Consider the following 48,296-nt stretch of genomic DNA (forward strand, 5'->3'; position numbering starts at 1 on the left):
ACCCACCGCCATCGGGGGCAAGCCCCCTCCCACAGTTTTGAGCGCGTTCAGGCAGTGGGTTTTGTACAGGTCAGGCATTCGATGGAGCCTGGTCCTGGCAACTGCCAGCCAGTGCCACCAATCCCAATGTTGAAATGCAGACCAATGTGGGAGGGGGATTGCCCCCGATAGCGGAGTGTCAGTCACTGTAGATGTTGACTGACCCACCACCATCGGGAGCAAGCCCCCTCCCACAGTTTTGAGCGCGTTCAGGCAGTGGCTTTTGTACAGGTCAGGCATTCGATGGAGCCCGGTCTTGGCAACTGCCAGCCAGTGCCAACAATCCCAATGTTGAAATGCAGACCAATGTGGGAGGGGGCTTGCCCCCGATAGCGGAGTGTCAGTTGATCAATCTGTGACTGACCCACCGCCATCGGGAGCAAGCCCCCTCCCACAGTTTTGAGCGCGTTCAGGCAGTGGGTTTTGTGCAGGTCAGGCATTCGATGGAGCGGTCGACCGTGGTCTTGGCAATTTCTAGCAGGTGCCATACCGCCAGTATCTTCGCCCGCTCGGGGCTTTGCAGAAGTTCGCCGCAGTCCAGGGCGGTGGCGGAGGCGCTGTCGAGCAAGCTGGCGGTGTAGAGCAGGGCGTCTTCGAAGCTCAGGTCTTCGTTGACCGAGTGAAAGCCTTGGGTGGGCAGGTAGTGGTCGATGGCGCGGTTGAAGGCGGCGCGGTCTTTTGCGGGATCGAGGGGTGGGTCGGGTAGGGCTTTGTTCATGGTGCAACTCCTTGTGTGGTCAGGTACCGACCCCCGTCGCGACTAAACGATGGGTGGCGGCTGTACGCAGGTTAGTCGACCGGCCACAAGGAAAATCCGGCGCACCCGAAGGTGCCCTGCGCACAGCCACCATAAAACTTGATGGACCATGCTCCTTGTGACATTCCGGGCGACTAAACCCGATCACTGAATTGGCAGTGACGGAGCGCAGACTAGCCAGCGATTCCAGCAGGCACAAGGCGGCAGGGATTGTCTAGGAAACGTCCTGCAATTTAAAGGGACACGCCTTGCTGGCCCTTTAAAAACCATGACTAAATGCCACCAACCCAATGTTGAAATGCAATCAACTGTGGGAGGGGGCTTGCCCCCGATTGCAGAGTGTCAGCCACTGTATGGGTGGCTGATACACCGCTATCGGGGGCAAGCCCCCTCCCACATTTTTGACCGCGTTCAGGCAGTGGGTTTTTGTACAGGTCAGGCACTCGATGGAGCGTGGTCCTGGCAACTTCCGGCAATGCCACCAATCCCACTGTTGGAATGCAGACCAATGTGGGAGGGGGCTTGCCCCCGATAGCGGTGGGTCAGATAAATGAATGTTGACTGACCCACTGCCATCGGGAGCAAGCCCCCTCCCACAGGGTATGCGGTGTTGGCATGAAGGGGGGTCAGCGCCGGCCCGCTCGCGTACTCACATCCACCCACACCGCCAGCACCAAAATGCTGCCCTTGACGATCATCTGCCAGTAGCTGTCCACGTCGAGCATCGACATGCCGTTATCCAGGCTGGTAATCACCAGCGCCCCGAGCAACGCGCCATACACTGTGCCCGAGCCGCCGCGCATTGAGGTGCCGCCGATAAAGCACGCGGCAATCGCGTCCAGTTCGCCCATGTTCCCCGCTGACGGTGAGCCGGCGGCCAGGCGCGCGGTGTTGACCAGGCCGGCCAGCGCGCACATCACGCCCATGATGCCGAAGATCCACAGTTTCACCGCCTGCACGTTGATACCCGACAGCCGCGTCGCCTCCATATTGCTGCCCACCGCGTACACGCGACGGCCGAACACGGTCTGGCTGGTGACGTAGCTGAATACGCCGAGCAGCACCAGCAGCAGCAACACCGGCACCGGGATGCCGTCGTAGCTGTTGAGGGTGGTGACGAACCCGGCCAGCACTGCACCGATCAGCACCACGCGCAGTATGTCGCGCATCAGGGCATGCGCGGCCAAACCATGCAGTGCGCGGTTGCGCCGCTGCCTCCAGGTGAGGAACAGGGTCAATGCAAACAGCAAAACACCCAGGCCAATGCCCACCGAATGCGGCAAGTACCCCTGGCCCACGTACACCAGCGACGGCGACACCGGCGCGATGGTGGTGCCGCCGGTGATCCCCAGCAGGATCCCGCGAAACGCCAGCATCCCGCCCAGGCCGACAATGAACGACGGGATGCGCAGGTAGGCCGTCATATAGCCGTTGGCCAGGCCGATCATCAAGCCGCACAGCGCGACCAGGCTCAGGTTGGCCAGCAGCGGGATGTGATAAACCACGTCCAGGATCGCCGCGAGCCCGCCCAGCAAGCCCAGCAATGAACCCACCGACAAGTCGATTTCGCCGCTGATGATCACCAGCACCATGCCGCACGCCAGTATCCCGGTGATGGACATCTGCCGCAGCAGGTTGGACAGGTTGCGCGGCGTGAGGAAGCCGCCGTCGGTCTGCCAGCTGAAAAACAGCCAGATGAACGCGACGGCGATCACCAGAGCGAGCATTTTGTAGCGGGTGAAAAGGTGTTTGACCTGATTCATCTACGCGGTCTTCCGATCATTATTGTTTTGGCTGAGCGCAGCGGCGAGTACCTGTTCCTGGGTGAGCCCCTGATTGATGAAGTCGCCACGCAACTGGCCGTCGCCGATCACCAGCACGCGGTTGGACACGCCGAGCACTTCGGCGAGTTCCGACGACACCATGATGATCGCCACACCTTCGGCCGCCAGCGCGCCCATCAGTTTGTAGATCTCGTACTTGGCGCCCACATCCACCCCGCGTGTGGGCTCATCCAGGATCAGCACCTTGGGCTTGGCCATGAGCATTTTTGCCAGCACGGCCTTTTGCTGGTTGCCGCCGGACAGGCTGGTAATCGGCAGGAACGGGCTGGCGGTTTTCAGGTGCATGCGCGCGATCTGCTGGTCGATGCTGCCCAGTTCGGCCTCGGCGTCGATGCGGGTCAGGTGGGCATAAGTGTCGAGCACCGCCAGGGTGATGTTCTGGCCCACGCCCAGGTCGGGGATGATGCCCTGGCGCTTGCGGTCCTCGGGCACCATGCACAGCCCGGCGCGGATCGATTTGAGCGGCGTGCGCGTGTCGATCACCTGGCCTTCCAGCCACACCTCGCAGCTGTAGCGCCCGGGGTAGGCGCCGAACAGCGCCGACACCAGCTCCGTGCGCCCGGCGCCCACCAGCCCGGCAATGCCGAGGATTTCGCCACGCCTGAGCACGAAGGAAACATCGTCGACGCGTTTGCGCCTGGGGTTGTCGACGTCGTAGCAGGTAACGTTGCGCGCCTCGAACATCACCTCACCCACCTCATGGGGTTCGGTGGGGTAGAGGTTGCTCATCTCGCGGCCGACCATTTGCGTGATGATCTGCGCGATGTCCATGTCGGCCATGGCGGTGGTTGCGATGTGCTTGCCGTCACGAATCACGGCGATGGTGTCGCACACGGCGGCCACCTCATCGAGCTTGTGCGAAATGTACACGCAGGCCACGCCCTTGGCCTTGAGGTCACGGATGATGTCCAGCAGCACGTCGATTTCCGAGCGGGTCAGGGCCGAAGAGGGCTCGTCGAGAATCAGCAGGCGCGCCTGTTTGTTCAGAGCCTTGGCGATCTCCACCAGTTGCTGGTAGCCGCCGCCGTACTGCGACACCGGCAGCGCCACATTCATGTCCGGCACCTTGAGTTCACGCATCAACGCTTCGGCGCGGTGCAGCATCGCCGGGTAATTCATGCGCCCGCCGGGCAGGGTCAGTTCGTGGCCCATAAAGATGTTCTCGGCCACCGACAGGTCGGGCACCAGGGTCAGTTCCTGATGGATGATGACGATGCCGGCGGCTTCGGTTTCACTGATGGACTGGGCTTTGAGCGGCTGCCCGTCCCAGAGGATTTCTCCTTCCCAGGTGCCGTACGGATAGACCGCCGACAGCACCTTCATCAAGGTGGATTTGCCGGCGCCGTTTTCGCCGCACAACCCGACGCATTCGCCGGGCCGCACCTTGATGTCGATGCCGTTGAGGGCGTTGACACCACCGAAGCTTTTGACGATGCCGTTCATTTGCAGCAGGTAGTCGGACATGGGAAAGGCTCACACAAATAGGCTGGCCCCCACCCCCGTAGGAGCGAGCTTGCTCGCGAAAAACCCGAGAGCGCCGCGTTTATCCAGGAAGCGCGCATTATCGTTGACGTTTTTCGCGAGCAAGCTCGCTCCTACAGGGGGCGAGGTTTTATCGAGGCAGTCATCATTGCCCGGCGATCTGTTCTTTGGTGTAGAACCCGTCCTTCTCCAGCACGTCGATATTGGCCTTGGTCAGCGGCGTCGGGGTGAGCAGGATGGTGTCGACCTGCTTGCTGCCATTGTCGTATTGCGAGCTGTAGGTGGGTTTTTCATTGCGCGCCAACTGCACCGACAGTTTGGCCGCCTCGGTGGCGATCAACTTGAGCGGTTTGTAGACGGTCATGGTCTGGGTGCCGTCGATCACGCGCTTGATCGCCGCGAGGTCCGCGTCCTGGCCGGAAATCGGCACCTTGCCCGCCAGCTTCTGCGCGGCCAGGGCCTGGATCGCACCGCCGGCGGTGGCGTCGTTGGAGGCGACGATGGCGTCGATTTTGTTGTTGTTACGGGTCAGGGCGTTCTCGACGATGCTCAGGGCTTCGGTGGGATTCCACTCTTTCACCCATTGCTGGCCGACAATCTTGATATCGCCCTTGTCGATGGCCGGTTGCAGCACCTTCATCTGGCCTTCGCGCAGCACCTTGGCGTTGTTGTCGGTCGGCGCGCCGCCGAGCAGGAAGTAATTACCCTTGGGCGCCGCTTGCAGCACGCCGCTGGCCTGCATTTCGCCGACTTTTTCGTTATCGAAGGAGATGTAGGCATCGATGTCCGCATTGAGGATCAGACGGTCGTAGGACACCACCTTGATCCCGGCCTTCTTGGCTTCGGCCACCGCGTTGGTGAGCACCGTGGCATTGAACGGCACGATCACGATCACATCGACGCCACGGGAGATGAGGTTTTCGATCTGCGAGATTTGCTTCTGCTCGTTGGCATCGGCGGACTGCACGAACACCTTGGCATCGAGTTTTTCCGCCGCTGCGACGAAGTAGTCACGGTCTCGGGACCAGCGCTCAAGGCGCAGGTCGTCGATGGAAAAACCGATTTTCGGGTGAGCCGAATCGGCCATCACCGGCAGGGCGAGCAGGGCCAGGGCAGTGGCGAGCAGCGTACGTTTGAATGACTTCATGGTGGTGCGTCCTTTTATTGTTGTTGGAAAAGACACAGCGTGGTGCGCCTGAAACTGTAGAGCGTCCTGGGGCGCTCTGTGCATAGATTTGTCGCGCAAATGTCACAGCTCTTGTAGGAGCGAGCTTGCTCGCGAAAAACCCGAGAGCGCCGCGTTTATCCAAGAAACGCGCATTATCGTTGACGTTCTTCGCGAGCAAGCTCGCTCCTGCAGAGGGGTGTCAGGTGTAGATGAACCGGTTCACGATTCCTTCCAGCATCTCCTGCCGACCACTCACGGCCTGCGGGTCCAGTTCGTTGGCGAACGCATGTTCGGCCAGGGATTGCAGGCTGAACTCGCCCGCCAGTACGGCTTTGCCCAGCGGCTGCTGCCAGCCGGCATAGCGCTGGTCCTTGAACTGTTGCAGGCGGTCGTTCTGCACCATGGCGGCCGCGCGCTCCAGGGCCAGGGCCAACACATCCATCGCCGCTACGTGGCCGTGGAACAGGTCCACCTCGTCCAGGCTCTGGCGGCGCACCTTGGAATCGAAATTGTAGCCGCCATTCCTGAACCCGCCGGCCTTGAGGATTTCATAGGTGGCCAGGGTCATTTCCTCGACGCTGTTGGGAAACTGGTCGGTATCCCAGCCGTTCTGCGGGTCGCCACGGTTGGCGTCGATGCTGCCGAAAATTCCCAGGGACACGGCGGTGGCAATCTCATGATGAAAGCTGTGCCCGGCCAACGTCGCATGGTTGGCCTCGATATTGACCTTGATCTCGTGCTCCAGGCCGTACTCATGCAGGAAGCCGAACACCGTGGCGCTGTCGTAATCGTACTGATGCTTGGTTGGTTCCTGGGGCTTGGGCTCGATCAGCAGGTCGCCGGTAAAGCCGATCTTGTGCTTGTGCTCCACCACCATGCGCATGAACCGGCCAAGCTGCTCGCGCTCGCGCTTGAGGTCGGTGTTGAGCAGGGTTTCATAGCCTTCACGGCCGCCCCACAGCACGTAGTTGGAACCCTTGAGGCGCAGCGTGGCGTTCATCGCGCTGAACACCTGGGCGGCGGCGTAGGCGAACACCTCCGGGTCGGGATTGCTCGCGGCGCCGGCGGCAAAGCGCGGGTTGCTGAAGCAATTGGCGGTGCCCCACAGCAACTTGATGCCGGTCTGTTCCTGATGACGCTCCAGGTGATCGACCATCTGCGCAAAGTGGTTGCGGTACTCCTTGAGCGAACTGCCTTCGGGCGCCACGTCGGTGTCGTGGAAACTGTAGTAGTCGATGCCCAGCTTGGAGAAAAACTCAAAGGCCGCCTCCGCCTTGCCAATGGCCAGCTCCATCGGGTCACCGCTGCGCTGCCACGGTCGCTTGAAGGTGCCCACCCCAAACATATCCGCCCCCGGCCACACAAAGGTGTGCCAGTAACAGGCGGCCATGCGCAGGTGCTCGCGCATGGGCTTGCCGAGGATCAGCTTGTTGGCGTCGTAGTGACGAAAGGCGAGGGGAGAGTCGCTGGCAGGGCCTTCGAAGCGAACCTGCTCGACACCGGGGAAGTACGGCATGGGGTTTTCCTTATTGTTCTTGGCGGTGTCTGGATACTAGCAACGGCACTGGGGCTGCTGATTATGAAAATCACCAAGGGGTGGTGCGATTTTGTGCAGTCAGGTCTAGTCTGTCTCCACCGGCCCGAGGACAAAAACAATGAAAACCCTACCGCCCGTGCACCGCATTGCCTTGCTCTTCAACGGCAGCAAAATCTACGACCGTGGCATCATCGCCGGTATCGGCAATTACCTGAGCAGCACCCGTGCGTCCTGGGATTTGTTCCTGGAGGAGGATTTCCTCTGTCGTCTGCGCGGCATCGAGCGTTGGCAGGGCGATGGGATCATTGCCGATTTCGATGACCCGCTGATTGGTGAGGCGTTGGCCGGGAGTCGGATACCGGTGGTGGCGGTGGGCGGCTCGTATGAGGACGTCAGCCTGTACCCCAAGGGGATTCCCTATGTGGCGACCGATAACCATGCCCTCATGAAGTTGGCCTACGAGCATCTGATCGAGGCCGGGCTGACGCGGTTTGCCTGTTTCAGCCTGCCCGAAGCCCAGGCCAATCGCTGGGCCCAGGAGCGTGAGAAGGCTTTTCGCGGCTTGATGCAGCGCGATGGTTTGCAGGTGGAGATCTATCGCGGCCTGGGGACCAGCGCGCCGTTGTGGGACAGCGCGGTGGAGCAGCAGATTGCCTGGCTGCACAGCCTGCCCAAGCCCATCGGCATCATTGCGGTGACCGACGCCCGTGCCCGGCAACTGCTGCAGGCCTGCCTGACCGCAGGCATTGCGGTGCCGGAGGAAGTGGCGCTGATCGGTATCGACAACGACCCGCTGACCCGCACGCTGACGCGGGTGCCGCTCAGTTCGGTGATCCAGGGCACCGAAACCATGGGCCGCACCGCCGCCGCGCTGCTGCATCAGATGCTGCATGGCAAACCCTGTGCGGGTACGCAGGTGCTGGTGCCGCCGGACGCGATCAACGTGCAGGCCTCCAGCCTGCATCAACCTTTGGGCAATCCCTATGTGATGCAGGCCCTGCTGTTCATTCGTCAATACGCCTGCCAGGGCATCAAGACCGCGCAGGTGGCGGCGTATGTCGGGGTGTCGCGTTCATCGTTGGAGTCGCACTTTCGCAAGGTGCGGGGGTGCAGCGTGCACGACGAGATCCTGCGCTTCAAACTTGCCGCCGCCGCCAGGGGCCTGGAAAACCAGGCGCTGGCGATTGCCGATATTGCGCAGACCTGCGGGTTCACCTCGGCGCAATACCTGCACACGGTGTTTCGCCGCGAGTACGGGTGTACGCCGCGGCAGTACCAGCAGGGCGCGGCTTAGAACACCGCCTTGACCTGCATACCCAGGATCAGCGCATTGTCGATACGCTTCCCGGAAAATGCCCCCGGTTCGATGATGTATTGCACATCCGGACGCAAGGTCAGCCACGGCGTGGCCTGATAGCCATAACTGAGTTCGATCAACTGCTCGGCGCTGTCCAGGGCAGGGTAGGGGTTGCCTGCATTGAAGGCCGCCAGTTCCTGTACATCGCGACTGCGCGGGTTCGGCACGGCGCGGCCATAGCCCAGGGAGACGGTGTCGCGCGGGCGGCCTTCGAACGGTTTGTACAACACCACGCCCGCGCCATACCACTTGCTGAACGGCGACGCGGCTTCGCTGGCAGCGGAGTACTGACCGAAGGCATGCAGGCTGCGGCCCTGGGATGATTGCGAGGCCCACACGGCCTGGTCGATCAACAGGTAGTGGCCGCCACGCCCGCTGACCTCTTTGTCGCTGCCGATGCGTTTTACATCGGAGCTGTCGTAGTAATAACCGAGCTTGTATTCACCCGGCAGGCTGCCGGTGTGTTTGTAAATCAGCTCGATGGGCACCACCGTGCCGGTGGTGTGTTTGGGCCCCAGGTGCCAGGCGCGGCTGGAATTGCCGTTGCTGGACGGGTCGACATTGAACGCGGCCACGCGCAGTTGCCAGTTGGGCGAGAAGTCGTATTTCACCCGCGCGCCCAGGTGCGCATTCGGGTAGTTGGCCCAGCCGCTGCCGCCCGACATGTTCAGCGGGTGCCCGCAGAACCCGGCGTTCATGAAGTTGCACAGGATGCCGCTGTCCAGGCCGCCGAGGTCATTGCCCATGGCCATGTAGCCGAACTTGAGGTTAAGTGCCGGTGTAAACAGCGTGCGTTCGTAGCTCAACTCGGTGAGGCGGGTGTAGAGGCCACCGTAGTTCTCCTGGATCGGCAGTCGGTTGCCCACCAGGTCTTCGGAGGCGCTGTTGCCGCGGCGGTCGTTGATGGTCAGCTGGATGCGGTCGCCGTTGTTGAGACCGTAGAGTTTGCCGAGGTCGAACTGCACACCGAGCTTGAGATTCTGTGAATAGCGCGCCGAGCGATGCCGGCCGCCGTGGGCGTTGTAGGCGGTCTCGCCGCTGTAGTCGCCGCTGAAGCGTACGCCCTGTTCGTCGAGTTCACGGCGCAGGCCGCCCCAGTCGCCGGTCAGGGTGGTGTCGTCGGCTTGGACGGGCAGGGCGGCGGCAAAGGCCAGGCCCAGCGCCAAGCGCCCAAGGGACGTATGATAAGTAGGGTTCATGGGGGATTTTCCAGGCACAAAAGCGCGGTGCGGGCGCACCGCGCTAACAAGGGGTTGTTACGGCAAGGCGTAGGCGATCACGTAGTCGCCACGGTCGGTGGACTGGCGTGCACCGCCGGCGGTGACGACGATGTACTGCTTGCCGGTTTTCGGCGACACGTAAGTCATCGGGCCGCCCTGGCTGCCCACCGGCAGGCGGGCTTTCCAGATTTCATCACCGTTGCCGCTGTTGAAGGCGCGCAGGTAGAAGTCCTGGGTGCCGGCGATAAAGATCAGGCCACCCTGGGTCGACAGCGTACCGCCGAGGGTCGGCAGGCCAACCTTGATCGGCAGGTGCATGCGGATGCCCAGGGGACCGGTGTCTTCAACGGTGCCCACCGGTACTTGCCAGGCGATTTTCTGCGTCTTCATGTCGATCGCGGTCAAGGTGCCGAACGGCGGCGCCTGGCACGGGATGCCGGCCACCGACAGGAAGCGGTTCTTGTTCACCGCGTACGGCGTGCCCTTGAGCGGCACGGCGCCCATGCCGGTGTTCAGCGCTTCGCCACCGGAGGCCGCCAGGGCCTTGTTCTGCGACGGCACCATCTGGATCCACAGGCCCAGGCGCATGTCGTTGACGAAGATAAAGCCGTGCACCGGGTCGGTGGAAATGCTGCCCCAGTTCATGCCGCCCAGGGAACCCGGGAAGCTCAGGGATTTATCGGTGCCCGGCGCGGTGTACAGGCCGTCGTAGCGCATGCCCTTGAAGTCGATGCGGCACAGCAACTGGTCATACGGCGTGGCGCCCCACATGTCCGATTCGGTCAGGGTTTGCGCGCCGATCTGCGGCATGCCCAGGGACTTGGGCTGGGTGGGGGAGTACGGCTCGTTGGGGATGTTCGCGGCTTTGACCGGCACTTCCTGCACGTCGGTCAACGGCTTGCCGGTGGCGCGGTCGAGTACATAGATCTGCCCGGCCTTGGTGCCGATCACCACGGCGGGCACTGCCTTGTCGCTGCCCGGCGGGGTGAAATCGATCAGGCTGGGTTGCATCGGCAGGTCGAAGTCCCACAGGTCATTGTGGACCGTCTGGTACACCCATTTCTCGGCGCCGGTGGAGGCGTCCAGCGCGAGCACCGAAGCACCGTATTTATGATTGAGCTGGGTGCGTTCCACGCCGTAGATGTCGGTGGACGAGCTGCCCATCGGCAGGAAGACCGTGTTCATCAGCGGGTCGTAGGACATCGGCGCCCAGCTGTTCGGGGTGCTGCGCACGTAGGTGCTGCCAGCGGCCGGCGCGTGTTTGTCTTCAGGGTTGCCGGGGTCGAACGCCCAGCGCATCTGCCCGCTGATCACATCGAAACCACGGATCACGCCGCCCGGCATATCGGTTTGTACGTTATCCGCGACGCGACCACCCACCACCACCGTGGTGCCGGCAATCAGCGGCGCCGAGGACAGCTGGTAGTAGCTGTCCGGGACATTACCCAGGCCGGCCTTCAAATCCACCTGGCCGTGGGTGCCGAAGTCTTCGCAGAATTTGCCGGTGTCGGCGTCCACGGCGATCAGGCGTGCATCGATGGTGTTGGTCAGCAGACGACGCTGGCATTGCGCACCGGCGGCCACGCTGGCGGCAATGACCGGCGAGCTGCCTTGTTGGGTCGGCTGGGCAATCGGCGCAGTGGCGTCGAAGTAGGCCACGCCACGGCATCGCTGCCAGACCGCCGATTGGGCATTGATCTCGTTCTTCCACAGCTCCTTGCCGGTGTCGGCGTCGAGCGCGATGAGGTTGTTGTGCGGGGTGCAGATAAACACTTTGTTGCCGATCTGCAGGGGCGTCAGTTGGTCCTCGGCACCGTTGCCGTCGCTGATCGCCACGTCACCGGTGTGGTAGGTCCAGGCGACTTTGAGCTTGTCGATGTTGTCGCGATTGATCTGGTCCAGCGCGGCGAAGCGACTGCCGCCTTCGGTGTTGCCGTAGTGGGCCCAGTCTTTCTGGGCATCGGCCGCAGCCACCGGGGTGATGCCTGGGCCTGCGCCGGTTGGCGCTACGCTTGGGTGAGCGACGAACATATTGCCCGCGGCCACTGCCACGCCGAGCGTCAGCACGGCAGCGACGCCGTACGCGCCACGCGCCGGTTTGCCGACCAGCAACGGATACACCAGCGCGACCACGATACCGATCACGGCGAACATGAACAGGCGCGAGAACAGCGGCCAGTACACCAGGCCCACATCCGCGACGGCCCAGACGGCCGTGCCGACCAGGAACGCGGCGAACAGCCAGGCACCCGCCGGGTTGCGCCGGGCAATCAGCAGCCCGGCAATGGCCATGGCCACGCCACCGACCAGGAAGTACCAGGAACCTCCCAGGCTGATCAATTTGGCACCGCCGACGGCGAGCGCAAGGCCGAGCAGGGCGATGATCACGCCCAGGCCAAGGAGTAGGAATCTAGAGACGCCAGCGGCGCGCGATGCTCGTTTCATGTCGAAAGGACTCGAGTGAGAGAGGGCAAGGGCGCGATTTTAGCAAGATAAGTAACTGGTTAGTACATTATGCTCGTGCAATAGACTGTTACAGATGCTGCGATGATGGGCCGAGGGCAAGGAAAGTAGGAGGGCAAGCGCTAATGCCCGTCACCGCCCTTTGTAGGAGCGAGCTTGCTCGCGAAAAACTCACCGACACCGCGTTGATTCAGGAAGCACGCGTTATCGTTGACGTTTTTCGCGAGCAAGCTCGCTCCTACAGAGGGCGCCGGCACTCGGTCAGCGAAACGCCGGCATCACCTGCTCGATAAACAGTGCCAGGGACTTCTTTTTCTCGGCATGGGGCAGGCTGTTGTCGCACCAGAAGCTGAACTCATCCACGCCCAGTTCCTGGTAGTACCGAATGCGCGGGATGATCTCTTCTGCGGTGCCGATCATCGCGGTTTTGTGCAGGCTCTCCAGCTCGAACTCTGGCCGTGCGGCAAACTTCTCTTCCGGGCTTGGCTCGAGAAAACCGTTGACCGGCACGCTCTTGTTGCCGAACCAGGCATCGAAGGTGCGATAGAACTTCGAGATCGCCTTGGCCCCGACTTTCCAGCCCTGGGGATCATCAGCGGCGTGCACGTGGGTGTGGCGCAGCACCATCAATTGCGGGCGGGGCACGCCAGGGTTGTTGTCCAGGGCGGCCTGGAATTTGTTTTTCAGGTCCAGGACTTCTTCGTCGCCTTTCATCAGCGGCGTGACCATTACGTTGCAGCCGTTGGCCACTGCAAAATTGTGGGAGTCGGGGTCGCGGGCGGCGATCCACATCGGTGGGGTGGGCTGCTGGATCGGCTTGGGCACGCTGGTGGAAGTGGGGAATTTCCAGATGTCGCCGTCATGGGCGTAGTCGCCTTGCCACAGGGCGCGCACCACCGGCACCATTTCGCGCAGGGCCTGGCCGCCGCTCGAGGCGGGCATGCCGCCGGCCATGCGGTCGAATTCAACCTGGTAAGCGCCCCGGGCGAGGCCCACTTCCATGCGTCCGTTGCTGATCACGTCGAGCAACGCGCATTCCCCCGCCACCCGCAGCGGGTGCCAGAACGGCGCGATGATGGTGCCGGCGCCCAGGCGAATCGTGGTGGTCCTGGCCGCAAGGTAAGCCAGCAACGGCATCGGGCTTGGCGATATGGTGTATTCCATCGCGTGGTGTTCGCCAATCCACACGGTGCTGAAGCCACCGGCTTCGGCCATCAGGGTCAGTTCGGTCAAGTCTTCGAACAACTGACGGTGGCTGACGCTTTCATCCCAGCGTTCCATGTGTACGAACAGCGAAAATTTCATGACGCGTACCTCGGATCTATTGTTATTTTTCCGCAAAAAACGGGTTGAGCGGGGTGTCAGGCAGGCACCGGCAGGGTACCCATCTTGCCGTGGCAATACACCAGGGGGTTGTTCGGCTGCACCGGCACGATCAGGTTCTCGACGGCGCCCACCATGATTGCGTGGTCGCCGCCTTCGTATTCGCGCCACAGTTGGCATTCAATGACCGCCGTGGCGTTGGCCAGGATCGGATTGCCCAGTGCACTCAGGGTCCACTCGATGCCCTGGGCCTTGTCCTTGCCTTTGCGCGCAAAGGCATAGGCTTCGCTTTGCTGCCCGCCGGACAGCACATGGATGGCGAAGCGTTTGTTCCTGATCAGTACGGGGTAGGAGTCGGAGCTGTAGTTGGGGCAGAAGAGCACCAGGGCCGGGTCCATGGACAGCGAGCTGAATGCGCTGGCGGTGAGGCCGACGATTTGCCCGTCGTCGTCCAGCGTAGTAATCACGGTGACCCCGGACGGAAACGAACCCATCACTTGTTTGTAGATGGCGGCATCGATCATGGGATGGTCCTCTGCTATGAAGCGGTTTTTAAATTTATAGGTCTGATGGTATACCGTAATACAGGAGTTGCAAGGGCTTTTTTGGACCGGCGATAAACGTGTCCAGGACCCGCCAAAGGCCTTTATTACGGGGATTTATCCCGTGATGGCGGTTGTTCTCGGGGCGCGATTGCCGGATCAGAGGCAGGCTAAAACAGCGGATCAGCCTTGTTAAAATGTTGGAATACCATAATATGGTGTTCGTCTGAGAGGCGGCCATCGAGCTTCCTCTGGATGGCGTCAAACAACTATAAGATCAGACAAACGCGAGTTATTCCTATGCCTCAGATGTCCCGGCAAGACCCCCTGATCGAGCATCACACGGTCGATTACGTCCCCCTCGCAGAGCGCCACGGGAAGGCCCGCGACCTGTTCACGTTATGGTTCAGTACCAATATCGCGCCGCTGCCCATCGTCACCGGCGCGATGGTGGCCCAGGTGTTCCATCTCAACCTGCTGTGGGGGCTGCTGGCGATTGTCCTCGGGCATCTGCTGGGCGGCGTGGTGATTGCCCTGGCCTCGGCCCAGGGCCCGCGCATGGGCATCCCGCAGATGGTGCAGAGCCGCGGCCAGTTCGGGCGCTATGGCGCGCTGCTGATCGTGTTTTTCGCGGCGCTGATCTACATCGGCTTTTTCATTTCCAATATTGTGCTGGCCGGCAAATCCATCGTCGGCATCGTGCCCTCGGTGCCGGTGCCGGCGAGCATCCTGATCGGCGCGCTCAGCGCCACGGCCATCGGCGTGATCGGCTACCGCTTTATCCATACCTTGAACCGCATCGGCACCTGGGTGATGGGCAGCGCGTTGCTCGCCGGTTTTGTCTACATCTTTGCCCATGACCTGCCGGCCGACTTCCTCACCCGTGGCGGTTTCAACGCCGCCGGCTGGCTGGCCACGGTGTCGCTCGGGATCATCTGGCAGATCAGCTTCTCGCCCTACACCAGCGACTATTCGCGTTACCTGCCGGCGGACATCGGCATCACCCGGCCGTTTATCGCCACCTACCTGGGCGCAACCCTGGGCACCATCCTGTCATTTGCCTTCGGCCTGGTGGCGGCGCTGGCTACACCGGAAGGCACCGAAGCGATGGTTGCGGTCAAGCAGGCCACCGGCGCGCTGGGGCCGATCCTGATGGTGCTGTTCCTGCTCAATATCATCAGCCACAACGCGCTGAACCTGTACGGTGCGGTGCTTTCGATCATCACCTCGATCCAGACCTTCGCCAGCCACTGGACCCCCAGCATCAAAGTGCGCGTGGTGCTTTCGGGCATCATCCTCGCCGGTTGCTGCGTGGTGGCGCTGGGCGCATCGGCGGACTTCATCGCGCAATTTATCGGGCTGATCCTCGCGCTGTTGCTGGTGCTGGTGCCGTGGGCCTCGATCAACCTGATCGATTTCTACGTGATCAAGCGCGGCGTGTACGACATCGCCTCGATCTTCCAGGCCGATGGCGGGGTGTATGGCCGGTTTAACCTGCATGCGATCGTGGCGTACTTCATCGGGATCATCGTGCAACTGCCGTTTGCCAATACGTCGTTGTATGTGGGGCCGTGGGCCAACCTGGTGGAAGGCGCGGACTTGTCGTGGCTGGTGGGGTTGGCGGTGACGTGTCCGTTGTATTACTGCCTGGCGACGCGCAAGCAAACGCAGAAGGTCCGGGCGGCGAAGCTGGGTTATTCGGACTGATCCTCGCGTCACATCAAATACCCGGCGCTTGCCGTAATGCTGTTCAGTTAAGCGTACATCGCCCTCTGTAGGAGCGAGCTTGCTCGCGAAAAACGTCAACGATAACGCGTGTTTGCTGGTTGAACGCGGCGCCTGTGGTTTTTCGCGAGCAAGAGCTAGGCGCCCCCCTCGCTCCTACAAAAAGCCTTAACTGAACGGCATTAGGCGCTGGCCGGGTTTTTTTGTAGTCGGTTTTTCCCGGCAACGTAGGCAACTTCTCTATTTTTCTTTTCGCTTTCCGGCGTGTGTCCGGGCCGTATTCGCTTGCTTATATTCCGATGCCCTCTCTATTGGACGCGGGATGCAGGGCATGGCGCAGGGTTATATCAACGACCACACAATCGACTACGGCAGCTTGAAGTCCCGCTTGATGGGAAGCGGTTTGAGTCGCCAGCGCTCCGACCATTTTGATGTGCTCAACCGGCACCTGCGCCATGGGCTGGTCACGCCGGGGCAATTGGTGATTATTCCCGATGCATACAGCGTGGAATGCTCCAAGGATGAAGCCTGGTTGATGCGTCATGCCGAGCGAGTGCAACGCGATTTGGAACAGAGCTCATCGGTCGGGGCCGCCGTGGTCAATGACTATGACTTGCTGCAGAGCTTGCTGACCTATGGCTCGATTGGCGTCGGCAGCGCGACATCTGCCTGGGCGCGGCATTTGGACGAAATAGTGCATACGTTGGAGGAAATCGAGCGCTTGCATCAACGGATGAAAGCGGGCGGGCTGGATCGCAATGCCTTCATTGGCCAGCGGCAGATGCTATTTGCATCGCTGGATATCCAACTGAGTGGCGTGGCCAGATTGGGTACGGGCTTGCGCGGTAATCAGTCGTTGAAGAAGATCCTCGGGGTCTCCACCAGAAGCTATTTGCATAAGGGTGAGATTGCCGGGTATGCCCAGCGGATGGCGGCGATTGCCCGGGTGTCGAAGTGGTTGGGCAAGGGTATGTATGTGGGCCTGGCGATGGACGTGGGGGCGGCGGGATTGGAGATCAAGGAGGCGTGTATGACGGGGAGGGAGGCGCAGTGTCGGCGGGCCAGGTATGTGGAGACGGGGCGGTTGGCGGGTAGCGTGGCGGGGGCTGCCTGGATTGGTAATTTCGGTGCAAAGGTTGGGGGCAGCCTTTGCCGGATAGCTTTCGCGGTCGCCACCAAGGGGCGCGCTGAGTTGGCCTGTGGAATTATCGGTGGCGCTGCGGGAGGGTATGCAGGAGGCGTTTTGGCCGGCGATGGCGGTGCTCTTCTAGGGGGAGAAATTATTGAAGCCGATGGACATTTTATATTTCAACCAGAAGGGGCTTAACGATGTCGTTCTTTCTGGTTTACACCATCGTGTGGATGGTTGGGATATTCATCCTTCTGGGGCTGATGCTATACGCCGAATACAGAAAACTGGACGAGCTGGAAAGCTATTTCAGTGAGAACGAATGTGTTCGTAGGCACAAACGTTTTTGGAAAAGAAACCAACGGATCGATAAGTTTTACCGCATGGGGCTTATGATTGATTTCCTGTCCGATTCCAAGCGTTTTGTGAAAGCTGGCCTGGTCACCGAGGACGAGTTGGCATTAGTTCCTTTAGCGCTCAGAAGATGGGCCCTGTGGCCCTATCGCATCAGTCATATCTGGGTGGTTGGAACCGTCATCTGGGCCATTTGGTACAGAAGTTGATGCGATGCTCCGATGGCGCAACGGCCAGCTATAAACCAGCTGGCACTCTCCCCGGCCGCTGCCGCATGAAGCCTTCCAAGGCGGGCTCAATGCGCCCCGGCCGCCTTGTTCAAATCACTCTCGGCCCACTGCGTATACACGCACGCATCCGCCGTGGCCCAGCGCACCCGCACCGGGTCGCCGGCCTTGAGCGGCATGCCCGCCGCCGAGAGCGCCTTGACCGTCATCGACGTACCGCCCAGGGTCTTCACCGCGCAGGTCTGGCTCTCGCCCAGAAACAGTACCTCCCCGACAATCGCCGAGACTTCATTCCAGCCCGCCGCCAGCGGTTGCTCGATGGCCTGTTCGACACTCAGCGCCAGGGCCTTTTCCGGGCGCACCATCAGCAATACATCCTGCTCGGTGTGCAGCCCGCTGGTCAGGCGGATCGACAGCGACTGGCCTTCGAACGACGCTGCCGCATTGCCCTGGGCCTTGAGCTTGAGGAAGTTTGAATTGCCCAGGAACGAGGCGACGAACGCGTTCGGCGGGTTCTGGTACAGGTCGAAACCGCTGCCCAGGCCGACGATTTTACCGTGGCTGAAAATCGCGATGCGCTGGGACAGGCGCATGGCTTCTTCCTGGTCGTGGGTCACGTAGACAATGGTGATGCCCAGGCGCCGGTGCAATTGGCGCAGCTCGTCCTGCAGGTCTTCACGCAGTTTCTTGTCGAGGGCGCCGAGGGGTTCGTCCATCAGCAGGATGCGCGGCTCGTACACCAGCGCGCGGGCGATGGCGACGCGCTGTTGCTGGCCGCCGGAGAGTTGCGAAGGGCGGCGATGGGCAAACGGTTCCAGTTGCACCAGCTTGAGCATCGCGTCGACGCGTTTCTCGCGTTCGGCGCTGGCCAGTTTGCGGATGGCCAGGGGGAAGGCGATGTTGTCGCGCACCGACAGGTGCGGAAACAGCGAGTAGCGTTGGAACACCATGCCGATGTCGCGCTTGTGCGGCGGCACGTTGACCAGGGATTGCCCGCTCACCAGGATCTCGCCGCTGCTCGGCGTTTCAAAGCCGGCCAGCATCGACAGCGTGGTGCTCTTGCCCGAGCCGCTGGAGCCGAGGAAGGTGAGGAACTCGCCGTCCTGGATGTCCAGGGAAATGTTGTCCACGGCGGCAAAGTCGCCGTAGTACTTGTTCAGGTTGCGCAGGCTGACCAGGGGTTGGCCGGGGTTCTGCGCGACATCTTGGATCACTGCACTCATGTTCTGCTCCTGGGCGCTTAGGCGCGGGTTTCAGTGCGCCGACGAAGGGCGGCGGCAATCACCATGACCAGTACCGACAGGCCGATCAGCAACGTCGAGGCGACGGCGATCACAGGCGTCAGGTCCTGGCGCAGGGTGGTCCACATTTTCACGGGAAGGGTTTGCAGGGTCGGGCTGGCCATCATCACGCTGAGCACCACTTCGTCCCACGAAACGAGAAAGGCGAACAGCGCACCGGCCACCATCCCTGGGCGAATCGCCGGGAAGGTCACCTTGAACACCGCCTGCAAGCGCGAGGCGCCGCAGATCACCGCCGCGTCTTCAATCGACTGATCGAACAGCTTCAGCGAGTTGATGATCGAGATGATGGTGAACGGCAGAGCGACAATCACATGGCTGACCACGAAGGCGAACATCGTGCCGGTGTAGCCGAGCTTGAGGAACAGCGCGTACACCGCCACGGCGATGATCACCAGCGGCACGATCATCGGCAGGGTGAACAGGCCGTAGAGCAGCTCGCGGCCGGGGAAGCGCCCGCGCACCAGGGCAAACGCGGTCGGCAGCCCCAGGGCAACGGCAAAGAACGTGGTCAGCACCGCCACCTTGAGGCTGGCCATCGCCGCGTTCATCCAGTCGGGGTTGGAGAAAAACTGGCCGTACCATTTCAGTGTCCAGCCCGGTGGCGGGAACACCAGCCATTGCGACGAACCGAACGACAGCAACACGATAAACACGATCGGCAAGAGCAGGAACAGGCCAATCAAACCGGTGGTGGTGTAGAGGCCCAGGCGCAGCCTGCGGCTCATGGCGTTGGGAGTCAGGAGCATGACGGCTTACCTCGCGTTGCTGGCGCCAACCGGGGATTCCGGCTGGAGCTTCAGGTAGAAGTAGAACAGCACCAGCGTGATCAAAATCAGCAACGCCGCACCGGCACTGGCCAGGCCCCAATTGAGGAACGACTGCACCTGCTGGATGATGAACTCCGGCAGCATCATGTTCTGCGCACCGCCCAGCAGGGCCGGGGTGACGTAGTAACCGAGGGACATCACAAACACCATCAACCCGCCGGAAAACAAGCCCGGCCGGCACAGCGGCAGGAAGACGCGCAAGAAGTTGGTCCACGGGCTGGCGCCGCAGGTGGAACCTGCCTGCAGGATCATCGGGTCGATGGCCTGCATGGTCGCCTGCAGCGGCAGCACGATGAACGGAATCATGATGTAGCTCATGCCGATCACCACGCCGGTGAGGTTATGCACCATCTCCAGCGGTTGATCGATGATGCCCATGGCCATCAACGCCTTGTTGATCACCCCCGAGGCTTGCAGCAATACCAGCCAGGAATAGGTGCGGGCGAGCAGGCTGGTCCACATCGACAGCAGCACGATACTCAGGATCCAACGGCCCCAGCCGCGCGGCACCAGGGTAATCGCCCAGGCCAGCGGAAAGCCCAGCAGCAGGCTGAACAGGGTCACCAGGCCGGCCACTGAAAAGGTATTGAGCAACACCCGCGCATACGCCGAGTTGGCAAACAACTGTTCGTAGTTGCCCAGGCCCGGCACCGGCTCCAGCACGCCGCGCAGCAGCAGGCCGATCAGTGGCGCCAGGAAGAACAGGCCAAGGAACAGCAGCGCCGGAATCAGGTTGCCCGATCCGCGCCAACGCTGCGCCAGGGACGGCGCCCCGGCCTTCGCGCCAACGGTACCGCCGAGGGCGCCCCCGTGCGGCGTGGTTGCCGTCATTTTCATTTGACTAGCCATTCATTCCACCGTGTCGCAATGGCCGGACCGTTCTTGGCCCAGTAGGCGAAATCGAGGGTGATCTGGTCCTTGGCGTAGGCGGTCGGCAGGTTGGGCGCCAGGACCGAATCCAGGCGCTGCACGCTGTCGATGTTCACCGGCGCGTAGGCGGTCAGGTTGGAGAAATCCGCCTGGCCCTTGGCGCTGCTGGCATTGGCCAGGAATTTCATCGCGGCCGCTTTGTTTTTCGAGCCTTTGGGCACCACGAGGATGTCGGCCATCACCAGGTTCTGCTTCCAGCTCACGCCCACCGGTGCGCCATCTTCCTGCAAGGCGTGAATGCGACCGTTCCAGAACTGGCCCATGCTCACTTCGCCGGAGGCCAGCAACTGTTGCGACTGCGCGCCGCCGCCCCACCAGACGATGTCTTTCTTGATCGTGTCGAGTTTCTTGAAGGCGCGGTCCAGGTCCAGGGGGTAGAGCGTGTCGGCGGGTACGCCGTCGGCCAGCAGCGCCAGTTCGAGCACGCCCGGGCTCGGCCATTTGTAGAGGGCGCGTTTGCCGGGGTAGGTCTTGGTGTCGAACAAGGCGCTCCAGTCCTGCGGTTTGCCGGCGCCGAGCTTGCCTTCGTTGTAGCCGAGCACGAAGGAGAAGAAGAACGAACCGACGCCATGGTCGGAGACGAAGCGCGGGTCGATCTTGTCGCGCTGGATCACCGAGAAGTCGAGGGGCTCGAGCAGGCCTTCGGCGGCGGCGCGCAGGGCGAAGTCGGCTTCGACATCCACCACGTCCCACTGCACATTGCCGCTTTCGACCATGGCCTTGAGTTTGCCGTAGTCGGTGGGGCCGTCCTGGACGACGGTGATGCCGCTGGCCTTGCTGAAAGGATCGGCCCACGCCTGCTTCTGCGCATCCTGGGTGCTGCCGCCCCAGCTGACGAAGTTGACGCTTTCGGCTGCCATGGCCGCGTGGGTGGCCACGCTCAACAGCCCCGCGAACAGCGCCGCGGTTGCACCTTTATTCAACACCATGTTTACGCCCTCATTGTTGTGTTTATGAGCGGGGCTTTGCAGTGCCCGCCTGTCGGGAGCAGTCGGTCCGGACCACCTGATAAGGTCGTCCGGCCTATGGAATATCATATTATGGTATTCCAAACTTTGCGCAAGCACTTTGCCATACCGGCTATCTGCCGACGCTGGTTTCCAGTCTCAGGTGAAGGGGATGCTTTCCACGACTTCCAGGTCGTAACCGGTCAAGCCTGCGTATTTCAGCGGTGGCCCGAGGTGACGCAGTTTGCCTGCGCCCAGGTCCTGCAATATCTGCGCGCCGGTACCCACTTCCGAGTAAATCCGCGACTGCGACCGGCTGAACTGACGCGGCGCCTGGGTCAACTGCGGGACGCGTTCGAGCAAGGCCTGGGACGATTCATGGTTGGCCAGCACCACCACCACGCCGCAGCCTTCTGCCGCCACGCGTTGCAGGGCGGCCCACAAGGTCCAGTTGGACGGCCCGCTGTAGTCGGCGCCGACCAGGTCGCGCAACGGGTCGATTACATGCACACGCACCAGCGCCGGTTCATCGCGGCGCAGTTGACCCATGACCATGGCCATGTGCACGCCGCCGTCGATGCGGTCTTCAAAAGTGATCAGGCGAAAGGTGCCGTGCACCGTGGGCAGGTCGCGCTCGCCGATGCGCACCACGGTGCGTTCGGTGCTGAGACGGTAGTGGATCAGGTCGGCGATGGTGCCGATCTTGATCCCGTGCTTGCGGGCAAAGGCTTCCAGCTCGGGGCGGCGGGCCATGGTGCCGTCGTCGTTCATCACTTCCACGATCACCGAGGCCGGTGTGTGCCCGGCCAGGCGCGCCAGGTCGCAACCGGCTTCGGTATGGCCGGCGCGGGTCAGCACACCGCCATCCCTGGCGCGCAGCGGGAAGATATGCCCCGGCTGCACAATGTCGGCGGGGCCGGCGTTGCTGTCCACAGCCGCCGCCACCGTGCGTGCGCGGTCGGCGGCGGAGATGCCGGTGGTCACGCCGGTGGCGGCTTCGATGGACACGGTAAACGCGGTGCTGAACACGCTGCCATTGCTGGGCACCATCTGCTCCAGGCCGAGGCGTTGGCAATGTTCATCGGTGAGGGTCAGGCAGATCAGGCCACGGGCTTCGCGGGCCATGAAGCTGATAGTCTCGGCGGTGCAACACGCTGCAGGCAGCAGCAGGTCGCCTTCGTTTTCCCGGTCTTCGTCGTCCACCAGCAGCACCATCTTGCCCTGGCGGTAGTCTTCGATAATGTCGGCGATGCTGTTGAAGGGCATGGGGAGTGCTCTGCTTGTTGGTTGTATGTATTATGGTATACCACAAATTCCAAGCAAGAGGATGTCTCGATGAAGGCCTATTGGATTGCCCATGTGGACGTGTCCGATGCAGAGCAATACACCCAGTACACCCAACGCGCCCCAGCGGCGTTTGCGAAGTTCGGCGGGCGCTTCCTGGCCAGGGGCGGGCGCACTGAGGCACTGGAAGGCGGGCCCGCACGGCAGCGCAATGTGGTGATTGAGTTTGAGAGCTATGAGCAGGCAGTGGCGTGCTATGAGTCTGCCGAATATCAGGCGGCGAAGGGGCACAGAGCGGGGGTGGGAGAGGCGCAGATCATTATTGTGGAAGGGCTGGCGCCCTAGGTATACCTGGCCGAGTGTGGTCCAAATGTGGGAGGGGGCTTGCCCCCGATGGCGGTGGGTCAGCTATAAACAAGCTGGCTGAAAGACCGCTATCGGGGCATAGGTATCTACACAACTCTGTAGCGCCCAACCGCGTAACCACGATGCGAAGCGAGTCGCTCTTGATCTTGATCTGCTTTTGATCCTAGGCGCCCCGTTAAACCACGCTGGCCGAACGCAGGCTTGAATCCGTGGGCAACCCGGCAGGACGCCGGGTTAGCCGCACTGGGCCAGGGATGGCCCATTGCGGCGGCCCACGGATTCAAGCCGGAGTGAGGGCACACCGAGCATTAGCGAGGTGCCGAGTGGTGGGGCAAGAGCGTTTTGCTTACTTTTGCGCTTTTCAAAAGTGAGCCGCTGTAAAAGCGGAACCCATAGCAGCCGTGACCGCAGAAACGGATATGTACTCGGTCCAATCCAACATCCTGGCCAGCCCAGAGGCCGCCATCGGGGGCAAGCCCCCTCCCACATTAGGCTTAAGATCAGCGTATGAAGTGAATCTTGCCGCTGTCATCATTCCCCATGTATATGCCATACACCCCCGCCTGGCGCTCTTCGATATAGCGCTCCAGAATCTGCCGGATCGCCGGGTAGTAGATGCTGTCCCAGGGGATGTCCTCGGGGGCGAAGAAGGTGTAGGCCAGGGTTTCCGGGCCGAACTGGCCGGTGATCTCCAGCGCGATGGCGCGGAAGATGATGTACACCTCGCTGATCTTCGGCACGCTGAAAATCGAGTAGGGCGATACGATCTCGGCGCGCACGCCGGTCTCTTCCCAGACTTCGCGCAACGCCGCTTCTTCGGTGGTTTCGCCCCCTTCCATGAAGCCCGCCGGCAGCGTCCAGGTGCCGGGGCGCGGGGGGATTGCGCGCTGGCACAGCAGGTATTTGCCGTCCTGCTCGATGATGCAGCCGGTGATGATCTTGGGGTTGATGTAGTGGATGTAGCCGCAGCCCCGGCACATCAGGCGCTCGTGGGTGTCGCCCGGTGGCAGTTGGTGACCGAGGTCATGGCCGCCGCAGGTCGGGCAGAAGCTGGGGCCTGGCACGGTCAGTGACCTATGCGCGGTTCTTTGAGCGCGATGGGCAGGGTGATCTCGGGGAGCTTGCCGGTTTCTTCCTGTTTGCGCTTGAGGTAATCCAGGGCCACGGCGGCCGCGGCACGCACGTGATCGACGCAGGCCTGGTGGGCGGCGAGGGGGTCGCCGCTCTTGATCGCCTGGACCATGCGCTCCATTTCCTGGTTGCTGGCGCCCCGTCGGTTCTGCTGGGACACCGACGTCGCGCGCAGGTAGCTGATACGCGCCTGCAACTGGCGCAACTGAGTGGCGGCCACGTGGTTGCCGCAGCCTTCGAGCAACACATCGTAGAAGCCCTGCACGGAGTCGATCACTTGCTGCAGTTCGCCTTCCTTGAGGGCCTTGCGGTTTTCCTCCAGGGCTTTTTCCAGGGCCTTGATGTCCTTGGCCTTGGCGCGCAGGGTGAACAGCTGCACGATCAAGCCTTCGAGCACGCAGCGCAGTTCATAGATATCGACGGCATCGGCCAGGGTGATGATCGCGACTTGCGGGCCCTTGGCATCGGCGAATTCCACCAGCCCTTCGGACTCCAGGTGGCGCAAGGCTTCGCGCACCGAGGTGCGGCTGACGCCAAGGCGGTCGCACAGGTCGCGCTCCACCAGGCGGTCACCGGGCAGCAGCTGGAAATTCATGATGGCGCTGCGCAGTTTCTCCAGCACGATTTCGCGCAGGGTGACCGGGTTGTGATTGACCTTGAAGCTGTCGTCGAGGGGCGCGCGTTTCATGGGGTCTGCTCTGAATGTGGCGGTTAACTGGAGGCCTCGGCATCGGCTTCGGCGAAGGCTTCACGGGCCAGCCGGAAGCTGTCCACGGCAGCGGGAACCCCGCAGTAAATGCCGACCTGAAGCAGAATTTCGCGTATTTGTTCACGACTCAGCCCGTTGCGCAAGGCGCCGCGCACGTGCAGCTTGAGTTCGTGAGGCCGATTGAGGGCCGAAATCATTGCCAAGTTTATCATGCTGCGTTCTTTAAGCGACAAACCCTCCCGGCCCCACACATGGCCCCAGCAGTACTCGGTGACCATTTCCTGCAGCGGCCGGGTGAAGTCGTCGGCGTTGTCGATTGAACGCTGTACGTAGGCTTCACCCAAGACTTGCGTACGAATTTTCAGGCCCTGTTCATATTTTTCGTTGCTCATGCTTCAGCGCTCCTCAGGCCAGGGTCGGCAGCGCGCCCAGCTTGCCTTTGTGGTAGATCATCGGCGTGACCGGCTGCGCGGGCAGGATCAGGTTCTTCACCGCGCCGACAATGATCGCGTGGTCGCCGCCGTCGTATTCGCGCCACAACTCGCACTCGATGATGGCCGTGGCGTTGGCCAGCAGCGGGTTGCCCAAGTCGCTGAGGCGCCACTCGATGCCCTTGGCCTTTTCCTTGCCTTTGCTGGCGAAGGCATAGGCTTCGGCGGTCTGGCCGGCGGACAGCAGGTGGATGGCGAATCGCTTGCTGTCGCGCAGGATCGGGTAAGTGTCCGACGCGTAGTTGGGGCAGAACAGCACCAGGGCCGGGTCGATCGACAGCGCACTGAATGCGCTGGCGGTAATGCCGACGATGCCGCCGTCCGGGTCGAGGGTGGTGACCACCGTGACGCCCGATGGAAACGAGCTCATGACGTCTTTGTAAATGCCGGGTTCGATCATGGGGGTGGCCTCTTAACGCATCACAAAGGGATCAGGCATGGGCGCCTGGGACAGGTTGATCCACACCGTCTTCAGCTCGGTGTAGGCCAGCACCGAATCGATGCCGCTTTCGCGTCCGTAGCCGCTGTTCTTGAAGCCGCCGATGGGCGCCATGGCCGAGACGGCGCGGTAGGTGTTGACCCAGATAATCCCCGAGCGCACGTCCCGGGCCAGTCGATGGGCGCGGCCCAGGTCGCGGGTCCAGATGCCGGCGGCGAGGCCGAACTGCGAGTCGTTGGCAATCGCCAGCGCTTGGGCTTCGTCCTTGAAACGGATCACCGAAGCCACTGGGCCGAACACTTCTTCCTGCATGATCTTCATTGAGTTGGCGTCGCACTCGAACAGCGTCGGCTCATAGAACCAGCCTTCACCGAGGTTCTGCGGGCGTTTGCCACCGGTGCGCAGGCGTGCGCCTTCGGCGATGGCATCCGCCACCAGGCCTTCGACCACGGCCAGTTGCTGAGCGGTGGCCATGGGGCCCATTTCGCTGGCATCGTCCAGGGGGTTGCCGATGCGGATGCGTTCGGCGCGCTGCACCAGGCGCTCGACAAATTCGTCGTAGATTTCATCTTGCACCAGCAGGCGCGAACCCGACACGCAACTTTGCCCTGACGCCGCGTAGATACCGGCAATCGCACCGTTGATGGCGCTGTCGAGGTCGGCGTCGGCAAAAATGATATTCGGTGACTTGCCACCCAGTTCCAGCGACAGCTTGGCGAAGTTCTCCGCGCTGCTGCGCACCACATGCCGTGCGGTGGCCGCGCCGCCGGTGAAAGCGATTTTGCGCACCAGTGGGTGACGGGTGAGGGCGGCGCCGGTACTTGGGCCGTAGCCGGTCACCACGTTGACCACGCCCGGTGGAATCCCGGCTTCGAGGGCCAGGCGCGCCAGTTCCAGGACAGTCGCCGAAGCGTGTTCCGAGGGCTTGATCACGATGGTATTGCCCGCCGCGAGGGCCGGCGCGAGCTTGATTGCGGTCAGGTACAGCGGGCTGTTCCACGGAATGATCGCGGCGACCACGCCCATGGCTTCGTGGACCGTGTAGGCGAACAGGTCCGGCTTGTCCAGCGGCAAGGTGCCGCCTTCGAGCTTGTCGGCCAGGCCTGCGGTGTAGTGGAAGAACTCCGGCAGGTAGCTGACCTGACCGCGGGTCTCGCGGATCAGCTTGCCGTTGTCGCGGCTTTCCAGCTGCGCCAGTTGTTCGGTGTTCTGGGCGATCAAATCACCCAGGCGGCGCAGCAGTTTGCCTCGCGCGGTGGCGCTGAGGCCACGCCAGGCCGGGCTCTCGAAAGCCGTTTGTGCGGCCTGTACGGCGCGGTCCACGTCGGCTTCATCGGCATCGGGCAGTTGCGCCCAGGGTTCGGCCAGGGCCGGGTTGAGGCTGTCGAAGGTCTTGCCGGACAGGGCATCGACCCATTTACCGCCGATGCACATCTGGAAGCGTGCGAGTGTCATGCAACGATCCCCTTTATTGGATTATTTTGGGTGTACACGGTGTCGAGGAACCCCAGCAGCAGGCTGTTGACCAGGCGCGGTGATTCCACCGGCATCATATGCCGTTGCTCGGCCAGCACCGCAACCGTGGCACCGGGAATACAGTCGGCCAGTTGCCGGGCCATTTCCGGCGTCGAGCCGGGGTCCAGTTCGCCGGTGGCGACCAGGGTGGGCACGCGCAGCCCCTTGAGGTCATCGGCGCGGTACATGTCCTGGGTCGCAAACAACTCATAGGTGGTGAGGTAGCCCTGGGGGTCATTGCCCGCCAGGGTCTGGCGCAGCGCGGCGATCTGCGCCGGGTTGGCCGCCTGGTATTCACGGCTGAACCAGCGCGACAGCGCCGCTTGCGCGTTCGCATCCGGACCGTGCTCGGCGGCCTGGGCCGTGCGCGCGATCACGCCGGCACGCTGCTCGGGGCTGCGGTTGAACACACTGTTGAGCACCACCAGGCTTTTGAGACGGTCGGGGTAGTGCAGGGCAAACGCCCGTGCGACCAGACCGCCCATGGAGAACCCGATCACCGTGGCCTGGGGCACTTGCAGGTGGTCGAGCAGCTCCAGCAACTGGTCCGCATAGCCGAGCAACGGCGTGCCGGCGGCCGGGCGCGGGCTGGCGCCATGGCCGAGCATGTCATAGCTGATCACATGGTATTTCGTGGCCAGGCCAACGACTTGCCCGCCCCACATTTCTTTGTTCAGGCCCACGCCGTGGATCAAAACCACAGGCTGGCCTTGGCCGGTCGCCAGGTAACTGGTGCCGGCCGGGGTGCGTTCAGCGGTGAGCCGAATCATGGAGCGCTCCTGCATGCTTTTTGTCATGGCCGGTGTTGCTTACTGGGCTTGTTCAGCCGCCAGCTCTTCCAGGTCGATGTAACGGTTGCCGATCCGTGGGTGCAGGCGACCGCCATCGGCGCAGCCCAGCACGACGACGATTTCGTCGGCGCGCGGCGCGTCTTCGATCTGCATTTCCAGGGTGATGTAGTGCGAGCGCAGGCCTTCGTCGTCCTTGTGCATCATCGGGATCTGGATCGAGGTGCCCGGGCCGCCGCGCTTGTTGGTGAAGCTCAGGTAGCTCTTGGCCTTGACCGCTTCACGGTAGTGGTTGCCGAAGCGCAGGGTATGGATGATCGCGCTGGCGTGTTCGATCTCGCCGTCGGCACCCACCACGGCCGCTTTGCCGTAGGCCTCGATGTTCTCGGCGCCGCCGATGATGGCGACCAGGCGCTCGACCATCAGCGCGCCGAGGTCGGAGCAGTTGGCACGAATTTCCGGCTTCAGGTCTTCGACGAAACCACGACCCAGCCAGGGGTTTTTCAGCACCACGGCCAGGCCGACCATTTTCACGGGCGTGTCGGAGGCTTTGCCGCCCTCGATAAAGGTCTCTTCTACATAGCTGACGATCTTGCGGATTTCGAAACTCATGGGCTGCTCCGTCTAAGTGAGGGTCTGCGTATGATGGTATACCATAATACGAGAAGCGCAATAGCTGTAGGAGCGAGCTTGCTCGCGAAAAACTCACAGGCACCGCGTTCATTCAGGAAGCACGCGTTATCGTTGAAGTTTTTCGCGAGCAAGCTCGCTCCTACAGTTGCTCGCTGGCAGTGCTTGAGAGGGGGGAATGGGTGCAGCGATCAGGCGGTGAAGGGCTCACCGCCTGCTTTGGGAGAGGACGTCAGAACTTGAAGCGGCCCACCAGACCGTTGAGCTGACCGGAAATGTCGGTCAAACGCCCCGAGCCGGTCTGCGCCGTATGCGCAAACTCTTCAACCAGCTGCGCATCGGCATGGATCTGCGCGATGTGCCGGTTGATCTCTTCGGCCACCTGGTGCTGTTCTTCGGCGGCCGTGGCGATCTGAGTGTTCTGGTCGCGAATCGAGTCCACCGAGCCACGGATCTTTTCGAAGCTGTCGCGGGCCTGCTGGATACGCTCCACGCTGGTGTGCGAGACCAGCAAACTGCCTTGCATCTGTTGGGTGACTTCCTGGGTGCGGCGGGCAAGATTGCCCAGCAGGCTGTCGATCTCGCCGGTGGAGTCGGCGGTGCGTCGAGCCAGGGCGCGCACCTCGTCGGCCACTACCGCGAAACCACGGCCCTGGTCGCCGGCGCGGGCCGCCTCGATCGCGGCGTTGAGCGCCAGCAGGTTGGTCTGTTCGGCAATCGAACGGATGGTGTCGAGGATGGTGTTGATGTTCTGGCTGTCCTGCTCCAGCAACTGCATGGTCTGGGTCGACTTCTGCAAGTCTTCGCTGAGCTTGAGCACGCTGCCGGTGGCTTCGCCGATGTGCTGCTGGCCGTTGTGTACGTCGCGATAGCCTTCGTCGGCACTCACCGCAGCGGCGCTGCAGGAACGGGCCACTTCATTGGCGGTTGCCACCATCTCGTTGAAGGCGGTGCTCACCAGTTCCACCGCTTCGCGTTGGCGACCGGCGGCCTGGTTCATGTTGCTGGCCACTTCGCTGGTGTCGGCGGCGGCGGTTTGCAGGTCCGAGGACGCGTTGCCGATGCGTTGCACCAGTTGGGCAATCATACCCAGGAACTGGTTGAACCAGCCGGCGAGGACGGCGGTTTCGTCCTTGCCTTGCACCTTGAGCTGACGCGTGAGGTCGCCTTCACCTTCGGCGATTTCCTGCAGGCCATCGGCCACGCCGCTAATCGGGCGCACGATCACGCGGGCGAAACTGGCGCCGACAATGGCGAACACGACGGCCAATACCGCGGCGATGGCCGCGATCAACCAGGTCAGGCGGGTGGCCCCGGCCATTACTTCATCGCGCTTGATCAGGCCGATAAAGCGCCAGCCCAGGTCTTTGGAGCTGACCACGTTGGCCATGTAGGCCACGCCGTCGATGTCGACCTGAGTCACGCCGTCGCCGCCCTTGGCCAGTTCGGCGTAGTTGGGGCCCAGGTCGGCCAGGGGCTTGAAGTTGTGCTTGGCATCGCTGGGGTCTACCAGCACGTTGCCGTTGTCTTCCACCAGCATCAAGTAGCCGCTGTCGCCCAGCTTGATGGTGCGCACCAGTTCAGTGAGTTGCTTGAGCGACACGTCCAGGCCGACCACGCCGAGGATATTGCCCGTGGCATCGGCGACGGCGCGCACGGTACCGATCAGCACCACATCGTCCGGTGCCCAGTAGTAGGCACCGGTGCGCACGGTCTTGCCCGGGGCAGCGACGCCTGCCTGGTACCACGGACGCACGCGTGGGTCGTAGTTGTTCAGCTTGGTGTCGTCCGGCCAGCTGGCGTAGCCGCCATCGCGCAGGCCCAGGGACAGGTAGGCGGTGCTGGGATGGCTTTTGGCGAACTGGTCGAATATCGCCAGCAGCTCGATATTGGTCGGTGTCAGGGGGATTTTCGCCCCATCCGCGCCGGCGTAGCTTTTCAGGTCCTTGGCCGCGACAACGCGCGGGTCCTTGGCCACGAATTCCACGTTCTGGCTGATGCCGTCGAAAAACTGCTTCATGCCATTGTCGATCTGGCGGATCTCGCGCCCGCTGCTGTCGAGAAAGTTGGCAAGGGCGCCTTCGCGCACATTCAACACCACAATAACGGCGACCAGGATGACCGGCACGCACGCGATGGCCGCAAACGCCCATGTCAGCTTCTGCTTGATATTCATGACTTCACCCGCGGGTATTTATAGTTTTGGCAAGGGGAAACGGTCGTGCTAAGCGTCGCATGCGTTGTTATGGGGCCGAGGCCATGCGTACCCTCGGTTTATCGACCGAGGGCGCCGGCACTTGAGGGGGAAGGGCGGGGACTCAGCCGATTTGATCGCCGGCCAGGGCGTCGCGGCGCATTGACTGCAGGTTCTTTTCGATGGTTTCGCAGATGGCTTCCATTTGGATCTGATGTTCGCTGGAGCGAAACGGGCTTTGCAGGTCGGTGCCGATACGCTCGATGGCCAGCAGCATGAAGCCCACTACCGTAGAGGCCAGCGGGGTGAACCAGCCGAGGGATTCCACCAGGCCCACCGGTACGATCAGGCAGAACAGCGAAATGAACAGCCGGGGGAAATACACGTAGGGGTAGGGCAGCGGCGTGTTGGCGATGCGCTCCATGCCGCCCTGGGCATTGGACAGGTCCACCAGGGTCGACTCCAGCCGCGCCAGGCGGATGCTGTCCAGATGGCCGGCCTTGTATTCCCGGGCGAGCAAGGCGGCCGAGCCGGTCAGGATGTCGTTGGCAAAGTTGTTGGTGGCGCCATTGCGTGCGAATTCCTCGTCTGGGATGAACGCGCGCACTTCCTCCGGGCAGGGCTCGCCCTTGAGGTGCGCGGCCAGGCAATTCACATAGGCCACATGACGGCGCAGCAGGGTGGATTTGATCGGGTTCACTTCGCTGCCGGGGTCGTCCAGCAGGGTCAGTACCTGGCGCGCGAAGCTGCGCGAGTTGTTGACCATCGAGCCCCATAAAGTGCGCGCTTCCCACCAGCGGTTGTAGGCGCTGCTGTTACGAAAGCTGATCAGCACCACCAGCGCCGAACCCAGCAAGGTCAGGGGCATCAGCGGCAGGTTGATCTTGGAGTTGAGGAACAGCATGAAATCCACCGTGACGGCGATATCCCACAGCAACAGCCAGAACAGGGCCCAGCCCACATAGCCCATGGTCTTGATGATCAGGCGGTATTTCTTGAGAAGGGCAGCTTTCAAACGAGAACCTCGCGCGTGCGTTTGGCGACAATGCCAGGTTACGACGCCGCAGGCGGATGAAGGTTCGCCCAACGAGACCCGGCTGGGTGTTTTAGTCAATGCAAGGCGCGACGCCGGTGTGGATGTAACAGGAAGTGTCTTCGAACTGCCGATGGCAGGCGCACCGGGAAACTGGAACAACTTTGGTACTGATGACGTCTTGCGCAGCAATCGCTGTACATTGCGTTCGAGGCAAAAAGCCATTAACCGCAGGGTTTACCACGTGATTTGTTTTGGGGCCGGGCTGCAGGGATTTCGTAGCTGAGATCAGGAATCAAGTTGGATGATCAGGGCTCTTTCATGCATGTCAGTTCGTTGAAGTCGGCTATGTGGAGTACCGCGCAAGCAATCGAACGTCATAAGGATTTTGAATCGTGCTTGAGAGCGCATTACCACGTGCTGCTCGTGCCCTATTCCAGACGACCGTTTTTCTATAAGAGTGCACTTAAATACAGTCGTCTGATGGTGTCGTTTGCGTTATTGAGTGAGTACTTCGCCACACCGTTACCGTTGTTGTCCGAAGTTAAAACCCTGTGCGTGACGCGCAGGTATTGTTCAAAAAACAGCCTGGAATCAATGTTTCTGTTATTACGCGCGCTGGGTTTCATGGAGGTGGCGCCGCATCCGGAAGACAGTCGTTTCCGAGTGTATGCGCCTTCGGATGAAGCCTGCCGTGAAGCACGCTTGATGTTGACCTCGCTCACCGAGTCGTTGGCGCGGCTGTACCCTGATCGGGCGATATTCCGGAAAATGCGCGAGCTGGATGATCGCGGCTTCCTGGCCCTCTACTTCAGGGGCTTTGCCATCATTCTCGACGCCGACCTGACGGTCGATGTATTGCTGCCCGAGTGTTACTGGCTGGTGAAAAGAGACGCCGGGCACCTGTTGATGCTGGCCATTTATAACGACGCCTTTGCGCCGGAAAATGATCGGGCAACGTTCAGGTCATCGTCTTATCTTGCATTGGCCAAGCAACTTTCGGTGTCCAAGACCCACATTATCCGAATGGTTCAGGAGGGCGTTGAAAAGGGCTATTTCAAAGCGCACTCCAAGACCCGCCTGGAAGTGCTGCCACCCTTCGTCAGCCTGGTAAAGCGGTTCATGGCCTTTTCATTTGCGGTGGGCCTGCATGCTATTGAAATGGGAGCGTAAGGATGCCGGCTCACTTGAAGTTAAGACCCAGGATGCGCAGGTTGTTGTCGCCTGCGGTCACGCAAGCCGAATGGATAGGCATCATTGCCTGGACAGGTATCGGTTGGATGCAGGCAACGCTGTTGGACCTGTATATGTTGAGTGTCACCCTTGCCCTGTTGCTTGTTTGCCGTGTTCATTCGCTGACGACGAACTTTCTACTGTGGCGCTTGCTGGGGGTGACCTACATCGTGCTGTTGTCAGTGGGGTTTGCCTATGTGATTCACTTGAATCCGCAATTGCGTATCTATGGCTTGCCCTTGGCGGTCACGCTGGTGGTCGGCAGCGCCATCCTGTTTATCAGCGTTCAGGACTATCTGGTCGGCGCGCTGTCGGTGTGGCTCATCCTGTGGTCGCCCATGCAGGCCGAGCTGTATGCCGCAACCCAGGGCTATCTGTTGATATTTTGCGCCTCGTCGGTGTCGATCGGTTTTATCCTCAGTTACTCGTACCTGAAGAACCTGCGTTCGGTGTTGCTGGTGGAAAGTGAGTTTCGCGCCTTGGCCGAGACCGATTACCTGACATCTATCCTCAACCGGCGCGCGTTCATGCAGAGCTTCGAAAAGTTGCTCGACAGCGGCCACGGTGGCTACTTCATCATGCTCGACATCGACAGTTTCAAGGCGATGAACGACCGGTATGGCCACGACGTTGGGGACAAGATTCTGCGCGCCATGGCGCTCTGCCTGAAAAACGCCAAAGGCAGCTACAGCTTTGGAAGGATCGGCGGGGAAGAGTTCGGCGTGCTGTTGCAGGGCGATGACCCGGCGTTTGCCTGCGAGTTTGTGCTGGATTTGCTGCAGGCGATCCGTTGCAGCGTTGCGGCCCCGCACAACTATACGTGCAGTGCCGGCATGGCGCGCTTTGCGTCAGGTGACGAACTGTCGATGGTACTCAAGATCGCCGACAAGAACCTGTATGGCGCCAAGCGCAATGGCAAGGACTGTGTGCATCTGGATGGCGCACTGCTGCGGCCCGTCGCGGCCTGAAGCGCTGCCGGCGTGATTCAGCGCTGGGCCAGTACGCTGGCCAGCAACCCGGGGAAACGCTCCTCGAGTTCATCACGGCGCAATGAGTTCATGTGGGTGGTGCCCACATTGCGCGTGTTCACCAGGCCGGCGTCGCGCAATACCCTGAAGTGGTGGGACACGCTGGATTTGGGTCGCCCACCGTCCAGTTCACCACAGGTGGCTTCGGGCACGTCGGCCAGGCAGCGCACGATTTCCAGGCGCACGGGGTCGCTGAGGGCGTAAAGCAGACGCTCCAGCGTGAGTTCTTGCAGGGTAGGGTGTTTGAATGCGCGCATTGAGCGGATCATAACAGGGGGGTAGCACTGAACACCATAGTTCGATTACCATCGAACTATCGAATCAACCGCCTTTCCCTCGGAGTATCTGATGTCCGCATTATTCGAACCGTTCAAACTCAAAGACGTTACCCTGCGCAATCGCATTGCCATTCCACCGATGTGCCAATACAGGGCCGACGACGGCATGGTCAATGACTGGCACCACGTGCACCTGGCCAGCATGGCCCGTGGCGGTGCCGGCCTGTTGGTGGTCGAGGCCACCGCCGTCTCGCCTGAGGGGCGTATCACTCCAGGCTGCGCCGGTATCTGGAGCGATGCCCATGCCGAGGCGTTCGTGCCCATGGTCAAGGCCATCAAGGCGGCGGGCTCCGTACCGGGTATCCAGATCGCCCACGCCGGTCGCAAAGCCAGCGCCAACCGCCCATGGGAGGGCGACGACCACATCCCTGCGTCCGATGCCCGTAGCTGGGAAACCATCGCCCCGTCGGCGATTGCGTTCGGCGAGAACCTGCCCAAGGTGCCGCGTGCCATGACCCTGGACGATATCGCCCGGGTCCGGCAGGATTTCGTCGACGCCGCCCGTCGTGCCCGGGATGCCGGTTTTGAGTGGATCGAACTGCACTTTGCCCATGGCTACCTGGGCCAGAGCTTTTTTTCCGAACACTCCAACCAGCGCACCGACGCCTACGGTGGCAGCTTCGACAACCGCAGCCGCTTCCTCCTGGAAACCCTGGCCGCCGTGCGCGAAGTCTGGCCGGAAAACCTGCCGCTTACCGCACGCTTCGGTGTGATCGAATACGACGGTCGCGATGAGCAGACCCTCACCGAGTCCATCGAACTGGCCCGCCGTTTCAAGGCCGGTGGTCTGGACCTGCTGAGCGTCAGCGTCGGGTTCACCATTCCCGACACCAACATCCCGTGGGGCCCGGCTTTCCTGGGCCCGATCGCCGAGCGTGTGCGCCGCGAAGCGGGTATACCGGTGACGTCGGCGTGGGGCTTTGGTACGCCGCAACTGGCCGAAGGCGCGCTGCAGGCCGGGCATCTTGACCTGGTGTCGGTGGGCCGTGCACACCTGGCCGATCCGCATTGGGCGTACTTTGCGGCCAAGGAGCTGGGCGTGGACAACGCCTCCTGGACCTTGCCGGCGCCTTACGCGCACTGGTTGGAGCGCTATCGCTGAGGCCAGTAAGAAGCGTTTTTGCGCATATCTAAATGTGGGAGGGGGCTTGCCCCCGATAGCAGTGGCTCAGTCTCGATATTTTTGACTGATACACCGCCATCGGGGGCAAGCCCCCTCCCACATTTGTTTTTCATCCACCAGACAATCCGCGCCACTTCGTACAAAGCTGATACACGAAAAATAACAAATGAGAACGGATATCAAACGAGAATGCATTGATATATGATGCGCGGCGAATTCTTGGCAGGTTTGCCGCCCCATCTGGCTCATTCACTAGGTTCAACATCCATGCGTCGTACCCTGATTTCCATCTGTGTGCTGCAGGCGTTTTCCCCGTTCAGTTGGGCAGATAGTGCCCCCACCGAAAAAACCAGCCTTGAGTTGCAAGCGACCACTGTGACCGGCACGGCGGATTTCGAGACGGCTCAAGGACCGGTCAAGGGCTACCACGCCACACGTTCAGCCAGTGCGACGCGTACTGATACATCCATCCATGAAACACCGCAGTCCATCACCGTGGTCTCCAAAGACGTGGTCGAGGACATCGGTGCGACCCGTCTGCAAGATGCGCTCGATTACGCGGGCGGGGTGGGCCGGGCGAATAACTTCGGCGGCCAGGGCCTCACCAGTTTCACCGTGCGCGGTTTTACCACTGCGGAGTTCTATCGCAACGGTTTCCCCGTGAACCGCGGCTACCCGGCCATGCCCGACGCCAACACGATCGAACGTCTTGAAGTGTTGCGTGGCCCGGCGACCATGCTCTACGGCCGGGGCGATCCCGGCGGCACCTTCAACGTGGTGTCCAAGCAGCCGTTGGCCGAGCGTACGGTCACACTGGGTAGCCAACTGGATGATCAAGGCATGAAGCGCGGCACCCTGGATGCGTCCGGCCCGCTGGATGAAGAAGGCCGCCTGGCCTATCGCCTGAATGTGGTGGGCGAGGTCGGCGATACGTTCCGCGACCATGTCTCCACGGAACGTTACGGCGTGGCCCCGGTGCTGACCTGGCAAGCGACCGATGAGACCAAGGTGATCTTCGAAGGCGACTTCATACGCAACAACCACCCGCTGGATCGCGGCCTGACCCGCTTTGCCAACCAGCGCGGCACGCCGTCGCGCGACACCTTCTGGGGTGAAAAGTACGCCGGTGACCTGCACAACGATAACAACACAGCCCAGTTGCGTTTCGAGCATCTGCTCAACGACAACTGGACCCTGGGCGGTGGGTTCCAGTGGCTGGACGGCACGATGAAGGGCGATGGCGTGGAGGCCAATAACGCGAGCAGCCTGGGCGCTGACGGCCGCACCCTGCAGCGCAACTTCAACTACCGCAAGCTGGAGTGGACCGACAAGGATTATCAGCTCAACCTTACCGGGCACTTCGCCACTGGCGGTTTCGAGCACACCTTGTTGACTGGCATCGAGTACGAGGATTACGACTACAAGTCGATCATCCAACGTTCCAGCGCTGCTTTCCCGATCGATATCTTCAACCCGGTCTATGGCCAGCCACGTCCGGCGTTGACCCGCACGCCGACCCACGATAAAGAGAACCTCAAAACCTATGCGGTCTTCGTCCAGGACCAGGTGGCGCTGACCGAACGTTTGAAAGTCCTCGCCGGCGCACGCCTTGAGCGCTTCGAGCACCAGTACGAATCCTATGTGTCGGGCGTCAAACCCTGGAACGCAGCCGACAACGCCGTCACCCCGCGCGTCGGCGTGATGTATGACCTCACCGACACCGTCGCGCTCTACGCCGATGCCGCGCGCTCCGTCAAGCCGAACACCGGTGCCAGCCGTCAAGGTGGCGGGTTCGAGCCGGAGAAAGGCAAGTCCTATGAGATGGGCGTGAAATGGGAAGCGCTGGATAAACAGCTGAGCGTCGACGCGGCGATCTACCAGATCGAAAAGAAGAACGTCCAGGGTGTCGACCCGCTCAACGCCGATTTCAAGGTCGCGACCGGCGAGGTGCGCAGCCGTGGTTTCGACCTGAACGTGGCCGGCAACCTGACGCCTGAATGGCGGATGATCGGCGGCTATGCCTATGTGGATGCCGCCGTTACCAAGGACACGACGGTGCGTACCGGAACGCGTCAGGCCAACATCCCGCGCAACAGTTTCAGCCTGCTCAACGTGTACGAGTTCCAGGATGGCGCACTCAAGGGCCTGGGCCTTGGCGCCGGTGGCAAATACGTGGCTGATCGTGCCGGGCAGACCGCCAATTCCACCTTCACCATGGACGCTTACACGGTGGTCGACCTGCTCGGTTACTACAAGGTCAACGAGAACGTGCGGCTCAACCTGGATGTGAAGAACCTGTTCAACCGTGAATACGAAGAGGGCTCGTTCCTGAACTTCTACGCCTACCCGGGCGAGCCGCGCACCGTGCAGGTGGGCATCGCCTACACCCTCTAAATGTGAACGCACATCCAAATGTGGGAGGGGCGGTGCGACGATTCGACTTGCCCCCGATGGCGGCCTCAGGGCCGACCAGGATGTTGGATCAGATCGAGTACATATCCGTTTCTGCGGTAACGGCTACTTAGGGTTCCACTTTTACAGCGGCTCACTTTTGAAAAGCCGGAATGCCGGCCCAGTCAAAAGTAAGCAAAACGCTCTTGCCCCACCACTCGGCACCTCGCTTAGGCTCGGTGTGCCCTCTCTCCGGCTTGAATCCGACCGGTATCGTGTGTCGATCCGCAATCCAAATGTGGGAGGGGGCTTGCCCCCGATGCGGTATGTCAGCCAGCTCTGTTGTCGCTGACCCACCGCCATCGGGGGCAAGCCCCCTCCCACATTTGATCCCGTTTACATCCCGGACGCGTTACAGCGGCGTCAACACATTCATCACCGTATCCAGCGCCACGCGGGTGTCATCCAACTGCACCAGCGAGGCATGCCGTGCGCCCAGCGCGTCGCGGTTTTTTATCGCGGTCAGAATCGCCTTGTGCCGGGGCAGGCTCAACCCCTGGATATCCGGGCGGCGGTTGGTGATGTTGATCGACTCGCGCAACGGCAGAGAGAGCATGTTGCACATGTAGGCGAGCAGGTCGTTGCGCGTGGCGTCGGCAATCGCACGGTGGAAATCCAGGTCGGCTTGCAACAGTTCTTCGTGAGTCTTGGCGGTTTCCATGCCCTGGTAGGCGTGTTCGATGATGGCGATGTCTTCATCGGTGGCGGTGGTCGCGGCCATGGCGGCGATTTCCGGTTCGAGAATGCGCCGCACCCCGGCCAGGGTATTGAAGAATTCACTGTGGGGCGTGGACTGCATCAGCCAGGACAGCACGTCCGGGTCGAGCAGGTGCCATTTCAAGCGTGGCCGCACCACGGCGCCCACCCGGGGCTTGGAATACACCAGGCCCTTGGCGCTGAGTACCCGCGTCGCCTCGCGGAGCACCGAACGGCTGACCTTGTATTCCTCGCAGAGCGTGGCCTCCATGGGCAGACGTTCTTCGGGCTTGAAGCGGCCGGAAACGATGTGCATGCCCAGGTCCTGAACGATCTGGGCATGCTGGCTCTTGCGCGGCTTGGGCGGCTGGTGATCCATAACGACGGGAAGGCTCTGACTTAGATTCGCGGCATCATAGCATCCCAATTAGTGGGAATGCCGTGGGACTTCAGCCCCTCGGCAACCCACCAGGAAGTCGAAGTCGCAGCCCTGGTCAGCCTGCAGCACATGGTCGATGTACAGCTGGCGATAGCCGCCGACGATGAGTTTTTCAGGGGGCGCCAGGTCGGCCATGCGCGCTGCCAGCTCTGCGTCGGGGATGTCCAGGTGCAGGCGCCCATTGGCGCAGTCGAGCTCAATCCAGTCGCCTTCCTTCACCGCAGCCAACGGCCCGCCGGCCGCCGCTTCCGGCGCCACGTGCAACACCACCGTGCCGTACGCCGTGCCGCTCATGCGCGCATCGGAAATGCGCACCATGTCGGTCACGCCCTGGGCCAGCAACTTGGCCGGCAGGCCCATGTTGCCCACTTCGGCCATGCCCGGGTAACCCTTGGGCCCGCAGTTTTTCATGACCAGGATCGAGTTGGCGTCCACGTCCAGCTCCGGGTCGTTGATGCGTGCCTTGTACATGTCGAAGTTTTCGAACACCACCGCGCGGCCACGGTGCTGCATCAGCTCGGCACTGGCGGCCGACGGCTTGAGCACCGCACCGAGTGGCGCCAGGTTGCCGCGCAGTACGCAAATGCCGCCGTCGGCGCGGATCGGGTTGTCGAGAGTGCGGATTACCTCATCCTGGCCGTAGATCGGCGAGTCCTTGGTGTTCTCGCCCAACGACTTGCCGTTGACGGTCAAGGCATTCGGGTGCGGGATCAGGTTGGCTTCACCGAGACGGCGCAACACGGCGGGCAGGCCACCGGCGTAGTAGAACTCCTCCATCAGGAAGCGCCCCGACGGCTGCAAATCGACAATGGTCGGCATGCCACGGCCGATGCGCGTCCAGTCATCCAGGTCGAGCTCGACGCCGATGCGCCCGGCGATGGCTTTCAAGTGAATCACCGCGTTGGTCGAACCGCCGATGGCCGCGTTGACGCGAATCGCGTTTTCAAACGCTTCTTTGGTGAGAATCTTCGACAGTTTCAAATCTTCGCGCACCATCTCCACCGCGCGCATGCCGGACATATGCGCCAGCACATAACGCCGCGCATCCACCGCCGGAATCGCCGCGTTGTGCGGCAGGGAGGTGCCCAGCGCTTCGGCCATGCAGGCCATGGTCGACGCGGTGCCCATGGTGTTGCAGGTACCCGCCGAGCGCGACATGCCGCCTTCGGCCGCGAGGAAATCATCCAGGGTGATGGTGCCGGCCTTGACCTGTTCGCTGAGCTGCCACACCACCGTGCCCGAGCCGATGTCCTGGCCCTTGTGCTTGCCGTTGAGCATCGGCCCGCCGGTGACGACGATGGCCGGCACATCACAACTGGCGGCGCCCATCAGCAGCGCCGGAGTGGTTTTGTCGCAGCCGGTCAGCAGCACCACGCCATCGATCGGGTTGCCGCGAATCGCTTCTTCCACGTCCATGCTCGCCAGGTTGCGCGTGAGCATGGCGGTAGGGCGCAGGTTCGATTCGCCGTTGGAGAACACCGGAAATTCCACCGGGAAACCACCGGCTTCGATCACGCCGCGTTTGACGTGCTCGGCGATCTGGCGGAAATGCGCGTTGCACGGGGTCAGCTCCGACCAGGTATTGCAGATGCCGATGATCGGCTTGCCATGGAACTGATGGTCGGCAATGCCCTGGTTCTTCATCCAGCTGCGGTACATGAAGCCGTTCTTGTCGGCAGTACCAAACCACTGGGCGGAGCGTAGGCCGGGCTTTTTATCAGACATGATCGATTCTCTTATTGTATGACTATATGTTCTAACCGTAGCTAAACATAAGCGCAAAAACCAAGCTTTGGAAGAGTTGTTTTGTAAATAGTCCTACTATATAGTCTTTCTCAACTGAGGTATGACCCTGGCGGATTTTCGCGAGAGGCGTCCCCCGAGCTTCTATAAAAACAACAATCGGAGATCGACCCCCATGAGCCAGGAACTGCGGCTTATTCGGCGCATCACGCTGAAACTGATTCCCTTCCTGATCCTGCTGTACCTGATTGCCTACGTGGACCGCTCCGCCGTGGGCTTCGCCAAGCTGCACATGGGCGCCGACGTCGGCATCGGCGATGCGGCCTATGGCCTGGGCGCCGGGTTGTTCTTCATTGGCTACTTCCTGTTCGAGATTCCCAGCAACCTGATGCTCGACCGCTTCGGCGCGCGGCGCTGGTTTGCGCGCATCATGATCACCTGGGGCACCATCACCATCGGCATGGCCTTTGTGCAGGGGCCGCACAGCTTCTACGTGATGCGCTTTCTGCTCGGCGCGGCCGAGGCGGGGTTCTTTCCGGGCGTGCTGTACTACATCACCCAATGGTTCCCGGTGCGCCATCGCGGCAAGATCCTCGGGCTGTTCATTCTGTCCCAACCCATCGCCATGATGATCACCGGCCCGGTGTCGGGCGGCCTGCTGGGCATGGATGGCCTGCTCGGCCTGCACGGTTGGCAGTGGCTGTTTATCGTGATTGGCACCCCGGCGATCCTGCTGACCTGGCCAGTGCTGCGCTACCTGCCGGACGGCCCCAAGCAGGTCAAGTGGATGAGCGAGGAAGAAAAGGCCTGGCTCACGGGTGAGTTGAACAAAGACCTGCAAGCCTACGGCCAGACCCGTCACGGCAACCCTTTGCATGCATTGAAAGACAAGCGAGTGTTGCTGCTGGCGCTGTTCTACCTGCCGGTGACCCTGAGCATCTACGGCCTGGGCCTGTGGCTGCCGACCTTGATCAAACAGTTCGGCGGCAGTGACCTCACTACCGGCTTCATTTCCGCCGTCCCCTACCTCTTCGGCATCATCGGTCTGCTGATCATCCCGCGCAGTTCCGACCGCCTGAACGACCGTTATGGCCATCTCGCCGTGCTCTATGTGCTGGGCGCCATCGGCCTGTTTTCAAGTGCCTGGCTGAGTGCGCCCGTGCTGCAAATGGCGGCGCTGTGCCTGGCCGCATTCGCCCTGTTTTCCTGCACGGCGGTGTTCTGGACCTTGCCGGGGCGGTTCTTCGCCGGCGCCAGTGCGGCGGCGGGTATTGCGTTGATCAACTCGGTGGGCAACCTCGGCGGCTACATCGGCCCGTTCGTGATCGGTGCGCTCAAGGAATACACCGGCAACCTGGCTTCGGGCCTGTACTTCCTGTCGGCGGTGATGGTGTTCGGGCTGGTGTTGACCGGCGTGGTCTACCGTGTGCTGGAGCGCAAGCATGTGCTGCCCGTCGACCAATTCGCCGCCAGCGCCCGTGGCGCCACACGACCTTAATCTGGGAGAAAATTCATGCGTTTAGTTCAGTTCGAGTCAAGCAACGGCGAACGCCGCGTCGGCGTCGTCGAGGGCAGCCAACTGCGTGAGGTGCGCACCGCGCGCAGCGTGCGCGAGCTGGCCCTGGCCGCCATCGAAGCGGGCGTGGGCCTGGAACAACAGGTGAACAGCCTCGGCCTGGGCGACAGCCATGACTATGCAAGCCTGCTGGCCGACCTGAAGATCCTGCCGCCGCTGGATCATCCGGACCCTGCACACATGCTCATCAGCGGCACCGGCCTGACCCACCTGGGCAGCGCTTCGGCGCGGGACAAGATGCACCAGGCCGGCGACGAGACCGCCTTGACCGACACCATGCGCATCTTCAAATGGGGCGTGGAGGGCGGCAAGCCGGCGGCCGGCCAGGCGGGCGTGCAACCGGAGTGGTTCTACAAGGGCGACGGCAGCACCGTCGTGCGCCCGGGCGCTGCCTTCCCGGTACCACCGTTCGCCGAAGATGCCGGTGAAGAGCCGGAAATCGGCGGCCTCTACGTGATCGGCCCGGACAGCAAGCCCTATCGTGTGGGCTTTGCGGTGGGCAACGAATTCTCCGACCACATCATGGAGCGCAAGAACTACCTGTACCTGGCCCATTCCAAACTGCGCAGTTGCAGCTATGGTCCGGAAGTGCGCGTGGGCGAGTTGCCCCAGCACCTGGCGGGCACCAGCCGCATCCTGCGCAACGGCGAGGAAATCTGGCGGAACGAATTCCTCAGCGGCGAGGCCAATATGTGCCACAGCCTGGAAAACCTCGAGTACCACCACTTCAAATACCGCCAGTTCCTCAAGCCCGGCGATGTGCATATTCACTTCTTCGGCACCGCCACACTGTCATTCGCCGACGGTATACGTACCCAGGCCGGCGATGTGTTCGAGATCAGCCAGGCTGAGTTCGGCGCGCCGCTGGTCAACAGCGTCGGCAGCAGCGATGCGGCATTCGAACCCGGCAACGTCATCACCCTTTAAAGGAGAGCCCCATGACCCAGTTCCTCGGCCACAACTACATCGGCGGCCAGCGCAGCGCCAACGGCAGCGTCAAGCTGCAAAGCGTCGACGCGACCACAGGCCAGGCCTTGCCCCAGGACTTCTATCAGGCCACCCCGGAGGAAGTCGACGCCGCCGCCAGGGCCGCCGCGCAGGCGTATCCAGCCTACCGCGCCTTGAGTGCGGCGCGGCGCGCGCAGTTCCTGGATGCGATCGCCGACGAACTGGATGCGTTGAGCGATAACTTCGTTGAGTTGGTGTGCCGCGAAACCGCCTTGCCGGCTGCGCGTATCAAGGGCGAGCGTGGGCGCACCAGCGGCCAGATGCGCCTGTTCGCCAATGTGTTGCGCCGTGGTGATTTCTACGGTGCGCGCATCGACAAGGCACTGCCGGATCGCCAGCCGCTGCCGCGTCCGGACCTGCGCCAATACCGCATCGGCCTCGGCCCGGTCGCCGTGTTCGGTGCAAGCAATTTCCCCCTGGCGTTTTCCACGGCCGGTGGCGATACCGCGGCGGCGTTGGCGGCAGGCTGCCCGGTGGTGTTCAAGGCCCACAGCGGCCATATGGCGACGGCTGAACAGGTCGCCGATGCGATCATTCGTGCCGCGCAAGCGACCGAGATGCCCGCCGGTGTATTCAACATGATTTTCGGTGGCGGCGTCGGTGAAGCGCTGGTCAAGCATCCGGCGATCCAGGCGGTGGGCTTTACCGGCTCGCTCAAGGGCGGCCGTGCCCTGTGCGACATGGCCGCAGCCCGCCCGCAACCGATCCCGGTATTTGCCGAGATGTCGAGCATCAACCCGGTGATTGTATTGCCCCAGGCCCTCAAGGCACGGGCCGAAAGCGTGGCCCGCGACCTGACCGCCTCGGTGGTGCAGGGCTGCGGCCAGTTCTGCACCAACCCAGGCCTGGTGATCGGCATCGCTTCGCCCGAATTCAGCGCATTCACCCAACAAGTGGCGCAGCTGATCGGCGAGCAACCGGCGCAGACCATGCTCAACGCCGGCACCCTGGGCAGCTATGGCAAGGGCCTGGAAAAACTCCTGTCCCACCCCGGTATCGAACACCTGGCCGGCAACGCGCAATCGGGCAACCAGGCGCAGCCGCAACTGTTCAAAGCCGATGTACGCCTGTTGATCGACGGCGACGAAGTGCTGCAGGAAGAAGTCTTCGGCCCCACCACGGTGTTTGTCGAAGTCGCCGACCAGGCCCAGCTCAGCACCGCCTTGCACGGCCTGCACGGGCAGTTGACGGCCACGATCATTGGCGAGCCGGCCGACCTGCAACAGTTCGCCGAGCTGACGCCGCTGCTGGAGCAGAAAGTCGGGCGCATCCTGCTCAACGGATACCCCACCGGCGTGGAAGTCTGCGATTCGATGGTGCACGGCGGGCCGTATCCGGCCACCTCCGATGCCCGTGGCACCTCGGTCGGCACCTTGGCCATCGATCGTTTCCTGCGCCCGGTGTGCTTCCAGAACTACCCTGACAGCCTGCTGCCCGACGCGCTGAAGAACGCCAACCCGCTGCGTATCCAGCGGCTGGTGGATGGCGCGCCGTCTCGCGAATCGCTGTAAGTCACCCGGAGGCTTCATGACATTGAGCGCAGTCACCTCACACCGTGCCCGGTTGGGCGAAGGGCCGTTCTGGGATGTGCGGTCCCAGGCCCTTTACTGGGTTGATATCGCCGCCCGGCAGGCGCTGCGCCTGATGGGCGGGCAGTTGCGGGTCTGGCAATTGCCCGAGCACGTCTCGGCGTTCATTCCCTGTGAAAGCGGCGATGCACTGGTGACCCTGAGCAGCGGTGTGTACCGGCTGGACTTGAGCACCGAAGCCTTGACGCTGCTGTGCGTGGCCGACCCGCAAGCAGGCAATCGTGGCAATGAAGCACGCTGCGATGCCCAGGGCCGACTGTGGCTGGGCACCATGCAGAACAATATCGGCGAGCAGGGTGAAGACCTGCCGATCACGCGACGCTCCGGCGGCCTGTTTCGCATCGATGCCGATGCGACGGTCACGCCGTTGCTCAGCGGCTTGGGCATTCCCAATACCTTGCTGTGGAACGAGGAGGGTAGCCAGGTGCACTTTGGCGACAGCCTGGATGGCACGCTCTATCAGCATTCGATCCACGCCGATGGCCGGCTGGCACCCGCACAGGTGTGGTTCGGCCCGCACGAACGCGGCGGGCCGGACGGCTCGGCCATGGACACTGAAGGCTATATCTGGAATGCGCGCTGGGACGGCGGTTGCCTGCTGCGTCTGGCGCCTGACGGTCAGGTGGACCGCATCATCGAACTGCCGGTCAGCCGTCCCACCAGTTGCGTGTTCGGTGGAGCGGATCTCACCACCCTGTATATCACCAGCGCCGCGAGCCCCCTGGGTCACCCCCTGGACGGTGCGGTGCTGGCCCTGGAAGTTGATGTCCCTGGAAAACCTTGCACTCGCTTTGCCGGATAACCCCTGTAGGCGCGAGCTTGCTCGCGAAAAACGTCAACGATAACGCGTTCATCCTGGATGAACGCGGTGCTCTCAGGTTTTTCGCGAGCAAGCTCGCTCCTACACAAAAATACAAAACAACAACAAGGAGTCACCCGTATGAATCGTCGTCGTGGTTTGCGTTCCCTGTGCTGCGCCGCTGTGGCGGTCTCGGCCATGAGCTTGAGCGGGCTGTTGCTGGCCGCTGAAGAAGTGAAGATCGGCTTCCTGGTCAAACAGGCCGAAGAACCCTGGTTCCAGACCGAATGGGCCTTCGCCGAGAAAGCCGGCAAGGAGCACGGTTTCACCGTGATCAAGATCGCCGTGCCGGATGGCGAGAAAACCCTGTCGGCCATCGACAGCCTGGCCGCCAACGGCGCCAAGGGCTTTGTGATCTGCCCGCCGGATGTGTCCCTCGGCCCGGCGATTGTCGCCAAGGCCAAGGTCAACGGCCTCAAAGTGATGGCCGTGGATGACCGCTTTGTCGATGCCAAGGGCAACTTCATGGAGGACGTGCCGTACCTGGGCATGGCCGCGTTTGAAGTGGGCCAGAAGCAGGGCGCCGCCATGGCCGCCGAAGCGAAAAAACGCGGCTGGGACTGGAAGGACACCTACGCGGTGATCAACACCTTCAACGAACTCGACACCGGCAAGAAACGCACCGACGGTTCGATCAAATCCCTGGAAGAAGCCGGCATTCCCAAGGACCACATCCTCACCGCCGCGCTTAAAACCCTCGACGTGCCCGGCAGCATGGACGCCACCAACTCGGCCCTGGTCAAGCTGCCCAGCGGCGCGAAAAACCTGATCATCGGCGGCATGAACGACAACACCGTGCTCGGTGGCGTACGTGCCACTGAAAGCGCCGGCTTCAAGGCCGCCAACGTGATCGGCATCGGCATCAATGGCACCGACGCCATCGGCGAATTGAAGAAAGCCGACAGCGGCTTCTTCGGCTCGATGCTGCCAAGCCCGCATATCGAGGGCTACAACACCGCGCTGGCGATGTACGAGTGGGTCACCACCGGTAAAGAGCCCGCCAAATACACCGCCATGGACGAAGTGACCCTGATCACCCGCGCCAACTTCCAGGAAGAACTGACCAAGATCGGGCTGTGGAAATGACCGCTGCGGCCCTGCGTTTTGACGGTATCGGCAAAACCTTCCCTGGGGTCAAGGCGCTCGATGGCATCAGCTTCACCGCGCACCCGGGGCAAGTGCACGCCCTGATGGGCGAGAACGGTGCGGGTAAATCGACGCTGCTGAAGATCCTCGGCGGCGCCTATATTCCCAGCAGCGGCACGGTGCAGATCGGCGAGCAGGTCATGGCCTTCAAGAACGCCGCCGACAGCATTGCCAGCGGCGTGGCGGTGATCCACCAGGAGCTGCACCTGGTGCCGGAAATGACCGTGGCCGAGAACCTGTTCCTCGGGCATCTGCCGTCGCGTTTTGGCGTGGTCAACCGCAGCGTGCTGCGCCAGCAGGCGCTGGCGTGCCTCAAGGGCCTGGCCGATGAAATCGATCCCCAGGAAAAGCTCGGCCGCCTGTCCCTGGGCCAGCGCCAATTGGTGGAAATCGCCAAGGCGCTGTCCCGTGGCGCCCACGTGATTGCCTTCGATGAGCCGACCAGCAGCCTCTCTGCGCGTGAGATTGATCGCTTGATGGCGATCATTGCGCGCCTGCGCGATGAGGGCAAAGTGGTGCTCTATGTCTCGCACCGCATGGAAGAAGTGTTCCGTATCTGCACTGCGGTGACGGTGTTCAAGGACGGGCGCTTCGTGCGCACCTTCGAGGACATGAGCGCACTGAGCCACGACCAACTGGTGACCTGCATGGTCGGCCGCGATATCCAGGACATTTACGACTATCGCCCGCGCGAGCACGGCGAAGTGGCCCTCAAGGTCGACGGTCTGCTCGGTCCCGGCCTGCGCGAACCGATCAGTTTCAACGTGCGCAAAGGCGAAATCCTCGGCCTGTTCGGCTTGGTGGGGGCAGGGCGCACGGAACTGTTCCGCCTGCTCAGCGGCCTGGAGCGTGCCAGTGCCGGCAGCCTGGAGTTGTGCGGTGAGCCGCTGCAGTTGCGCTCACCGCGCGATGCCATCGCAGCCGGCGTGCTGCTGTGCCCGGAAGACCGCAAGAAGGAGGGCATCATTCCGCTGTCCAGCGTTGCTGAAAACATCAACATCAGTGCCCGGGGCGCGCATTCGGCGTTCGGCTGGCTGCTGCGTGATGGCTGGGAGAAGGGCAACGCCGACGGGCAAATCAAGGCCATGAAGGTCAAGACGCCGAGCGCCGAGCAGAAAATCATGTACCTGTCCGGCGGCAACCAGCAGAAGGCCATTCTCGGCCGCTGGCTGTCGATGCCGATGAAAGTGCTGCTGCTGGATGAACCCACACGCGGTATCGATATCGGCGCCAAATCGGAGATCTATCAGATCATCCACAACCTCGCGGCCCAGGGTATTGCGGTGATCGTGGTGTCCAGCGACCTGATGGA

At 62.0% G+C, this 48,296-nt stretch carries 40 protein-coding genes and 2 pseudogenes; 15 read left to right on the forward strand and 27 right to left on the reverse strand.

Annotated features, from left to right (window positions below; translation table 11 throughout):
* Positions 1–448: 448 nt before the first annotated feature.
* From BFQ00_RS27270 to xylA, 5 genes are all read right to left on the reverse strand, one after another.
* Entirely contained in the window at positions 449–757 is a 309-nt protein-coding gene (locus tag BFQ00_RS27270; protein WP_065883544.1) for a DUF6124 family protein, read from the reverse strand.
* 665 nt (positions 758–1,422) lie between these two features.
* Complete coding sequence (locus BFQ00_RS27275; RefSeq protein ID WP_065935298.1) at positions 1,423–2,559, reverse strand: sugar ABC transporter permease; 1,137 nt, start codon at positions 2,557–2,559, stop codon at positions 1,423–1,425.
* Positions 2,560–4,104, reverse strand: coding sequence for a D-xylose ABC transporter ATP-binding protein (gene xylG, locus BFQ00_RS27280; protein WP_065935299.1), 1,545 nt, complete (start codon positions 4,102–4,104; stop codon positions 2,560–2,562).
* A 163-nt stretch (positions 4,105–4,267) separates the two neighbouring features.
* Positions 4,268–5,269 (reverse strand): D-xylose ABC transporter substrate-binding protein, encoded by a 1,002-nt coding sequence (xylF, locus tag BFQ00_RS27285; RefSeq protein ID WP_057721949.1) that lies wholly within the window; start codon positions 5,267–5,269, stop codon positions 4,268–4,270.
* A 220-nt stretch (positions 5,270–5,489) separates the two neighbouring features.
* Positions 5,490–6,806: a xylose isomerase gene (gene xylA / locus BFQ00_RS27290; protein WP_065883551.1), complete on the reverse strand. Its 1,317-nt coding sequence runs from the start codon at positions 6,804–6,806 to the stop codon at positions 5,490–5,492.
* 139 nt (positions 6,807–6,945) lie between these two features.
* Here xylA and BFQ00_RS27295 point away from each other — a divergent pair, with 139 nt between their 5' ends.
* Positions 6,946–8,121, forward strand: a complete 1,176-nt coding sequence (locus tag BFQ00_RS27295; RefSeq protein ID WP_065883553.1) for a XylR family transcriptional regulator — start codon at positions 6,946–6,948, stop codon at positions 8,119–8,121.
* Here the strand turns inward: BFQ00_RS27295 and BFQ00_RS27300 are convergent.
* From BFQ00_RS27300 to BFQ00_RS27315, 4 genes are all read right to left on the reverse strand, one after another.
* Positions 8,118–9,383, reverse strand: a complete 1,266-nt coding sequence (locus BFQ00_RS27300; RefSeq protein ID WP_065935300.1) for a carbohydrate porin — start codon at positions 9,381–9,383, stop codon at positions 8,118–8,120. The genes BFQ00_RS27295 and BFQ00_RS27300 overlap by 4 nt on opposite strands.
* A gap of 57 nt (positions 9,384–9,440) precedes the next feature.
* Positions 9,441–11,849 carry a glucose/quinate/shikimate family membrane-bound PQQ-dependent dehydrogenase gene (locus BFQ00_RS27305; protein WP_065935301.1) on the reverse strand — a complete coding sequence of 803 codons (2,409 nt, stop codon included), beginning with the start codon at positions 11,847–11,849 and terminating at the stop codon, positions 9,441–9,443.
* A 279-nt stretch (positions 11,850–12,128) separates the two neighbouring features.
* Complete coding sequence (locus tag BFQ00_RS27310) at positions 12,129–13,172, reverse strand: LLM class flavin-dependent oxidoreductase (protein WP_065883560.1); 1,044 nt, start codon at positions 13,170–13,172, stop codon at positions 12,129–12,131.
* A gap of 56 nt (positions 13,173–13,228) precedes the next feature.
* On the reverse strand, positions 13,229–13,714 hold the full coding sequence (locus BFQ00_RS27315; protein ID WP_065935302.1) for a flavin reductase family protein: 486 nt from the start codon (positions 13,712–13,714) through the stop codon (positions 13,229–13,231).
* 318 nt (positions 13,715–14,032) lie between these two features.
* On the opposite strand from BFQ00_RS27315, the gene BFQ00_RS27320 reads away from it, so the two are divergent.
* The 3 genes from BFQ00_RS27320 to BFQ00_RS27330 all read left to right on the forward strand — a co-directional run bounded on the left by BFQ00_RS27320 (position 14,033) and on the right by BFQ00_RS27330 (position 17,149).
* On the forward strand, positions 14,033–15,439 hold the full coding sequence (locus BFQ00_RS27320; protein ID WP_065935303.1) for a purine-cytosine permease family protein: 1,407 nt from the start codon (positions 14,033–14,035) through the stop codon (positions 15,437–15,439).
* A gap of 349 nt (positions 15,440–15,788) precedes the next feature.
* Positions 15,789–16,784: a hypothetical protein gene (locus tag BFQ00_RS27325; RefSeq protein WP_065935325.1), complete on the forward strand. Its 996-nt coding sequence runs from the start codon at positions 15,789–15,791 to the stop codon at positions 16,782–16,784.
* 2 nt (positions 16,785–16,786) lie between these two features.
* Positions 16,787–17,149 (forward strand): hypothetical protein, encoded by a 363-nt coding sequence (locus BFQ00_RS27330; protein WP_065935304.1) that lies wholly within the window; start codon positions 16,787–16,789, stop codon positions 17,147–17,149.
* An 86-nt stretch (positions 17,150–17,235) separates the two neighbouring features.
* Here the strand turns inward: BFQ00_RS27330 and BFQ00_RS27335 are convergent, their stop codons facing one another.
* From BFQ00_RS27335 to ribBA, 5 genes are all read right to left on the reverse strand, one after another.
* Complete coding sequence (locus tag BFQ00_RS27335; protein ID WP_065935305.1) at positions 17,236–18,390, reverse strand: ABC transporter ATP-binding protein; 1,155 nt, start codon at positions 18,388–18,390, stop codon at positions 17,236–17,238.
* Between the two features lie 17 nt (positions 18,391–18,407).
* On the reverse strand, positions 18,408–19,217 hold the full coding sequence (locus tag BFQ00_RS27340; protein WP_065935306.1) for an ABC transporter permease: 810 nt from the start codon (positions 19,215–19,217) through the stop codon (positions 18,408–18,410).
* Positions 19,218–19,223: 6 nt separating this feature from the next.
* On the reverse strand, positions 19,224–20,135 hold the full coding sequence (locus BFQ00_RS27345; protein ID WP_065935307.1) for an ABC transporter permease: 912 nt from the start codon (positions 20,133–20,135) through the stop codon (positions 19,224–19,226).
* Positions 20,132–21,157, reverse strand: a complete 1,026-nt coding sequence (locus BFQ00_RS27350) for an ABC transporter substrate-binding protein (RefSeq protein ID WP_065935308.1) — start codon at positions 21,155–21,157, stop codon at positions 20,132–20,134. The genes BFQ00_RS27345 and BFQ00_RS27350 overlap by 4 nt, the downstream gene beginning before the upstream one ends.
* Before the next feature lie 177 nt (positions 21,158–21,334).
* A complete protein-coding gene (ribBA, locus tag BFQ00_RS27355) occupies positions 21,335–22,441 on the reverse strand; it encodes a bifunctional 3,4-dihydroxy-2-butanone-4-phosphate synthase/GTP cyclohydrolase II (RefSeq protein ID WP_065892001.1) in 1,107 nt (368 codons plus the stop codon).
* Between the two features lie 69 nt (positions 22,442–22,510).
* On the opposite strand from ribBA, the gene BFQ00_RS27360 reads away from it, so the two are divergent.
* Positions 22,511–22,804, forward strand: coding sequence for a DUF1330 domain-containing protein (locus BFQ00_RS27360; RefSeq protein ID WP_065935309.1), 294 nt, complete (start codon positions 22,511–22,513; stop codon positions 22,802–22,804).
* Between the two features lie 521 nt (positions 22,805–23,325).
* Here the strand turns inward: BFQ00_RS27360 and BFQ00_RS27365 are convergent.
* The 10 genes and pseudogenes from BFQ00_RS27365 to BFQ00_RS27405 form a co-directional block, all read right to left on the reverse strand.
* Positions 23,326–23,889 carry an NUDIX hydrolase gene (locus BFQ00_RS27365; protein WP_065935310.1) on the reverse strand — a complete coding sequence of 188 codons (564 nt, stop codon included), beginning with the start codon at positions 23,887–23,889 and terminating at the stop codon, positions 23,326–23,328.
* Positions 23,890–23,891: 2 nt separating this feature from the next.
* Positions 23,892–24,644 carry a GntR family transcriptional regulator gene (locus tag BFQ00_RS27370; RefSeq protein ID WP_057721964.1) on the reverse strand — a complete coding sequence of 251 codons (753 nt, stop codon included), beginning with the start codon at positions 24,642–24,644 and terminating at the stop codon, positions 23,892–23,894.
* A gap of 23 nt (positions 24,645–24,667) precedes the next feature.
* Positions 24,668–25,057 (reverse strand): carboxymuconolactone decarboxylase family protein, encoded by a 390-nt coding sequence (locus BFQ00_RS27375; protein ID WP_065935311.1) that lies wholly within the window; start codon positions 25,055–25,057, stop codon positions 24,668–24,670.
* Positions 25,058–25,070: 13 nt separating this feature from the next.
* Positions 25,071–25,556 carry a flavin reductase family protein gene (locus BFQ00_RS27380; protein WP_065935312.1) on the reverse strand — a complete coding sequence of 162 codons (486 nt, stop codon included), beginning with the start codon at positions 25,554–25,556 and terminating at the stop codon, positions 25,071–25,073.
* Between the two features lie 12 nt (positions 25,557–25,568).
* Positions 25,569–27,050 (reverse strand): aldehyde dehydrogenase, encoded by a 1,482-nt coding sequence (locus tag BFQ00_RS27385; RefSeq protein WP_065935313.1) that lies wholly within the window; start codon positions 27,048–27,050, stop codon positions 25,569–25,571.
* Positions 27,047–27,880 (reverse strand): alpha/beta fold hydrolase, encoded by an 834-nt coding sequence (locus BFQ00_RS27390; protein ID WP_065935314.1) that lies wholly within the window; start codon positions 27,878–27,880, stop codon positions 27,047–27,049. Before BFQ00_RS27390 ends, BFQ00_RS27385 begins: the two co-directional genes overlap by 4 nt.
* 39 nt (positions 27,881–27,919) lie before the next feature.
* Positions 27,920–28,510 carry an amino acid synthesis family protein gene (locus BFQ00_RS27395; protein WP_065883587.1) on the reverse strand — a complete coding sequence of 197 codons (591 nt, stop codon included), beginning with the start codon at positions 28,508–28,510 and terminating at the stop codon, positions 27,920–27,922.
* 250 nt (positions 28,511–28,760) lie between these two features.
* Positions 28,761–29,276, reverse strand: a pseudogene (locus BFQ00_RS30600) (methyl-accepting chemotaxis protein); the annotation flags it as partial.
* 345 nt (positions 29,277–29,621) lie between these two features.
* Positions 29,622–30,704, reverse strand: a pseudogene (locus tag BFQ00_RS30605) (cache domain-containing protein); the annotation flags it as partial.
* A 142-nt stretch (positions 30,705–30,846) separates the two neighbouring features.
* The gene (locus tag BFQ00_RS27405; RefSeq protein ID WP_065883591.1) at positions 30,847–31,737 is read right to left on the reverse strand and encodes a bestrophin family protein; all 891 of its coding nucleotides are present in this window, start codon (positions 31,735–31,737) and stop codon (positions 30,847–30,849) included.
* Positions 31,738–32,076: 339 nt separating this feature from the next.
* Here BFQ00_RS27405 and BFQ00_RS27410 point away from each other — a divergent pair, with 339 nt between their 5' ends.
* The gene (locus BFQ00_RS27410) at positions 32,077–32,928 is read left to right on the forward strand and encodes a hypothetical protein (RefSeq protein WP_170827598.1); all 852 of its coding nucleotides are present in this window, start codon (positions 32,077–32,079) and stop codon (positions 32,926–32,928) included.
* 2 nt (positions 32,929–32,930) lie between these two features.
* Entirely contained in the window at positions 32,931–33,956 is a 1,026-nt protein-coding gene (locus tag BFQ00_RS27415) for a GGDEF domain-containing protein (protein ID WP_065935317.1), read from the forward strand.
* Between the two features lie 17 nt (positions 33,957–33,973).
* Here BFQ00_RS27415 and BFQ00_RS27420 read toward each other — a convergent pair whose 3' ends face one another.
* Positions 33,974–34,273 carry an ArsR/SmtB family transcription factor gene (locus BFQ00_RS27420; protein ID WP_065883595.1) on the reverse strand — a complete coding sequence of 100 codons (300 nt, stop codon included), beginning with the start codon at positions 34,271–34,273 and terminating at the stop codon, positions 33,974–33,976.
* 91 nt (positions 34,274–34,364) lie between these two features.
* Between BFQ00_RS27420 and BFQ00_RS27425 the strand changes: the two genes are divergently transcribed.
* Positions 34,365–35,456 carry an NADH:flavin oxidoreductase/NADH oxidase gene (locus BFQ00_RS27425; RefSeq protein WP_065935318.1) on the forward strand — a complete coding sequence of 364 codons (1,092 nt, stop codon included), beginning with the start codon at positions 34,365–34,367 and terminating at the stop codon, positions 35,454–35,456.
* Between the two features lie 288 nt (positions 35,457–35,744).
* Positions 35,745–37,871, forward strand: a complete 2,127-nt coding sequence (locus BFQ00_RS27430; protein WP_065935319.1) for a TonB-dependent siderophore receptor — start codon at positions 35,745–35,747, stop codon at positions 37,869–37,871.
* A gap of 409 nt (positions 37,872–38,280) precedes the next feature.
* Here the strand turns inward: BFQ00_RS27430 and BFQ00_RS27435 are convergent, their stop codons facing one another.
* A complete protein-coding gene (locus BFQ00_RS27435) occupies positions 38,281–39,003 on the reverse strand; it encodes a FadR/GntR family transcriptional regulator (protein WP_065892027.1) in 723 nt (240 codons plus the stop codon).
* Positions 39,004–39,051: 48 nt separating this feature from the next.
* Positions 39,052–40,788, reverse strand: a complete 1,737-nt coding sequence (locus BFQ00_RS27440) for an IlvD/Edd family dehydratase (RefSeq protein WP_003173349.1) — start codon at positions 40,786–40,788, stop codon at positions 39,052–39,054.
* A 193-nt stretch (positions 40,789–40,981) separates the two neighbouring features.
* On the opposite strand from BFQ00_RS27440, the gene BFQ00_RS27445 reads away from it, so the two are divergent.
* The 6 genes from BFQ00_RS27445 to araG form a co-directional block, all read left to right on the forward strand.
* Positions 40,982–42,304: an MFS transporter gene (locus BFQ00_RS27445; protein ID WP_065892029.1), complete on the forward strand. Its 1,323-nt coding sequence runs from the start codon at positions 40,982–40,984 to the stop codon at positions 42,302–42,304.
* A gap of 15 nt (positions 42,305–42,319) precedes the next feature.
* Positions 42,320–43,309, forward strand: a complete 990-nt coding sequence (gene araD1, locus BFQ00_RS27450) for an AraD1 family protein (protein WP_065935320.1) — start codon at positions 42,320–42,322, stop codon at positions 43,307–43,309.
* A gap of 11 nt (positions 43,310–43,320) precedes the next feature.
* Positions 43,321–44,901 (forward strand): aldehyde dehydrogenase (NADP(+)), encoded by a 1,581-nt coding sequence (locus tag BFQ00_RS27455; protein WP_065935321.1) that lies wholly within the window; start codon positions 43,321–43,323, stop codon positions 44,899–44,901.
* 16 nt (positions 44,902–44,917) lie between these two features.
* Complete coding sequence (locus BFQ00_RS27460; RefSeq protein WP_065883610.1) at positions 44,918–45,781, forward strand: SMP-30/gluconolactonase/LRE family protein; 864 nt, start codon at positions 44,918–44,920, stop codon at positions 45,779–45,781.
* Positions 45,782–45,919: 138 nt separating this feature from the next.
* Positions 45,920–46,924, forward strand: coding sequence for a substrate-binding domain-containing protein (locus BFQ00_RS27465; protein ID WP_065883611.1), 1,005 nt, complete (start codon positions 45,920–45,922; stop codon positions 46,922–46,924).
* The coding region (gene araG / locus BFQ00_RS27470) for an L-arabinose ABC transporter ATP-binding protein AraG (protein WP_065932549.1) at positions 46,921–48,296 on the forward strand (1,376 nt) is incomplete at its 3' end. The genes BFQ00_RS27465 and araG, both read left to right, overlap by 4 nt.

Origin of the sequence: Pseudomonas sp. 28 E 9, from assembly GCF_900004785.1 — a bacterium.
Lineage (GTDB): Bacteria > Pseudomonadota > Gammaproteobacteria > Pseudomonadales > Pseudomonadaceae > Aquipseudomonas > Aquipseudomonas orientalis_A.

Excerpts from the sequence above, each read along its gene's own strand:
- BFQ00_RS27415 (WP_065935317.1), top strand. The coding sequence starts at position 32,931 with ATGCCGGCTCACTTGAAGTTAAGACCCAGGATGCGCAGGTTGTTGTCG.
- BFQ00_RS27425 (WP_065935318.1), top strand. The coding sequence starts at position 34,365 with ATGTCCGCATTATTCGAACCGTTCAAACTCAAAGACGTTACCCTGCGC.
- BFQ00_RS27445 (WP_065892029.1), top strand. The coding sequence starts at position 40,982 with ATGAGCCAGGAACTGCGGCTTATTCGGCGCATCACGCTGAAACTGATT.
- BFQ00_RS27325 (WP_065935325.1), top strand. The coding sequence starts at position 15,789 with ATGGCGCAGGGTTATATCAACGACCACACAATCGACTACGGCAGCTTG.
- BFQ00_RS27305 (WP_065935301.1), bottom strand. The coding sequence starts at position 11,849 with ATGAAACGAGCATCGCGCGCCGCTGGCGTCTCTAGATTCCTACTCCTT.
- BFQ00_RS27380 (WP_065935312.1), bottom strand. The coding sequence starts at position 25,556 with ATGATCGAACCCGGCATTTACAAAGACGTCATGAGCTCGTTTCCATCG.
- BFQ00_RS27375 (WP_065935311.1), bottom strand. The coding sequence starts at position 25,057 with ATGAGCAACGAAAAATATGAACAGGGCCTGAAAATTCGTACGCAAGTC.
- BFQ00_RS27330 (WP_065935304.1), top strand. The coding sequence starts at position 16,787 with ATGTCGTTCTTTCTGGTTTACACCATCGTGTGGATGGTTGGGATATTC.
- BFQ00_RS27370 (WP_057721964.1), bottom strand. The coding sequence starts at position 24,644 with ATGAAACGCGCGCCCCTCGACGACAGCTTCAAGGTCAATCACAACCCG.
- BFQ00_RS27310 (WP_065883560.1), bottom strand. The coding sequence starts at position 13,172 with ATGAAATTTTCGCTGTTCGTACACATGGAACGCTGGGATGAAAGCGTC.
- BFQ00_RS27440 (WP_003173349.1), bottom strand. The coding sequence starts at position 40,788 with ATGTCTGATAAAAAGCCCGGCCTACGCTCCGCCCAGTGGTTTGGTACT.
- BFQ00_RS27395 (WP_065883587.1), bottom strand. The coding sequence starts at position 28,510 with ATGAGTTTCGAAATCCGCAAGATCGTCAGCTATGTAGAAGAGACCTTT.
- BFQ00_RS27315 (WP_065935302.1), bottom strand. The coding sequence starts at position 13,714 with ATGATCGATGCCGCCATCTACAAACAAGTGATGGGTTCGTTTCCGTCC.
- BFQ00_RS27300 (WP_065935300.1), bottom strand. The coding sequence starts at position 9,383 with ATGAACCCTACTTATCATACGTCCCTTGGGCGCTTGGCGCTGGGCCTG.
- BFQ00_RS27455 (WP_065935321.1), top strand. The coding sequence starts at position 43,321 with ATGACCCAGTTCCTCGGCCACAACTACATCGGCGGCCAGCGCAGCGCC.
- BFQ00_RS27350 (WP_065935308.1), bottom strand. The coding sequence starts at position 21,157 with ATGGTGTTGAATAAAGGTGCAACCGCGGCGCTGTTCGCGGGGCTGTTG.
- BFQ00_RS27410 (WP_170827598.1), top strand. The coding sequence starts at position 32,077 with ATGCATGTCAGTTCGTTGAAGTCGGCTATGTGGAGTACCGCGCAAGCA.
- xylG (WP_065935299.1), bottom strand. The coding sequence starts at position 4,104 with ATGTCCGACTACCTGCTGCAAATGAACGGCATCGTCAAAAGCTTCGGT.
- BFQ00_RS27385 (WP_065935313.1), bottom strand. The coding sequence starts at position 27,050 with ATGACACTCGCACGCTTCCAGATGTGCATCGGCGGTAAATGGGTCGAT.
- BFQ00_RS27270 (WP_065883544.1), bottom strand. The coding sequence starts at position 757 with ATGAACAAAGCCCTACCCGACCCACCCCTCGATCCCGCAAAAGACCGC.
- BFQ00_RS27435 (WP_065892027.1), bottom strand. The coding sequence starts at position 39,003 with ATGGATCACCAGCCGCCCAAGCCGCGCAAGAGCCAGCATGCCCAGATC.
- xylF (WP_057721949.1), bottom strand. The coding sequence starts at position 5,269 with ATGAAGTCATTCAAACGTACGCTGCTCGCCACTGCCCTGGCCCTGCTC.
- ribBA (WP_065892001.1), bottom strand. The coding sequence starts at position 22,441 with ATGCCCTTCAACAGCATCGCCGACATTATCGAAGACTACCGCCAGGGC.
- BFQ00_RS27390 (WP_065935314.1), bottom strand. The coding sequence starts at position 27,880 with ATGATTCGGCTCACCGCTGAACGCACCCCGGCCGGCACCAGTTACCTG.
- BFQ00_RS27320 (WP_065935303.1), top strand. The coding sequence starts at position 14,033 with ATGCCTCAGATGTCCCGGCAAGACCCCCTGATCGAGCATCACACGGTC.
- BFQ00_RS27275 (WP_065935298.1), bottom strand. The coding sequence starts at position 2,559 with ATGAATCAGGTCAAACACCTTTTCACCCGCTACAAAATGCTCGCTCTG.
- BFQ00_RS27430 (WP_065935319.1), top strand. The coding sequence starts at position 35,745 with ATGCGTCGTACCCTGATTTCCATCTGTGTGCTGCAGGCGTTTTCCCCG.
- araD1 (WP_065935320.1), top strand. The coding sequence starts at position 42,320 with ATGCGTTTAGTTCAGTTCGAGTCAAGCAACGGCGAACGCCGCGTCGGC.
- BFQ00_RS27295 (WP_065883553.1), top strand. The coding sequence starts at position 6,946 with ATGAAAACCCTACCGCCCGTGCACCGCATTGCCTTGCTCTTCAACGGC.
- BFQ00_RS27460 (WP_065883610.1), top strand. The coding sequence starts at position 44,918 with ATGACATTGAGCGCAGTCACCTCACACCGTGCCCGGTTGGGCGAAGGG.
- xylA (WP_065883551.1), bottom strand. The coding sequence starts at position 6,806 with ATGCCGTACTTCCCCGGTGTCGAGCAGGTTCGCTTCGAAGGCCCTGCC.
- BFQ00_RS27340 (WP_065935306.1), bottom strand. The coding sequence starts at position 19,217 with ATGCTCCTGACTCCCAACGCCATGAGCCGCAGGCTGCGCCTGGGCCTC.
- BFQ00_RS27360 (WP_065935309.1), top strand. The coding sequence starts at position 22,511 with ATGAAGGCCTATTGGATTGCCCATGTGGACGTGTCCGATGCAGAGCAA.
- BFQ00_RS27420 (WP_065883595.1), bottom strand. The coding sequence starts at position 34,273 with ATGCGCGCATTCAAACACCCTACCCTGCAAGAACTCACGCTGGAGCGT.
- BFQ00_RS27465 (WP_065883611.1), top strand. The coding sequence starts at position 45,920 with ATGAATCGTCGTCGTGGTTTGCGTTCCCTGTGCTGCGCCGCTGTGGCG.
- BFQ00_RS27345 (WP_065935307.1), bottom strand. The coding sequence starts at position 20,135 with ATGAAAATGACGGCAACCACGCCGCACGGGGGCGCCCTCGGCGGTACC.
- BFQ00_RS27335 (WP_065935305.1), bottom strand. The coding sequence starts at position 18,390 with ATGAGTGCAGTGATCCAAGATGTCGCGCAGAACCCCGGCCAACCCCTG.